Genomic DNA, 55374 nt, shown 5'->3' with positions numbered 1-55374 from the left:
CGAGCAGCGCCGCGTGCCCCGTGCCCTCGGTAGCGAAGGTGGAGTCGCCCCGCGCGCTCAGCCAGACCAGGAATCCGAGCGCGGGCAGGAACTGGATCGCGGTCTCGGCGGCCAGCGACTCGATGCCTCCGAGGCCCACCTTCTTCTTCACCAGTCCGTAGGTGGCGAAGGAGAACGCGAGGCAGAGCGAGATCCACGGGGGCCGGCCGTAGCCGATGGTCAGCACCACGACCGCGACGACACCGGTCCCCACCGCCGCCCACTGCACCGGCCGCAGCCGCTCCTTCAGCAACAGCACGCCCATCGCGATGGTGACCAGCGGGTTGATGAAGTACCCGAGCGAGGCCTCGACCACGTGCCCGGAGTTCACGGACCAGATGTACAGGCCCCAGTTGACGGTGATGACCGCCGCGGCGACCGTGATCAGCGCCAGTTTGCGGGGCTGCCGCAGCAGCTCACCGGCCCAGGCCCAGCGACGCATCACCAGCAGGGCCGCGCCCACGAAGACCAGGGACCACACCATCCGGTGAGCCAGGATCTCCGCCGCGCCGGCCGGCTTCAGCAGGGGCCAGAACAGAGGGACGAGCCCCCACATCCCGTAGGCCGCGAAGCCGTTCAGCAGTCCTATGTGCCGCTCACCCCTCGGCTTGCCGGTCACAGCCCCTCCTTCGCGCCTGGCGTGCGTCCGCGTTCACGACGGTAACGCCGAGCGCCCCCGGCTGTCATGTCCGTATCGGCATACGGTCATGACAGCCGGGGGTGGGGCGGCTCAGGGGCCCGCCGGGGGAGTTCAGCCCTTGAGCGCCGCGGCGATGGCCTCGGAGAACGGGGTGGTCGGACGGCCGGTCAGACGCGACAGGTCACCACTGGGGACGACCAGCTCGCCCTTCTCGATGGAGACGTCCACGCCCGCGAGGGTGCGGGCGAACGGCTCGGGCAGACCGGCGCCCGTCAGGATGCCGACGAGGGCTTCGGGGGAGACCGCGCTGTAGGCGATCTCCTTGCCGGTCCGGCGGCTCAGTTCCGCCGCGTACTCGGCGAAGCTCCACGCGGTGTCGCCGCCCAGTTCGTACGTCTTGTTCTCGTGACCCTCGCCGGTCAGCACGGCGACGGCGGCAGTGGCGTAGTCGGCGCGGGCGGCGGAGGAGACCTTGCCCTCGCCGGCGGCGGCGACGACCGCGTTGTGCTCCAGTACCGGGGCGAGGTTCTCGGTGTAGTTCTCGTGGTACCAGCCGTTGCGCAGCAGCGCGTAGGGCACTCCCGAGCCCAGCAGGATCTCCTCGGTGCCGCGGTGGTCGTCGGCGAGCGCGGCGGTCAGGGTGCCCGGGGCGCTGGTGTAGGCGAGCAGGGCGACGCCCGCGGCCTCGGCGGCGTCGATGACGACCTTGTGCTGCTGCACACGGCCCTTGTCGAACTCGTTGCCGGAGATCAGCAGCACCTTGTCGCCGGCGGAGAAGAGCCCGTCGTACGAGGCGGGGTCGTTGTAGTCGGCGAGGGCGATCTTCACACCGCGCCCGGCGAAGTCGGCGGCCTTGTCCGCGTTGCGCACGACCGCGGTGATCTGCTCCGCCGGGACCTTCTCCAGCAGCTGCTCCACGACGTGGCGGCCGAGGTGTCCGGTGGCTCCGGTGACGACGATGCTCATGGTGAGGACTCTCCTTGTGGGGTGCGTTGACACTAACCCTAGGGGCTGCGCTAACTTCTGGAAAGTACCCACTTTGAAGTAAGGTACTGGCATGGCGGTAAGTGAAAACGAGGCCCTGTGCCCGTACCGGCTGGTCCTGGAGCACGTGACCAGCCGCTGGGGCGTGCTCGTCCTGGTCGAGCTCCTGGACCGCCCCTACCGGTTCAGCGAACTGCGCCGGACGGTCAGCGCGTACGGCGGCCGGGGTGTCAGCGAGAAGATGCTCACGCAGACCCTCCAGACCCTGGAGCGGGACGGACTCGTCCACCGCGACGCCAAGCCCGTCATCCCGCCGCGCGTCGACTACTCCCTCACCGGACTGGGCCGCGAAGCCGCCGAGCAGGTGAGGGCCCTGTCGCAGTGGACGCGCGACCGCATGGACGAGGTGGAGAAGGCGCGGCAGACGTACGACGAGGCCCGGGCCGCTTCGTAGCGGTCCCGGGCCCCGGTGGCGTACGGAAGGGTCAGCCCACGACCGTCCAGGTGTCGCCGCCTGCCAGCAGCGCACCCAGGTCGCCCTTGCCGTGCTGCTCGATCGCGGTGTCGAGCTGGTCGGCCATCTGCGTGTCGTAGACGGGCCGCTCGACCGAGCGCAGGACACCGATCGGCGTGTGGTGCAGCGTGTCCGGGTCGGCGAGGCGCGACAGCGCGAACGCCGTCGTCGGGGACGGGGAGTGAGCGTCGTGGACCAGCACCCGGTCCTCGTTCTCCGGCGTCACCGCGACCACCTTCAGGTCACCGGTCAGCGGGTCCCTCACGACACCCTTGGCCAGGTCCGCGCCGAACCGGATCGGCTTGCCGTGCTCCAGCCGGATCACGGCCTCCTCGGCCTGCTGCTTGTCCTTCAGGGCGTCGAAGGCGCCGTCGTTGAAGATGTTGCAGTTCTGGTAGATCTCGATCAGCGCCGTGCCCTGGTGGGCGGCGGCCTGGCGCAGCACCTCCGTCAGGTGCTTGCGGTCGGAGTCGACCGTCCGCGCCACGAACGAGGCCTCCGCGCCGAGCGCCAGCGACACCGGATTGAACGGCGCGTCCAGCGAACCCATCGGCGTGGACTTCGTGATCTTCCCGACCTCGGAGGTCGGCGAGTACTGGCCCTTGGTCAGACCGTAGATCCGGTTGTTGAACAGCAGGATCTTGAGGTTGACGTTGCGGCGCAGCGCGTGGATCAGGTGGTTGCCGCCGATGGACAGCGCGTCGCCGTCACCGGTGACGACCCACACCGACAGGTCCCGGCGGGAACTGGCCAGACCCGTGGCGATGGCGGGCGCGCGGCCGTGGATGGAGTGCATCCCGTACGTGTTCATGTAGTACGGGAAGCGCGACGAGCAGCCGATGCCCGAGACGAAGACGATGTTCTCCTTCGCCAGCCCCAGCTCCGGCATGAAGCCCTGCACCGCCGCGAGGATGGCGTAGTCGCCGCAGCCGGGGCACCAGCGCACTTCCTGGTCGGACTTGAAGTCCTTCATCGACTGCCTGCCCTCGGCCTTGGGGACGAGAGACAGCGCCTCGATGGTGCCCGTGCCGTGCGTGGACGTCTCAGCCATCGATGGCCTCCTTCAGAGCCGCGGCGAGCTGCTCCGCCTTGAACGGCATGCCGTTGACCTGGGTGTACGAGTGGGCGTCGACCAGGTACTTCGCCCGGATGAGCGTGGCGAGCTGCCCGAGGTTCATCTCGGGGATCACCACCTTGTCGTAACGCTCCAGCACGGACCCCAGATTCCGCGGGAAGGGGTTGAGATGGCGCAGATGCGCCTGCGCGACGGACTCCCCGGCCCTGCGCAGCCGCCGCACCGCCGCCGTGATCGGCCCGTACGTCGAGCCCCAGCCGAGGACGAGCGTGCCGGCCTCGTGGGGGTCGTCCACCTCGACGTCCGGGACGTCGATGCCGTCGATCTTCGCCTGCCGGGTGCGCACCATGAAGTCGTGGTTGGCCGGGTCGTAGGAGATGTTGCCCGTGCCGTCCTGCTTCTCGATGCCGCCGATCCGGTGCTCCAGACCCGGCGTGCCCGGGATCGCCCACGGGCGGGCCAGTGTCTGCGGGTCCCGCTTGTACGGCCAGAACACCTCCGAGCCGTCGTCCAGCGTGTGGTTCGGGCCCTGCGCGAACTGCACCCGCAGGTCCGGCAGCTCATCGATGTCGGGGATCCGCCACGGCTCGGAGCCGTTGGCCAGGTAACCGTCGGACAGCAGGAACACCGGCGTGCGGTACGTCAGCGCGATCCGCGCCGCCTCCAGCGCCGCGTCGAAGCAGTCCGCCGGGGTGCGCGGCGCGACCACCGGCACCGGCGCCTCACCGTTGCGCCCGTACATCGCCTGCAGCAGGTCCGCCTGCTCGGTCTTGGTGGGCAGACCCGTCGACGGACCGCCGCGCTGGATGTCCACGACCAGCAGCGGCAGCTCCAGCGAGACCGCGAGACCGATCGTCTCCGACTTCAGCGCCACACCCGGACCGCTCGTCGTGGTCACGGCCAGCGAACCACCGAAGGCCGCGCCCAGCGCGGCCCCGATGCCTGCGATCTCGTCCTCGGCCTGGAAGGTCCGCACGCCGAAGTTCTTGTGTTTGCTCAGCTCGTGCAGGATGTCCGACGCCGGAGTGATCGGGTACGAGCCCAGGTACAGCGGCAGATCCGCCTGCCGGCTGGCCGCGACCAGCCCGTACGACAGGGCGAGGTTGCCGGAGATGTTGCGGTACACACCCGGCGGGAACGCCGTGGCCGCCGGGGCGACCTCGTAGGAGACGGCGAAGTCCTCCGTCGTCTCACCGAAGTTCCAGCCGGCCCGGAACGCCGCGATGTTGGCCGCCGCGATGTCGGGCTTCTTCGCGAACTTCGACTTCAGGAACTTCTCGGTGCCCTCGGTGGGCCGGTGGTACATCCAGCTGAGCAGGCCCAGCGCGAACATGTTCTTGCTGCGCTCGGCCTCCTTGCGGCTCAGGTCGAACTCCTTGAGCGCCTCGACCGTGAGCGTCGTCAGCGGCACCGGGTGCAGGTGGTAGCCGTCCAGCGACCCGTCCTCCAGCGGGGACGTCTCGTAGCCGACCTTCTGCATCGCCCGCTTGGTGAACTCGTCCGTGTTGACGATCACCTCGGCGCCGCGCGGCAGGTCGCCGATGTTCGCCTTCAGCGCGGCCGGGTTCATCGCCACCAGCACGTTCGGCGCGTCGCCGGGCGTGAGGATGTCGTGGTCGGCGAAGTGCAACTGGAAGGACGACACACCCGGCAGGGTCCCTGCGGGCGCCCTGATCTCGGCAGGGAAGTTCGGCAGGGTCGACAGGTCGTTGCCGAACGACGCGGTCTCCGAGGTGAAACGGTCACCGGTGAGCTGCATACCGTCACCCGAGTCCCCCGCGAACCTGATGATCACCCGGTCGAGGCGACGCACGTCCTTCGCGCCCGCCGCTTTGCGCTGCTCTCCCACGACTGTTTCGTCGGCCTGATCCGGGCTACTGACCTGGCTGGTCACTGAACTGGACCTCCCTCGAGGACGCTGTCCGGGACAGGCCCTCCCGCAGGCCTTCCCGGGATCAACACTACGACCGCAAGGGTCGGGTTCTTGGGGTCATTCGCATCTTGGACACGACTTCGGTATGACTATGCGTCCGTCTTTGTCCGGGTTTCCGGGGTGGGCGATCGTGAACGTCAGGAGTTCAGATACGTCAGCACGGCCAGGACCCTGCGGTGGTCGCCCTCGCTCGGGGACAGCCCCAGCTTCAGGAAGATGTTGCTGACGTGCTTCTCGACCGCCCCGTCGCTGACCACGAGCTGGCGCGCGATCGCCGAGTTCGTCCGCCCCTCGGCCATCAGCCCGAGCACCTCACGCTCCCTCGGGGTGAGCCCCGCCAGCACGTCCTGCTTGCGGCTGCGGCCCAGCAGCTGCGCGACCACCTCCGGGTCGAGAGCCGTACCGCCCTCGGCCACCCGCACCACCGCGTCCACGAACTCCCGTACCTCGGCGACCCGGTCCTTCAGCAGGTAGCCGACACCCCGGCTGGACCCCGCGAGCAGCTCCGTCGCGTAGCGCTCCTCCACGTACTGCGACAGCACCAGCACCCCGAGCCCCGGGTGGGCCTTGCGCAGCTGCACCGCCGCCCGCACTCCCTCGTCCGTGTGAGTCGGCGGCATCCGCACATCTGCCACGACCACGTCCGGCAGCTCGCCCTGCGCCTCCAGCTCCGTGATGGTCTTGATCAGCGCCTCGCCGTCACCCACACCGGCGACGACGTCGTGCCCGCGGTCGGTCAGCAGCCGGGTCAGGCCCTCCCTGAGCAGCACTGAATCCTCGGCGATGACCACCCGCACCCTGTCCTCCACGATGTCCGGCCCCCACAACCCGATGCCGCCCGTCCACAGCCCACAACGGCTGCGCGCCCACCCGTACGACGGGTCCAGCATTTCAGGGTCGGGGGATGGTTGGGGGCAGGAGCGGCTTCTTGCCCGGGGGGAATCGGGAGGGGGCCTTGCTTCCTGTCCCACGGTGTCGGGTGGCGAGTGGGCGAAGGCCGGGGGCCCGGGGGTGGAGCCCTCTGGCGGGATCACCGGCGCGAGCTCACCGGTGCGGGGTCACCGGTGCGGGTTACCGGCGCGGCGGAGCCCGGCGTCAGGCCCCGGCCCGGAGGCCACCGGAGCGGCGGGGCCCGGCGTCAGGTCCCGGTCCGGAGGTCGCCGGCGCGACGGGGCCCGGCGTCAGACCCCGGCGTCAGGCCCCGGCCCGGAGGTCGCCGGCGCGGCGGGGCCCGGCGTCAGACCCCGGCGTCAGGTCCCGGCCCGGAGGTCACCGCACATGCGCTCCCCGCCACGGCAGCTCCGCGGTCACCCGGGTCGGCCCACCCGACGGCGAGTCCACCACCAGGATCCCGTCCACCGCGCCGAGCCGGTCCACCAGCCCCGCCAGCCCCGACCCCCGGGACACGTCGGCCCCGCCCACGCCGTTGTCCACGACCTGCAGCATCAGCCGGTTCTCCGTCCGCCACACCTCCACACCGGCCCACGTGGCCCGCGCGTGCTTGCTGACGTTCTGCAGCAGCTCCGACACCGTGAAGTACGCGATCCCCTCGATCGCCGGCGCCGGCCGCTCCGCCAGGTCGACCTCGACCTGCACCGGGACCGTGCAGCGCGAGGCGACCGAGGACAGGGCCGCGTCCAGACCGCGGTCGGTCAGCACCGCCGGGTGGATGCCGCGCGCCAGATCCCGCAACTCCTGCAGCGCCGTCTTCACCTCGCCGTGCGCCTCGTCGACCATCCGCGCGGCCGCCCGCGGGTCCTCGTGGAGCTTCTCCCTCGCCAGCCCCAGATCCATGGCCAGCGCCACCAGCCGGGCCTGCGCCCCGTCGTGCAGGTCCCGCTCGATACGCCGCAGATCGGCCGCCGCGGTGTCGACCACCACACCCCGGTCCGACTCCAGCTCCACCACCCGCGAGGCCAGCCGCGAAGGCCCGAGCAGCCCGTGCACCAGCAGCCGGTCCACCATCGTCAGCGCCCGCACGAGCCACGGCGCGGCGATCGTGAACAGCAGCCCCACCAGCGCGGTCAGCGTGATCTCGAAGGGGTTGTCGAGGTGGATCCGGTGCGTGTCGTCGCCGTACAACTGGACCCCGTCCAGGCCCGCGTGCATCGGGACCGCCCAGAACCACAGCGGGTACGTCAGCAGCGCCCAGCCCAGCACCCACACCTGCAGGGCGATGGCGAACGAGAACACCGCCCAGGGCAGTTGCACCACCGCGTACAGCAGGGCCCGCCACGAGGCGCCGCTCTTGAGGACGGCCCCCATCCACCCCATCGCGCCCGGCTTGGCCATCCGCAGCGGCTCCGGCTCGCCCACCTCCAGGTCCAGCAGCGCCCGCGCCCGGGCCCGCTCCAGCGCCCCGAGGCCGCGGCACCCGGCGAGCGCCGCCGCCAGCACCGGAATGCCGAGGAAGGTGACCAGCAGTCCCGCCCCCAGCGACACCATCGTGACCGCGTAGGTGAACATCAGGATGCCGACCGGCAGGCTGAGCAGCACATGGGCGAACTCGCGCCAGGTGCGGCCCTCGACCGGCGCCCGCAGCGCGGCCGGCAACCGGTGCCGCCGTTCGGTGCTCCCGGGAACCCCGGACCCACTGTCGAGCCCGTACCCCTGTCCGTACTCCGTGGCCATCGGCGCCGTCCTTCTCCTCGTCCCGCAGCCGTGCTCTCGTACCTCCACCCTGCTCCGCCCCAGGTCGGCGGACCATGGCGTCCGTCGGCCTCTTGAACGGGGGGTTTTCCCTACCCCCGCGCCGCGGACCGGTCACGCCACGGCAGTTCCGCCGTGACCGTCGTCGGGCCGCCCTCGGGCGACTCCAGTACGAACAGCCCGTCGACGGCGTCCAGCCGGTCCGCCAGGCCCTTCATCCCCGTACCGCCGTCCAGGCTCGCGCCGCCACCCCCGTCGTCCCACACCTGAATCAGCAGCCGGGTGTCGGTCCGCCACACCTCCACCGAGGCCGACTTCGCCCTGCTGTGCTTGCTGACGTTCTGCAGCAGCTCCGACACGGTGAAGTAGGCGATGCCCTCGATCGCCGCGGCCGGCCGCTCCGGCAGATCGACCGTCACCTTCACCGGGACCGTGCAGCGCGTGGCGACCGAGGACAGGGCCGCGTCCAGACCACGGTCGGTCAGGACCGCCGGGTGAATGCCGCGCGCCAGATCCCGCAGCTCCTGGAGCGCCAGCTTCACCTCGCCGTGCGCCTCCTCGACCATCGCCGCCGCAGCGTCCGGATCCTCCAGCACCTTCTCCTTGGCCAGGCCGAGCCCCATCGCCAGATTGACCAGCCTGGCCTGCGCCCCGTCGTGCAGATCCCGCTCGATACGCCGCAGGTCGGCCGCGGCCGTGTCCACCACGACCCCCCGGTCCGACTCCAGCTCGGCGATCCGCCGCTCCAGCTCGTCGGAGGGCGACAGCAACGCCCGCACCATGGCCCGGTCGGCGTTGGCCAGCCCCCGCGCGATGAACGGCAGCACCGGCCACAGCACGAACAGCGAGGCCAGCGTGACACCGAAGGTGAGCATGCCCCAGGGCAGCCGGATGAACTCGTACAGGACCGTGCGCCAGCCCACCGGGTCCTTCAGCTGCAACCACAGCCGCTGGAAGAAGCCGCCCCCGCCGCGCAGCCGCAGCCGGCTCGGTTCCTCGATCCGCACCCCGAGCAGCGCCCGGGCCCGCGCCCGCTCCAGCCTGCCCAACTGCCGCGCGCCCATGAGCCCGGCCGCGAGCAGCGGGAACCCGACCACCGTGACGGTCATCCCGAAACCGATGGACAGCATCGTCACGACATAGGTGAAACCGAACAGCGCGACCGGAAGGTTGGCCAGCAGGTGCGCGATCTCTTTCCAGGTGTGCCGGTCATAGGCGAGCCGGGCAGGCGGCGGACGGTCGTCCGGCCCGGCGGCCGGCCGGGCCGCCGTCGTGCCCGGGGACGGGATGCGTTGGGTCATGTGCGTCAGCGTGCCCGGTCGCGGACGGCCGCGCCATGAGGTGGGCCGCCAGGATCGGCTGAGGAAAACCCCACCCCCCGTATGCCCGGCGGTGACGGGCTGCTTACCCTGCCCTTATCAGGGCCTAGACTCCCGTGCGTACAGATCGTCGAACGGCGGCATCCCCGTGAGCCGCTGCATCGTCGAAGGATCCAGGTCCGAATTCTGAGGGAGCGAGGGACGGACGTGCCGGAACCGACCGTCGTCACCACGACCGTCGTCGCGGCGGACTACTTCCAGTCCTACTCGGTCGTCGGACTGCTCGCCGTGATCGGTGTGCTGTTCGTCGCCGTCGCCTTCGGGGCCGGCCGCCTGCTGCGGCCCGTGGTACCCACCCCCGAGAAGCTCCTGACGTACGAGTGCGGCGTCGACCCCGTCGGCGAGGGCTGGGCCCACACCCAGGTCCGCTACTACGTGTACGCCTTCCTCTACGTGATCTTCGCCGTCGACTCGATCTTCCTGTTCCCCTGGGCGACCGTCTTCGCCGCCCCCGGCTACGGCGCGACGACCCTGGCCGAGATGTTCGTCTTCCTCGGCTTCCTGGCGGTCGGCCTGCTCTACGCCTACAAGAAGGGCGTCCTGGCATGGACGTGAACCCCTCGGTGTCCGAGCCTGTTTCGCTGCCCGAGCCCAAGCGGCTGGGCGCCCTGGCCCGCCTCGCCCCCGAGCCGATGAAGGTCGTCCTCAACTGGGGCCGCCGCTATTCGCTCTGGGTCTTCAACTTCGGCCTCGCCTGCTGCGCGATCGAGTTCATCGCCGCGTCGATGGCCCGCCACGACTTCATCCGCCTCGGCGTCATCCCCTTCGCCCCGGGCCCCCGCCAGGCCGACCTGATGGTCGTCTCCGGCACGGTCACGGACAAGATGGCCCCGGCCGTGAAGCGCCTCTACGAGCAGATGCCCGAGCCGAAGTACGTCATCTCCTTCGGCGCGTGCAGCAACTGCGGCGGCCCCTACTGGGACTCGTACTCCGTCACCAAGGGCGTCGACCAGATCATCCCCGTCGACGTCTACGTCCCCGGCTGCCCGCCCCGCCCCGAGGCGCTCCTCCAGGGCATCCTCAAGCTCCAGGAGAAGATCGCCCGCGAGTCGCTGGGGGAGCGGTACGGCAGCGCCGCGGAGCGTCCCTCGACGGCGGCGCTGCAGAGCGGACTGGTGCGGCCGCCCGCACCGGAGACCACCCCGGGGGAGGGGCGATGACCGCCGTCGGCTGGCTGCCCGCCCCCGCCGAGGAGCTCTTCGGCCCGGACGCCACGGCCGAGGAGTCCTACGAGGTCCTGACGGTCGACGTCCCCCCGGCAGCCTGGATCACCGCCCTGGAGACCGCCCGCGACCGCCTCGGCTGCACCTACTTCGACTGGCTGAGCGCCGTCGACGAACCGGGCACGGGCTTCCGCGTCACGGCCCACGTCGCCGCTCTCTCTCCCGTACGACGCCTCCTGCTGCGTACGACCGTCCCGCACGAGGCCCCCACCCTGCCCACGGCGGTCGACGTCTACGCGGGCGCAGCCTGGCACGAACGCGAGACGTACGAAATGTTCGGCATCACCTTCGAAGGCCACCCGGCGCTGGACCACCTGCTCCTGCCCGAGAACTTCGAAGGCCACCCCCTGCGCAAGGACTTCGTCCTGGCCGCCCGCGTCGCCAAGGCCTGGCCCGGCGCGAAGGAGCCGGGCGAGTCGGAACACGGCGGCCCCAAGCGCCGCCAGATGCTCCCACCCGGCGTCCCCGACCCCAACGAATGGGGCCCCCTCAAGGGCCAACTCCCGCCGGCCCCCGCCCGAGGCGCAGGCCGCGCGGCAGGCGAACGCCCGGCCCGAGGCGCCGCCCGCCCAGCGGGAGACCGCCCCGTACGACGCACCCGCTCGGTGTCGGAGGGGTCGGCGAGCCAGTCCGCTGCCGGTGCGCAGCCCCCCACAGCCGAAGCGGGCGGTCCGGCTGCCCCACGTCGGTCGCGTTCGGCGTCGGAGGGCTCCGCGAGCCAGGCCGCCACCGGCGAGACCCCGACCGCCCCCCGGCGTACCCGCACGGCCGCTGAGGGCTCGGCCAGCCAGTCGGCGCCCGGCGAGTCGGCTGCCCGGGCTTCCTCGGGACCGCGGCGAAGCCGCTCGGCGGCGCAGGGCTCCGCGAGCCGGCAGCCCCACCCGCCGACGCCCGACCCCGCATCCCAGACGCCCGACCCTGCATCCCGGACGTCCGACCCCGCATCCCCGCCGTCCTCCTCGGCACCGTCGAGCGCCCCGCGCAGCTCGGACGCCCCCTGGCACCACGCCCGTCCCGCCTTCGACGAACCGGCCCCCGAACCGTCTCCCGAGGCAGCGCAGTCGCCGGCACCGGAGTCCGGGGACGCGCCGCAGCCCTCCGGTCCGCCGGACCACCCGGAGACCCGCGGCACCCCGGGCACCACGGACTCGGCGACCCGGCCAAGCCCCACGGACGGCAACGTCCAGTCCACGGGTGACCCGGACACCCCCGAGAACCGGGAAGACCCCGCACACCCCGGAAAGCCCGGAAGTCCCGAGGACTCCAAGAACCCCGAGAATCCCGAGGACCCTGCAGGAGGCCCGCAGTGAACGACGTGCTCGACGTCGTCCTGCGACTCCTGGTCGTCTTCGTCGTCTTCCTCACCTTCCCCCTGATCATCGGCCAGACCGAACACAAGGTCATGGCCCACATGCAGGGCCGCCTCGGACCCATGTACGCCGGTGGCTTCCACGGCTGGGCCCAGCTGATCGCCGACGGCGTGAAGTTCGCGCAGAAGGAGGACGTCGTCCCCGCGGGCGCCGACCGCCGCATCTTCCAACTCGCCCCCGCCGTCGCCCTCCTGCCGTACCTCCTCGTCCTGCTCGCCATTCCCATCGGCCCCGGTGAGGGCGCCGTCGGGCAGGTCATCGACGCGGGCGTCTTCTTCGTCCTGGCCGTCATGGGCGTCGGCGTCCTCGGCTCGCTCATGGCCGGCTGGGCGTCCGCGAACAAGTTCTCCCTCCTCGGCGGCCTGCGCACCGCCGCCCAGCTCCTCGCCTACGAGCTGCCGATGCTCCTGACCGCCGCCTCGGTGGCGATGGCGGCCGGCACCGTCTCCCTCCCCGGCATCCTCGACGCCTTCGAGTGGTGGTGGCTGCCCTGGCAGATCATCGGCGCGATCGTGTTCTTCGTGGCCGGCCTCGCCGAACTCCAGCGCCCGCCCTTCGACATGCCCGTCGCCGACTCGGAGATCATCTTCGGCGCCTACACCGAGTACACCGGCCTCCGTTTCGCTCTCTTCCTCCTCGCCGAGTACGCCGGAATCGTCGTCCTGTGCGGCCTGACCACCGTCCTCTTCCTGGGCGGCTGGCACGGCCCCTGGGGCGCCGACGGCCTCGGCTGGGTCTGGACCCTGCTGAAGACCGCCGTCCTCGCCTTCCTCGTGATCTGGCTGCGCGTCACCTACCCGCGGCTGCGCGAGGACCAGCTCCAGAAGCTCGCCTGGACCCTCCTCGTCCCCCTCTCCCTCGCCCAGATCGCCCTCACCGGCATCGTCAAGGTGGTGATCCAGTAACCATGGCTGCTTCGCTCCCGCCCTCCCGGCCCCGCATCCCCGGCAGTGGCCTCGCCAAGGGCCTGGCCGTCACCCTCCGCACGATGACGAAGAAGTCCGTCACCGCGCAGTACCCCGACGCCCAGCCCGACCTCCCGCCCCGCACCCGCGGTGTGATCGGCCTGTTCGAGGAGAACTGCACGGTCTGCATGCTCTGTGCCCGCGAGTGCCCGGACTGGTGCATCTACATCGACTCCCACAAGGAGACGGTTCCGGCGGCGACCCCGGGCGGCCGCGAGCGCAGCCGCAACGTCCTCGACCGCTTCGCCATCGACTTCTCCCTGTGCATGTACTGCGGTATCTGCATCGAGGTCTGCCCTTTCGACGCCCTGTTCTGGTCCCCTGAGTTCGAGTACGCCGAGACCGACATCCGCGACCTCACCCACGAGCGCGACAAGCTCCGCGAGTGGATGTGGACCGTCCCGGCCCCGCCGGCTCTCGACCCCGGCGCGGAAGAACCGAAGGAACTCGCCGCCGCCCGCAAGGCCGCCGACAAGCTGGCCGCCCAGCAGGCCCCGCCGGCCACCGAACCCCACGCCGACGAGCAGGCCCGCGCCGCGGAGCAGCCCACCCGGCCGCAGGGCGACTCCAAGCAGCAGACCGACCAGCCGAAGCCGGGGCAGGAGGGCTCGGAATGACCCTCGCCGCGAGCGCCGCCCTCCTCACGGCCGGCCCGACCACCGGGGCCGCCGCACAAACCCACGGCTTCCTCTCCCCGACCGGCGTCGAGATCGCCTTCCTCCTCGTCGGCCTGGTGACGTTCGGCGCCGCCCTCGTCACCGTCACCACCCGGCAGCTGGTGCACGCCGCCCTGTGGCTGGTGGTCACCCTCGGCGGCCTCGCCGTCGAGTACCTCCTGCTCACCGCCGAGTTCATCGCCTGGGTGCAGGTCCTCATCTATGTCGGTTCGGTCGTCGTCCTCCTCCTGTTCGGTCTGATGCTCACCAGAGCCCCCATCGGCCGCTCCCCGGATGCCGACTCCGGCAACCGCTGGGCCGCCCTCGCCGTGGCCGTCGCCGCTGCCGCCGCCCTGGTCTGGGTCGTCGTCGATGCCTTCCGCACGACCTGGATCGACCTCGACGGCCCCGCCGCCGGCTCCACCGAGGCCACCGGCGCGAGTCTCTTCCAGAACTGGGTGCTCCCCTTCGAGGCCCTCTCCGTCCTCCTCCTCGCCGCCCTGGTCGGCGCCATCGTCCTGTCCCGCAAGGCGAAGGCGGAGTCGAGCTCTCCCCCCGTGAACGCACCGAGTGTCACGAAGAGTTCCCGAACTGTCACGGAGAGTTCGGAAAGTTCCGAGCAGGAAGGTGCCCGCTGATGCACCTCGCCTACCCCGCCGTGCTCTCCGCCCTGCTCTTCTGCACGGGCCTGTACGGCGTCCTCGCCCGCCGCAACGCGATCCTGGTCCTGATGTCGGTCGAGCTCATGCTCAACGCCGTCAACCTCAACCTGGTCGCCTTCGACGTCTGGCTCAGCAAGGCCGCCGAAGAGAACCTGCACTCCGGTCAGGCCCTGACCCTCTTCACCATCGCCATCGCCGCCGCCGAGATCGGCATCGGGCTGGCCATCGTCCTCGCCGTCCACCGCAACCGCGGCACCTCGGACATCGACAGGCTCCGCGACACCGCCGAACCGCACGACCCCGACGACCCCGGCCACGACGCCCGCCCGGGCGAGCAGTCCGACGAGGCCCAGAAGGCTGAGGCCACCGCGTGACCACGACCACCCTCGCCGCTCTCGTCCCCCTCCTTCCGTTCCTCGGCGCCGCCGCCGGCCTGCTGCTGGGCCGGACGGCACCCGGCTTCGCCCGTCCCCTCGCCGTCCTGCCGACCCTCACCTCCCTGGTGCTCGCCGCGCTGGTCGCCGTACGCCAGGGCGGCGGAGCGGCCGTCGACTCGGCCACCGAACTCACCCCCACCGGCTCGGTCCCCATCGAGCTCGCCCTGCACATCGACGGCTTCGCCGCCCTCGTCGCCGTCCTGGTCGGCCTGGTCGCCTCCTGCGTGCAGATCTACTCGACGGGCTATCTGCGCGACGACCCGCGCTACCCCTCCTACGCCGCCCTCGTCTCCCTGTTCACCTCCGCGATGTTCCTGGTCGTCTACTCCGGCGACCTGATCGTGCTGCTGATCGGCTGGGAGGTCATGGGCATCTGCTCCTACTTCCTCGTCGGCCACTACTGGGAGACCCCGGAGGCCCGCGCCGCCTCCCTCAAGGCCTTCCTGGTCACCAAGCTCGGCGACGTCCCCTTCCTCATCGGTCTGTTCGCCCTGGCCACCGACGCGGGCTCGTTCCGCATCACCCGCATCCTCGGCACCGTCGCCGGCGGCGGGCTCGACCACCCGACGCTGATCGCCCTGCTGCTTCTCGCGGGCGTGGCGGGCAAGTCGGCGCAGTTCCCACTGCACACCTGGCTCCCCGACGCGATGGCGGGCCCCACCCCCGTCTCCGCACTGATCCACGCCGCGACGATGGTCGCCGCCGGTGTCTACTTCATCGCCCGTCTCCTCCCGGTCTTCGAGGCCTCGCAGGCCGCGATGGTCGTCCTCGCCATCATGGCCGCCGTCACGATGACCGGCTCGGCGCTCGCCGCGCTCGCCCAGGACGACATCAAGCGCGTCCTCGCCTACTCGACGATCGGCCAGCTCGGCTACATGACCGGCGCCCTCGCCGTCGGCGACCGCGGTGCCGCCGTCTTCCACCTCCTGTCCCACGGCGCCTTCAAGGCGCTGCTGTTCCTCGCGGCCGGCGTGATCATCCACGCCGCCGGCACCAACTCGCTCGCCGCCATGTCCCGCATGCGGAACCTGCGTGACCGCATCCCCGACGCCTACTGGACGATGACCGTGGCGCTGCTCGCGCTCGCCGCGATCCCGCCCTTCAGCGGCTTCTTCTCCAAGGAGGCCGTGCTCGGCGTCGCAGAGCACGTCGTCACCGGGCACACCGAGCACGCACCCGCCGCCGCGGGCTGGCTCGTCCTCGTCGCCGGTCTGCTCACGGCCGTACTCACCGCCGCCTACGCGATGCGCCTGTGGCTGCTCGCCTTCCGCGGCCGGGGTACCGAAGCCCCCGATCACGGCAGGCAGCCCCTGACGATGACCGTCGTGCTGTGGGTCCTCGCCGTGCCGTCCCTGGCCCTCGGCGGGTTCACGTTCCGCTTGCTGCCCGACTGGTTCGACGGCCGCGACCTCGGCCCGACCCTGACCACCTCCGTCCTCGGAACGGGCTTGGCCCTCGTCGGCGGCATCGTCACCTACGCCGCCTGGCGGCACACCACCGCGCTCGCGGCCCGGGTCCCGCTGGGCGCCGTCGCGGCCCACCCCGAGGGCGACGCGGCCAAGGTCGAGGCCGAAGCCATCGCCACCCACGAGCCGGCCTACGGCGACATCGCCTACGCCCCGGACCCCGCCGACCCGGGACGGCTGCTCCTCGGCCCGCTGCACCGACACGCGGCCGCCGGATTCCACCTGGACGCCGTGTACACGGCCCTCTTCGTCCGTCCGGTCCGAGCCGGGGCGAGCCTCGTCAGCTTCCTCGACCGCGAGGTCGTCGAGACCTACGTCCGCGGAGCGGGTGCGCTGCCCCGCTGGCTCGGCGCCGCCGTACGGCGTGCCCAGACCGGCAACGTCCAGACCTATGTGAGCGCGCTGCTCGCCGGCACCGTCGTCCTCGCGGTCGCCGCCGTCCTCGTCGCCACGGGAGCGTGAGCAGGCGTGATCGATATCAACGAGTCCGTGATGCAGTTCCTTCTGGCGTTCGTCGTCGTCGGCCCGCTCCTGGGCGCCGTCGCGGCTCTCCTGCCCGCCCCGCCCGGACTGAAGGGAAAGTCACCCGAGCAGGCCGTGCTCCGGCACGGCGTCACCGTCACCGGCGCGATCCTCATCGCGGCGATCGTCCTCGCGCTCGGCTTCGACCACGACCAGCCGTCGAAGATGCAGGCCGGCACGGACATCAGCTGGATCCCCGCACTCGACGTACGCATCCACCTAGGCATCGACGGCATCTCCCTCCCCCTTCTGGTACTGACCGCGCTGCTGACCTTCCTCTGCGCGCTCTACTCGTACTTCAAGATGCCTGAAGGCCCGACCCCGAAGGCCTTCGTCGCCCTGCTGCTCGTCCTCGAAGGCGGCACGCTCGCGACCTTCGCCGTCCTCGACCTGGTGCTGTTCTTCCTCGCCTTCGAGATGGTCCTCATCCCGATGTACTTCCTCATCGCCCGCTGGGGCGGGGAGAGACGAAGCCAGGCCGCCTGGCGCTTCATCCTCTACACCCTGCTCGGTTCCGTGGTCATGCTGCTCGGCCTGCTCCTGATCGGGATCAAGGCGGGCACGTTCGACATGATGGCACTCGCCACTGACAACGGCCGGTCGCTGAGCACATCCGTGCAGCTCATCGCCGTTCTGGCGATCGGTATCGGGCTCGCGGTGAAGACGCCGATGTGGCCGTTGCACAGCTGGTTGCCCGACGCCCACACCGCCGCGCCCACCGTCGGCTCGGTCCTCCTCGCCGGCGTGCTGCTGAAGATGGGTACGTACGGGTTCGTCCGGATCCTGCTCCCCATCGCGCCCGACGGATTCCGCACCTTCGCGCCCTACCTCGCCGCCCTGGCCGTCGTCGGGATCATCTACGGATCCCTGGCCTGCCTGGCCCTGGCCAAGCAGGGGGCGAAGGGCGACCTCAAACGCCTCATCGCCTACTCCTCGGTCGGCCACATGGGCTTCGTCCTGCTCGGCATCGCCACGATGACCCCGACCGGCGTGAACGGCGCCCTGTTCGCCAACATCGCCCACGGCCTCATCACCGGCCTGCTCTTCTTCCTGGTCGGCGCCCTGAAGGACCGTACCGGCACCACCGACCTCGACGCCCTCGCCGAAGAGACCGGGGCCGCCCTCTACGGCAAGGCCCCGCGCCTCGGCGGCCTGCTCGCCTTCGCCGCCGTCGCCTCGCTCGGCCTGCCGGGCCTGGCCGGGTTCTGGGGCGAGATGCTGGCCCTGTTCGGTGCGTTCCGGCCCGCCGAGGGCCTCAACCGCGCGGCCTTCCTGACCTTCATGGCGATCGGCGCGTTCGGCACGCTCCTGACAGCCGCGTACCTGCTGATCGTGGTCCGCCGCGTCTGCATGGGCGCCCAGCCCCAGGACGCCCCGACGCTTCCCGACGTCCGTTCCTACGAGTTCGCGGCGTGGACCCCTCTCGTGGCCCTCACCGTCGTCGCGGGTCTGTGGCCCAGGGCCCTCCTCGGCCTGAGCGACCCGGCCGTCCAGCAGCTCCTCGCAGGAGGCACCCGATGAGCTCCCCGGCCCAGACCCTGGCGGCGTCGCTGGTCCAGTCCGTCGACTGGCTCGCGATCGCCCCACCCACCATCGCGGCGGTCGTCGGACTCGTCGTCCTGGTGGCCGACCTGTTCGTCGCCGAACACCGCAAGGCCCTGCTCGGCTGGACATCGGTGACGGGACTGGCCGCCGCCACGCTGATGCTGCTGCCCCTCCTGGACGGTGACCGCAGCACCTTCTGCCTGACCGGCGACGCCACCGTGTGCAGCTACACGGCCGACCGCTTCACCCTGGTCATCCAGTTCCTGGTCCTCGGCGGCGCCCTCCTCGCCGCCCTCCTGTCGGTCACCGCCCTGAAGGACGCCCGCAAGAACCTCCCCGAAGGCGAGTACTGGTTCCTGCTGCTGTCCTCCGCGGCCGGCGCCGCCCTCCTGCCCGCCTCCCGCGACCTCGCGACCCTGATCGTCGCCCTGGAGGTCGCCTCCCTGCCTGCGTTCGCACTGGTCGGCCTCAAATACGGCGACCGGAAGTCCTCCGAGGCGGCGCTGAAGTTCTTCCTGTCCTCGGTCACCGCGACCGCGGTCAGCCTCATGGGCATCAGCTTCGTGTACGCCACCACGGGGACCCTCTACCTCACCCAGGTCGCCGACCGCATCCAGAACGTCGACGGGCAGTTCCACACCCTCGCCCAGACCGGAGTCGTGCTCACCCTCGTCGGCTTCGCCTTCAAGACCGCCGCCGTGCCGTTCCACTTCTGGGTGCCCGACACCTATGTGGGGGCACCCCTGCCGATCGCGGCCTACCTGTCGGTCATCGGCAAGGCGGTCGGCTTCAGCGGCCTCATCCTCGTCACGGTCGTGGCCTTCCCGTCGTACGCCGACGTCTGGGGCCCCGCCCTGGCAGCCCTGGCCGCGCTCACCATGACCGTGGGCAATGCCGGAGCGCTGCGCCAGCAGGCCACGCGCGCGTACAGCGCGGTACGCCTGCTCGCCTGGTCCTCCGTCGGCCAGGCCGGCTACCTCCTGGTCCCGATCGCCGCCGCCGCGTACTCGGGGGACGCCGAGAAGTCGATCGGCTCCACCGTCGCCTACGCCCTGATGTACGGCGCCGTGAACCTCGGCGCCTTCGCGGTGGCCGCGCTCGTAGGCCGCACGAAGACCCTCAACCGAGTCGCCGACTACCGCGGCCTGTACACCTCCAGCCCCCTGTCCGCACTGCTCCTGGCGTTCTTCCTGCTCTGCCTCGCCGGACTGCCGCCGGGCATCATCGGTCTCTTCGCCAAGGTCACCGTCTTCTCGGCGGCCGTCGACGCCGGCCTCGGCTGGCTTGCCGTGGTCATGGCCGTCAACGTCGTCATCGCGCTGTTCTACTACCTCCAGTGGACGGCCCTGCTGTTCCGCGCCCCCGAGGGCGAACCCGACAAGCACCGTGTCCCCGGACCGGTCACCGCCGCGATCGCCCTGACCGGCGTCCTCGGCATCGCCCTGTCCGGCGCACCCCAGCTGGTTCTGCGCTTCACCGACACCGGGCTCTTCTGAACCCTCGTTCCGGATGCGGCCCCACCGGCAAGACGGCCGCTTACACCGCGCGCGTGCGGGGCACTCGCCCCCACGCGCGCGTGCCGCTGTCGGCGCCGTCACCCGGACGGTCCACACTCGCTGCCGCACGCACCAGGGAACTTGAGCCCCCCGCCTGGCGTTGACCAGTACGGGAGGGTCCACTGGACGTGAGAACGCGGCATCAGTGGACCGCAGATTCAGCAAGCGAAGGTCCCCCTGCCGCACGACTTGGAGGGCGTACCGTGCACCGCCGGCACAACGGGCTCAGGACAGCGATACTCCTCGGAGGACTGTCCGCACTCATCATCGTCATCGGCAGCTTCTTCGGCCGCATGGGGCTCGTCATCGCCGTCCTGGTAGCACTGGCCACCAACGCGTACGCGTACTGGAACAGCGACAAACTGGCACTGCGCGCGATGCGCGCCCGCCCCGTGAGCGAGTTCGAGGCCCCGGCGCTCTACCGCATGGTCCGTGAGCTCTCCACCCAGGCGCGCCAGCCCATGCCGCGCCTGTACATCTCCCCGACGGAGGCACCCAACGCCTTCGCCACGGGCCGCAATCCACGCAACGCCGCGGTGTGCTGCACCGACGGCATCCTGCGCCTGCTGGACGAGCGCGAGCTGCGCGGCGTCATCGGCCACGAGCTCAGCCACGTCTACAACCGCGACATCCTCATCTCGTCGGTCGCCGGCGCCCTCGCCTCCGTCATCATGTTCCTGGTCAACTTCGCCTGGCTGATCCCCATCGGACGCTCGGACGACGACGACGGCCCCGGTCTGCTCGGCATGCTGCTGATCATGCTCCTGGGCCCCCTCGCCGCCTCGCTCATCCAACTGGCCATCAGCCGCTCGAGGGAATACCAGGCGGACGCCTCCGGCGCCCAGCTCACCGGCGACCCGCTCGCCCTGGCCAGCGCCCTGCGCAAGCTCGAACTCGGCACCAGGCAGCTCCCGCTGCCACCCGAGCCGCGCATCGAGACCGCCAGTCACATGATGATCGCGAACCCGTTCCGGCCCGGTCAGGGCCTCTCGAAGATGTTCTCCACGCACCCGCCGATGGCGGAACGAATCGCCCGGCTCGAGAAGATGGCAGGTGGGAACCAGTGAGGACCATACTCAACGTCATATGGCTCGTGCTGAGCGGCTTCTGGCTGTTCCTCGCCTACATGCTCGCGGGCCTGCTGCTCTGCATCACCATCATCGGCATCCCGTTCGGCATCGCGGCGTTCCGCATCGGCGTCTACGCGCTGTGGCCCTTCGGGTACACGACGATCGAGCGCCGTGACGCGGGCGCGCCGTCCTGCGTGGGCAACGTGCTGTGGCTGGTGCTCGCGGGCTGGTGGCTCGCCTTGGGGCACATCGCCACCGGCATCGCCCTGTGCGTCACGATCATCGGCATCCCGCTGGGCATCGCCAACTTCAAGCTCATCCCGGTCTCGCTGCTCCCGCTCGGCCGGGACATCGTGCGGACGAACGAGCCGTTCGCGGCGCGCTGACGAAGAGGCGCCGACCCTCCGTTGTCCACAGGCCGGGGGTTGTCCACAGGCCCGTCCGACTGTCAGCGGCGGCCTGCATGATGAACCCATGACCGCGATCGAGCAGTTGCCGACCCGAGTGACGACCGGGACTCACAACACCCGCGGGGCGTACGGTACTCCGAGTCCCGAGCCCTACGCCCCGATGAGAGCTGCCGGAGCACCCGCGGCGAAACACCGTGCAGGGCCCGAGCCGGGAGGCCGCGAAAGGCCGGAGCCGCGTGGCTCCTGAAGGCCCGGGCCGATTGTGGAGGCCGGTCTTATTGTTCCCCCGCCCCGGCGGCCCCTGCCCGCCTCCATCGCCGCACCGCGTAGGCGACCACCCCCACGACCAGCACCCCCGCGCCCACGACCACCGACACCCTGGGCAGGGCGAAAGCCAGCACCACACACCCGGCCAGCCCCACCGCCGGCACCACCCTTGCCGAAGGCGCCGAAGACAGGGTCCAGGCCGACGCGTTGGCCACGGCGTAGTACGCCAGCACGCCGAAGGAGGAGAACCCGATCGCGCCCCGGACGTCCACCGTGGCGGCCAGGACCGCGACCACCGCACCCACGGCCAGCTCCGCCCGGTGCGGCACCTGGAACCGCGGATGCACGGAGGCCAGCACCCTCGGCAGATGCCGGTCCCGTGCCATCGCCAGCGTCGTCCGCGACACCCCCAGGATCAGAGCCAGCAGCGAACCCAGCGCGGCCACGGCGGCACCGACCCGCACCACCGGCACGAGCCAGGCCGCCCCGGCCGCCCGTACCGCATCGGCCAGCGGCGCCGTCGCGGCCCCGAGACCGCCCGACCCCAGTACCGAAAGGACAGCCACCGCGACACACAGGTAGACCACCAGGGCCATGCCCAGCGCCAGTGGGATCGCACGCGGAATGGTGTGCGCCGGATCCCGCACCTCCTCGCCGAGGGTCGCGATCCGGGCGTACCCCGCGAAAGCGAAGAACAGCAGACCGGCCGCCTGCAGTACGCCGTCCGCCCCACCCGAGACCCCGATGTCCAGCCGCCCGGCATCGGCGTCCCCGGATACCAGGCACACGACCACCACACACGAGAGGACAGACAGGACGAGCGCCACGATCACCCGCGTGAGCCAGGCGGATTTCTGGACGCCGCCGTAGTTCACCGCAGTCAGTGCCACCACGGCGGCGACCGCCACCGCGTGCGCCTGCTCCGGCCAGACGTACGTGCCCACCGTGAGGGCCATCGCCGCACAGGAGGCCGTCTTCCCGACCACGAAGGACCAGCCCGCGAGACAACCCCAGAACTCCCCGAGCCGCTCCCGCCCGTACACATAGGTACCGCCCGAGGCCGGATACAGGGCGGCGAGGCGAGCAGACGACATGGCGTTGCAATACGCGACCACAGCGGCGACGGCCAGCCCGAGGAGCACCCCGGAGCCGGCGGCGTGCGCGGCCGGCGCGAGGGCGGCGAAGATCCCCGCTCCTACCATCGAGCCGAGTCCGATGACGACGGCATCGCCCACGCCGAGGGTACGGCGCAGGCCAGGGCCGGTGGCGGTCATGAGTCGCACCCTACTGATCGGTGCAACCGGCGGGCGTGGCCGAAGCGTCCTCCCCACCAAGACGGCGTGAACGTGCGAGGCGAGGAGGCCGCGCGCGGGACGCCAGGCGTACGACGCACAGGCCCCTGCCTGCCGAAAGCAAGATCACACGGCCGGGACAGTGCGGGCACAGCGTGAAAGGGCAGGTTCACGGCATGACCATCATCAGCTGGATCATCCTGGGACTGTTGGCCGGAGCCATCGCGAAGTTCCTGCTGCCGGGGCGTGACCCGGGCGGCCTCATCGGCACGACCCTGATCGGCATCGCGGGCGCGTTCATCGGCGGCTGGATCTCCGCCCGCTGGATGGACCACCCGATCACCAAGGACTTCTACGACGGTACGACCTGGGCCGCGGCGATCGGCGGATCGCTCGTTCTCCTGATCGCCTACCGCCTCCTGTTCGGCAACTCGCGCGACTGACGGGTCCGCCGAGGTGCCGCCGACGGCAGCCGGCAGACGAGAAGGGTGGGCACCGGCGGTGCCCACCCTTCTGATGTCCGCGCGAGCGCGAGGCCGGAGGGCCGGACCTAGCGGTAGTTCACGAACTGCAGGGCGAAGTCGAAGTCCTTGCCCTTCAACAGGGCGATGACGGCCTGCAGGTCGTCACGGTTCTTGGAGCTGACCCGCAGCTCCTCGCCCTGCACCTGCGCCTTCACGCCCTTGGGGCCCTCGTCGCGGATGGTCTTCGCCACCTTCTTCGCGTTCTCCTGGGAGATGCCCTCCTTGATCGAGGAGAAGATCTTGTACTCCTTGCCGGAGAGCTGGGGCTCGCCCGCCTCCAGAGCCTTCAGCGAGATGCCCCGCTTGATCAGCTTGGACTGGAAGACGTCGAGGATGGCCTTCACCCGGTCCTCGGAGTTCGCCTCCATGAGGATCTGCTCCCCGGACCACGAGATCGAGGCACCCACGCCCTTGAAGTCGTAGCGCTGCGAGATCTCCTTGGCGGCCTGGTTGAGTGCGTTGTCGACCTCCTGCCGCTCGACCTTCGAGACGATGTCGAAACTGGAGTCGGCCATGTCCTGTGGCTCCTTGTATCGGGGTGCGTATCGTGCGTACCGGCGTGTGGGGGCGGCCGCAGGGCCCGTTCAGGTCCCGGGCCGCATCCGGACAAGCCTAGCCACCCCCGGCCTTCCGAGCGCCGATCAATCGGGTGGCGAAGCACCCCTCGGCATCAGGTATTGTTTACGTCGTTGCCACGGAGCGCCGCGGAAAAGCGGCTCGAAGGGCAGCAAACCCCGGCGGTGTGCCCGAGCGGCCAAAGGGAGCAGACTGTAAATCTGCCGGCTCAGCCTTCCCAGGTTCGAATCCTGGCGCCGCCACACGGGAACAAGAGGCCCGTGACCTGCGATATCAGCAGGTCACGGGCCTCTTGCCATACGCCGCCCCGAGGGGCGGGGTGTCTCACCCTGTCTCGCGTTCGAACGCCCCGTCTCGGACTCTGCGGACGGAGCGCGGACGGGATTTCCGCCGCGTCAGACGCTCCGTTCCAATCGGGCGGAGATCTTGGCGTTGGCCGCGTCGTCACCGTCCTTCAGGAACTTGGCGTACACGCGAAACAGGACCGCCACACTGTGGCCCGCCCGCTCAGCCACGAGCTGTGGTTCCACGCCCGAGCTGAGCCAGGTAGACACTGCGGCGTGACGAAGGTCATAAGGCCGCTTCGCCAGTGCAGAGTGGAACTCGGCTGGCGTGAGAGCGCGCGACCGCGCTTCAGCCCACACCTCCCCGTATCCGGTGTCCTGCACGAGTCCACCCCGCAGCGTCTGGAAGACGCGGCCGTCTGGCGCCGTGCCGTACGCGGTGAGGTGCCACCGCAGGAGCGCGACCAGTTCCGGCGGAATCGGCACAGGCCGCACTGCCTTCCGCGGGCGGTGCTTCAGGCCCCGTTTCTCGTGCGCCTCACCACTGTCTGTCCATGCGGTACCGGATCGGGGACGGGTTTCATGGAGCCGGAGCACGCCCCACCCCTGCCGGGGGAGATCGCAGTCCGTGACCCGTAGGCCGATCACTTCCGCCGGCCGCGCGGCGGCGTAGTACATGCAGCCGAAGAACGCAGCGAGTCGGCGCCCCCGCTTGCTCTGGTCACGCACGGCGGTCAGCAGCTTGGCGGCTTGCGCCGGATTCGGGACGCATGCCGGGTCCACTTCCTCCGTAACCTGCTCGGGCGCCTTCCACTTGACGCGGTCCAACGGGTTGTCCGTCAGCAACTCGGCATCGACCGCGAATTCAAGGGAGTTGTAGAAGATCGCGCGCTTGCGACTGATCGTCCCCGGGGCCGCCGTCTTTCCGTCCAGCCGCTTGGACAGGGCCCTGAGCGCGGCCTTCACCAACAGCCGGTCCGTGAGGGCCGACATGGGTAGTGACTTCCGCTGAAACCATGCGAGCACCTGTGCCACCTCGGCCGGAGGCTCTTCCTCCCACCGGTTCTTGTTGAACGCCCACCCGTACAGAGCGCTCCGTACGGTCCGGGCATCGGGCATGCCCTTGGTGTCCTTCACGAACGCCGGCGTCACGGTCGCCATGGCTTCGGCCAACGTCCGCCGGGTGTTGCCGGGGGAGTCGTCCCACTTCATCGCGATGTAGTTGCGCGCGTGCTCGTACCAGGAGATGTCACGCTTCTGGTCGACCATGGACTTCGGGAGGCCGCTCTCCACGTCGAACGGCTCACCCTTCCGGGCCGCCGTCATGAGTTCCGACCTGCGGCTGTCGGCCAAGCCCTGGGTGAGGAACGATTCCGCGTGTTCGCGGGTGCCCACCATCCAACGCAGTTGGTACGGCTTCCGGTAGCTGCGCTTTCGGATGGCCCAGAACTTAACGGTGTAGCTCCACTCGGTCACGCGGCCTCCAACTCGTCCTTGAAGGCGTCCAGGACGCTGCGACGTACGCAGATGCGGCCGGACGGCGTGCGGCGGGCCTCGGGGGTGAGGCCACGGTCACGCCAGCGGTACCAAGTCGGGCGGCTGATGCCGAGTTCTTCCAGAACTTCCGGCAGGGGGATCAACTCGTCTTTCTGAGTGCGGCGGCGCCGGGTAGGCGTGCTCATGCTGGAGTCTCCATACCTGGGTGATTCGGGGTGCGGTTGTGCGCGGCTGTGTCCGAGGTTCGGATTTCTGCGTCACGGCGTCACGTGCGTCATTTGGGCCTTTGACCTGTGTGTTTGCGTGACGTGGGGTGGATGGGGTGCGTCACCGTTGCGTCACGGCTTCGTCGTCTGTGACACGGGGGTGTGACGCAGGTGACGCACGATGACGCAGCCGATCGTTTCTGCGTCACGCCTGTTCTGGCAGTTCAGGGGCCGTTTTCCGTCGGCTGTGACGCAGGTGACGCAGAGCCTTCTTACTTAGGAAAAGAGGGGGGTGGTGTCTGTTGTTGTGCGCGGCTCAGAGCGTGAAGAAGGAGCCGCTGCGCGGCGCGTCTTGGGGGGGCGCTGCGCACCGAACAGCAAGAGGAGCACGCGTCGCTGTGTCGCGCCGGGTGCTCCTCTTGCTGTTGTGCGGTGACCTCGGGATCAGAACGCGGCTCCCTGTTGCGGGCCGGGTGCCGGGGCGGGTTCGGTGAGTTCGATGTAGCGGGCCTCGCGGGTGCGTCCCCAGTCAACGTTCAGGCCGCGAGCGGCGAGGGTGGGCTGAAGACGCTTGAGGCGGTCGGAGAGGACCTTTCCGGTAGTCGGCCAGCCCTTCGGGAGTGGGCGGCTGTCCTCGCCGCTGTAGAGCCGGGTGAGGAGGTGCAGCCACTCCGCGGAAGTCATCCGCTGTTGCTCCCCGGGCTGCATGTCGGCCGCGTACGCAAGCACGGTCTGCGCGAGGAGGTCGCCCTCGATCACGTCGTCGTTGAGGTCGTCGAGTCCGGCCCGGTAGGCGGGCAGCGCCCCGAGACCCATCGCGGTGTCGAGCTGCGCGCACAGGTGCGCGAAGTCCGCCATGCGCAGATCCGTCGGCGTCTCCGCCGACGCGGCGCGGACCTTGACGGTCAGGTCCAGCAGCGAGCCGAGCACGACGGGCAGGACTTGCGCGTACTCCGTCCACAGCTCCGCTTCTGTGCGCCGCACCTTTGGCCGTTCCAGCCGGAGCGGCAGGAGGCGTTCGGCGAGGTCGGGCCGGATGACACCCACGTCGATACCGGTCAGCAGGAGCGGGCGGCGGTAGCGGGCGCGGAAGACATCTCCGTCGGTGAACAGGGCCCGCTTGACGGACTCGGCGCCCGTGACGATGCAGCACATGGCGTCGGACAGGTCCGGGGTCATGTGGGAGAGGTTGTCCAGCGCCGTGACCCAGCCCGCGGCGACGGCCGCGATCAGGTTTTCCTCGTCCTTCGGGGCGCGGCGCAGGTCGCTGCTCATGCCCTCGACGATGCGGATGAGCATCCGGCCGGCCGTCGACTTCCCCGCGCCCTGCGGTCCGGTCAGGAACGGGGCGGGGACGGGGACGGACGGTTCCAGGCAGCCGACCAGCCAGGCCATGGCGAGGCATTCGGTTTCGGCGTTGACGAAGTTGCACAGCCGGAACAGCAGGTCGATGCCCTTGCCGTCGGTGTTCTTCTCCGGCAGGGGGAGTTCACCGGTGAGCTGGGTGCGCCGCCAGCACACCTCACGCGGGTCGGGGACGCGGATGTCCCATCCGGTGGGGTGGATGCGCACCGACTGGCCGTCGCTGCGTCCGAGGTCCAGCCAGGTCGCGCCGTCGAAGCCGGGGGCGACGCGGATGTGCACGCTCTGGGTGGTCTCGTTGAGTGCGAGTGCTTCGATCAAGTCCAGCGCCTCCTTGAGGGCGGTGCCGTTGAACACGCCGACCCCGTCTTTGAACAGGCCGACCATGAGTTCCTGGCGGTGGCTCCCCGTCGTGCCCTGGGAGCGGATGGGGCGGGCGACGGGGTGGCCGTTCTTCTGCGCGTAGACCGTGCCGTCGGCGGTGCGGAAGTAGCGGAACCGCTCCTGCGCGTAGTCGGCGATGACCTCGCGGGCCGGGGTCTTGTCGTCCTCGGACATGGCTACAGTCCCAACCTCGTGCGTGCGTTGTTCCACGCGTCGGCGCAGTGCCGGGGGCTCTCGCCCTTGGCCTGCGCGGCGGCGAACAGCCGCGCCGTGTGGTCCTCGGTGAGGCAGCCGCACCGGCCGTGCGTCGAGAGCACGGCCAGGAACATGGCGTACACGGTTGCGTGGATGCCGCTGGACGCCTCGCTGATGCGCTCCACGGCCATGGCGATGCCGCGTTCCAGGAACGCGGGCGTGCGGTGCTTACAGGCGCCCCCTACGGCTCGTGCGGGCAGCGCGTCGATGCACGGGGCCTGGTAGATGGTGGGCGTCTTCACGGTCAGCGCCCGCACGGCGTCGGGCAGCTCGGTGAGGGTGCCGGTGCCGGGGCCGCGCCAGCGGGCGTAGGCCATCGTCGACTTGATGTCGACGCCGTCGCGGACGCCGTTCGCGGAGGTCATGGTGCCCTGGTAGATCCAGTGCTGTCCGCGTGTGGTGCGCACGGTCCGGGTGGCCGGCAGGGTCTCGCGGGCCCAGGTGACGGCGTCGGCGTGGTCGAGGTCGACGACGGTCAGGCCCGCGCCGCCCGGGTGGTAGGCGACCCCCGCCGTCTCACGCCACGCTGCCGCCCACTGGGGAGAGTTGAGCGTGAACGGGTCGGTGGTGGCGGCGGCCCAGCCGTGGCACGGGTGCGGGCAGCGGCAGGGGCCGGGGTTCTTCATGTGGGGGCGCCCGCCGCACGAGGTGTACAGGCAGGTGGGGCAGTTGGCGAAGGGCACCTTGCCCCGGCGCAGCGGCAGGACGGGCAGGCCGTCGGCCGCGAGACGCAGGGCGGTGCTGAGGTGGTCTCGCCGGATCAGGGCGGGATGGGTCATGCTGGGGTATCTCCTGCTCTCTTGGAGGGATGGGAGAACCGGGGCGGGCGCGGCTTGTGGAAGAGATGGCGCCCGCCCCGGGCGTGTGTCAGGCGGCGGTGCGGGTGGCTAGGGCGGCGGGGCTGAGGAAGCGGAGCGCGGCAACGGCCTGTTGCGGCACTACGCCGTTGCCCAGCGCCTTGAGCTGTGCGGAGCGGGAGAGGCCGGGGACGGCGGTGACGTGCCCGGCGGGCAGGCCCATGAGCCATTCGACGAAGGCGGGGCTCAGCCGTCCCACAGCGTCAACTGGCCCGGGTGCGGGACGCTGGAGGACCGTTTCCCACCGCGCGATCGCTTCGGCGTACGGTCCCCAATCAACTCCGAGACCTGGTGCAGGGAGGGCCGCACCGCCGCTCCCGGACTCGGGGAACGGTTGCTCGGCCACGTTGACGCGGCCGGGGTCGGCAGCAACTCGCCCACCTCCGCAGCCAGGCACTTGCCGTGCGTGCCCGCTTCCTGTGACGGAGTACGCCGCCTCTGCCGGTTCTCGTTCTCCGACGCCCGCGGGGTCGGCAGCAGTGCCCCGCTGAACGTCAGGTCCGTCAGCGTCGGTGAGCTGCTGCGAGGGTTCGGCGCCGTCGCCTGACGGGCACCCTTGGAGTCCCCGACCAACGGCGTCGGCAGCAGCGAGACGACGTGCCGCAGGTTCATCCCGCCCTGTGCCGCGTGTCCCGCTCCGGTGTTCTCCGAGGTCGACGGGGTCGGCAGGAGCGAGGTGACGGCGGTCGGAAGCTGCCCGCGCTGCCCGCCGCCCTTGAAGTCCCGTGCTGCCGGGGTCGGCAGGCCACGCGAGGACGAAGAGCCGCCTTCGCTGATGAGCCGCTCCCACGTCAGATGCGCGAAGAGTGCACCACCGCGCATCGAACCCGAGGGCGGCAAGGTCTCCAAGCACGGTGTCGAATCCGAGAGAAAGGTGCCCTGCGACGTTCTCAAACACCGCGAGACGGGGTCGTAGAACCCCAAGGGCACGGGCGATGTCGGGCCAGATGTGCCGCTCATCAGCGGTTCCCTTCCTCTTGCCGGCGGAGCTGAACGGCTGGCACGGATAGCCGCCCAGCAGCACATCGATGGGAGCGACGCGGGCCCAGTCGACGGCGGTGAGGTCGCCCAGGTTCCGTGTCCCGGGGTGATGGTGGGCGAGGATGCGGCTGGCCCCGGCGTCGTTGTCCGCGACCCAGGCCAGTGAGCCGCCGAACACTTCCTGTACGGCCATGTCCAAGCCGCCGTATCCGGTGCACAGCGAGCCGAGCCGCAGTGCGGGGGGAGGACTCATATGGGCGTCTCCTGCTCTCTTGGAGGGATGGGAGAACCCGGGGCGGGCGCGGCTTGTGGAAGAGATGGCGCCCGCCCCGGGCGCAGCTAGGCGCAGGTGCAGTCGGGGCGTTCGCCGCTGCCGTCGGCGCCGCACCCGCAGCAGTGCGGGTAGACCTCGCCGTCGTCGTCCTCCGCCGCGCAATTGGGGCAGTCGGCGAACTCGTCCTCGTCGTCGCTGGTGTCGTAGCCGAGCGGGCTGAGGGCGGAGTGGACCTGGTCGAGGGCTCCGGTGAGACGCTGAGCGCGGCCGATCGCGACGCGCGCCATCTGGACGGCGGAGGACGCGGCCTGGTCGGGGTCCTTGCCGCCGTCCACGGTGAGCCGGTCGGCCTGGTGTGCGTCGGTTACGGGCTGAAGCGCCTGGGTGATGGCCTGCGGCAGCATCCGCGACAGGTGTGCGAGCGTCCCGATCAGGCTGTAGGCGTCGCTGGGGTACTGCCAGTCCGCCCCGGGCGTGCGGGTGGTGTGGTTGATGGCGCGGACGGCTTCGGCAGCCTGGTCGGCCAGCGCTACCGGGCTCTGGGGGTGGTTCATGCGATGCCTCCGGTCAGGTGTGGAAGTGGTTGCGCTTGATGACGGCCTTGCGGATGTTGACCGTGGTCGCGCCGCGCGATCCGGCGAAGAGCTGGACGGCGATGAAGCCGCCGAAGATGACGGCGGCCAGGATGATGAGCTGGGTGATGAGCGCGGTGAGGGCGGCGATGAACGTGGTGAGCATCAGCAGTCCGCCGCACACGGCGGCGAAGCCGACGCCACCGAGCGCGATGTTCACCGCGGCCCGCGAGACGGGCGGCTTCGCGGCGACCGGTTCGGGCTTGGCCGCGTCGATGGCGTAGCCGGTGACGACACGCCCGTCGGGCAGGACGACGCTCTGGACGGCGGGGATCTGGCCCGGCTGAACGGGAACGATCGGCGTCGGGGCCGGTATCGGGGTGGGGTAGTGGACCGAGTCGGCCGTTTCGGTCGGACGGTAGGGGGTGGGCTGGTTCACGGCGGGGTCTCCTGTCAGGGGCGCAGGCTGGCGAGGAAGTTGAAGACGGAGGCGCACAGGCTGCGGATCGGCTCGTCCGCGCCGGTTCCGGCGGTGAAGAACCCGAGCAGGAACAGGACGATGGCGGGGCCGATGCCTCCGGCCTTGGCCCTGACGATGAAGACGGCCGCGATGCCGAACAGGAGGATCGCGGAGAGGTTGACCGCCACGGCGGTGCTCCCTTCAGTGGGCGGGGCAGGAGGACAGCAGCAGACCGAGGGCGACGCCCACGAGCGCGAGGCGAACCAGCGCCCTCATGCGGTCGGCGTCTTCCGCCTCGCGGGCCCCGTGGTCTTGGCGGCGGCTTCGTCGGCGGCGCGGCCCGCGCGGTAGGTGCGGGCCCACAGGTTGTAGAGGTGGCGGCCGGCGCGTATGCGGATGCCGTGGCCGTCGCAGCGGCGGCAGTGCTTGCCGCGCTTGGGCTTGCCGCGGCGGGTGTAGGTGAGCTGGAAGCCGAGTCCCTCGCAGCGGCGGCAGGACTTCCAGGGGGAGGCCGCACACACTCCGGCGTAACCGAGCGTGAACAGAACGATGAGGACGCTAGCGAGCAGGGGAAGGGGCATGATGGCCTCTCTGGGCAGGTTTTCGGGGTTTCCGCAGGTGGGTTGCTAGGTGCTAGCGACCTGATCAGGGCATCTTTGGGTCGCTAGCGAGGTTGCTAGGTCTAGCGACCTTGCTCGCTAGACCTAGCGGCCCCTCGGCCCTACTTGTCGCCCCGCTTCTTGTTGCGCTGCGTGACGGCGTCGATGATGTGCTGACGCTCGATGCCGCGCCGGTTGGCGCCCTTGCCGTCCTCGGTCTTGCCCCACACCTGGCCCGTGGAGATGCCGTACGGCTTGAGCGCGGCGGCGAGCTGGTCGGCCTTGGCCCGGCCCTCCAGCTCCTTCCACTCGCCGTAGACGGCGGGGGCGAACTCGGCGAGGCGGTCGACGACGGTCTCCGACCACACCTTGTCCTCGCTGCGTCCGAGGACGGCGGCGGTGTCGTCGAGGATCGCGTCAGCGCTGCGCGTCTTGCTGGCCTCGCCCGCAGCATCGCCGGACAGGGTGCCCTCGTCCTCGCGTAGGGCGCGGGCCCGGTCCAGGATGGTGTCCGCGTCGCGGCCGGTGGCCAGGTAGGTGCGCACGATCCCGGAGTCGTCCGTCATGCCCTTGAGCAGGCCCACGCCCTTGTGGGACTTGAGCAGCTTGGACGCGTCCAGGCCCTCCCCGTAGGAACCGGCCCCGAGTACCACCTCAGAGACGTGGTAGGAGCCGACGCGCAGGGAGAAGCGGGCTTGGTGCTGGTCACGCAGCACGCTCGGGCACGCGGTGTCGTCGGGCTTCTGCGTGGAGTTCATGACCGACACGCCGACCGCCGGGGCGACCCGGGCGAGGTAGACGAGCAGGTCAAGGATGGTCTTGCCGTGGGTGGGGTGCTGCAAGTACTCCTGCACCTCATCGACCACCACGAGTGTGAGGGGCATGTTCAGCTTCCGGTCCCGGCTGATCTCCGGCGTCAGCTTGCCCTCGGGGCAGATGTGGAGGGGCAGTTCGGACAGCCGGTGGTAGCGGTCCTCCACATCGGCCTTCAGCTCCATCAGGGCGTTGACCAGGTGCATGACCGGGTCGAAGCCGTCGCGGGGGACGATGCCGAAGCCGATCCGGTGGGCGACCTTCGCGAAGGAGCGCCAGTCCGGGGACGCCTTGCCGTCGAACACGATCAGGCGCACGTCCGGGTCCAGCGCGGCGGCGAGTGCGATGGTGCGGGCGGAGAACGTCTTGCCCTGCCGCGGCACCGCGCCGACCAGCAGCGACAGCCACAGCATGGTGGCCATCACGGGGGTACCGCGCTCGTCGACACCCCAGGGGAACGGCTTCCAGAAGTCCACCCTGGTGGCCCCGAGCAGCGGCGTCTTCCCGGACGGGACGGCGAGCGGGTCACGGTCGGCGATCCAGTAGGAGACGCGCCGGCCGCTGGTCTCGTCCTTGTCCATGAAGAGCTGGGTGGGGGCGATGTCCATGCCGGACGCGAGGCGCGAGTGCGCCTTGAGGGCGTCCTCGAAGGTCATGCCATAGGGCAGGTCGACGACCACGCGCCAGCCGTCCCCGTCCCGGCCGATCGGCCGCGGGAACGCGATCGTCTGGTCCTTCGTGGTCAGCTTCGCTGCCTCGTGAGCGCGGATCACGATGTCCGAGGACAGCTTGCGCTTGCGGAACGTCACCTTCGCGCGGTCGATGAGCGGCTTGTCCGCAGGCGTGCCCCCGAGACCGAAACCCGTGGTCAGGGTGACGATGCACAGGGCGAGCAGCCACGTGGGGGCCATCACCCACAGCAGCAGAGCGATCGTGAGGCCGACGGCGCTGGACACGGTCGCGATGATCGAGCGCATCCGTACCCTCGCGTCCCGCTGACGCGACAGCTTCAGATACGTCGCCGCGTCCTCATCGAGGACCGACGCCAGACGCAGAGCCCGCCCCTCGGTGTCGAACACCCAGCGGCCGACCGCCGACGACCAGCGCCAGGCACCGCGCGGGCTGTAGGCGACCAGCTTGGGCGTGTAGACGCACGGCAGGCGCCAGGCGTGATAGCCGAGCATCGTCGAGTAGTGCCGCACCGCCCACTTACGGACGGCTTTGCGCTGGTCAGGCAGCTTCACCCACTCGGGGAAAACGGGCTGGCGGACCTTGTCGCGCTCCTCCATCCACTCGGTGATGGACGGCGGATACGCCTCCTTCGGCGGGTCGACGTTCGCGCCCTCGGTCAGTCCCTCGGCCTCGGGGTCCTCGGTGTCGGGGAGTTCGGCCTCCCACTCACCCGGCTTCACCTCCGGTGCCGGCGCGTGCTCGGTGGGCGCCGGGGCGGGGGCCTTCTTGAGCTTGAACGGCAGGACAGAAGCGTTCTTGTCCTCTTCCGGCGCCTCAACGGGCGGACCGGACACGTTGATCTCAGTCATGCTGAGGGTGCTCCTTCACGGGAGTTGAAGGGGTTCGGCTGCCGCGGTCAGAGGTGAGCGGCCGAACCCCGAGAGGGTTGGTCAAAGGCGGCGGTCACTGGCTCGCGATGGCGAGGCCAGCGCGCTGGCCCGCGTCGGGCTCGCGGTGCTCGGCGTAGCGGGAGGAGACCCAGCCGACCGACCAGCCGGACAGCTCCGCGGCCTGGCGCACGGGCAGGCTCGCCATGAACGCGGCGGCCACGATCCGGCGCGCTTCGTCCTCGGGCAGCTTGCTCTCAGCCGGACCCCGGTTCAGGAGCGCGGCGCGTTCACGCTCGGCCCGCTCCACTCGTTCACGGCGTTCACGCTCAACGGCCTGAGCGCGCTCGCGCTGTTCCGCTTCGGCACGCTCGCGGGCCTGGCGTTCACGCGTCTCACGCTCGCGTTCACGCTGTTCATGCTCGCGTTCACGGCGTTCACGAGCCTCCCGCTCGGCAGCCTCCGACCGCTCACGGGCTTCACGCTCCTCACGCCGCTGCCGCTCTTCCCGCTCGGCCTGTTCGCGGGCCAGGTTCGCTTCGTGGTCGCGCTGTTCACGCGCCAGCCGCTCCGCGTGCTCGCGCTCCTCACGGGCCTCCGTACGGGCCCGCTCCTCGCGCTCGCGGGCCGCCTGGTCCCGCTCCTCACGCTCGGCTTTCTGCGTGGCTTCCAGGGCGCTGACGGCGCGTGCGATGGCCCGCCGGTAAGCGAGTCCGGTCTCTGCGGTGACGATGAGCAGGAGGGGCGCCACGGCGTGGACGGACATGCCGACCAGGTCTTTCTTCAGTGCGGAGTCGGCTGTGTTGAGCGCCAGCGTCATCAGACCGGTCATCCAGCGCAGCACCACGGGCCAACGTCCGCCGTGCCCTCCGAGGCGGGCCAGCACGTCATCGAGCTTGACCACGATGACGACTGCGGCATCCACCACGAGGGGCAGGATCGGGGCCGTCCAGTCCCACGCGTCGGCGGTGTGCTTGGCCATCAGCGGCGTGACCGTGAGGACGGAGAAGAGCATCGCCCCGAACACGATCAGCCACGTGCCGACCGACAGAGCCTTTTCGGCTGAACGGATATGAACAGCGTTCACGCCGCACCCCCGACCGGTTCCGCGAGCGGGGTCAGCGAACCGCGGAAACCGCGCGCCGCAGCGTCGTACGTGAACGCCGACAGCAGCCATTCCGCATCCGCCCAGGACGTCCGGGCCGGGCCCCAGGTCGCGTCTGCCGGCGCACCGTGAGTGGCGCTGTCGGCGTACGCGTCCTCACGGCTGCGGTAGACCATGACCGGAGTGCCGTAGTGCACGAGCACGAACACCTGCCGGGCCGGTACGAGTGCCTCGGTGAGGTCGTCGCGCAAGCGCCGCAACTCGATGTCCTTCAGCAGAAGGTCTTCCTGCGCACCACTCAATTCGTCCAGGGCCCCCGCAAGGAGCTTGCCGACCTCGTCCGTGGTCGCCTCCGCGCGCTCCGCGCGGTCGGTGACGGCGAACAGCTCCTTGATGTGCCGGCCGGACGCCGCCTTCGCGACCTCGGTCGCCTCACGGGCCCGCTCGAACGCGGCGTGCCTGTCCGCCTCAAGCAGCGCCAGGCGCTTCTTGGTGACGATGCGGATCATGCCGCCGCCCCCTTCCGGACCCGACGGGTACGGGCGGGCCGGGCGAGCGGGACGACGTTGAACAGCTCCGCGGCGTGCTCCTCGATCGCCGCGGCGGCGATGCGGATCGCGTCGTCCGGCATGCCGGGGTCGTCGGCGAGGATGTCGCGGGCCGCGTCCAGGCGGGCCGCTCGCTCCATCTCGCTCTCGCCCTCCACACCCAGCCACAGCTCAACCGGGGTGCCAAGGGCCAGTTCGATGAAGTCGTTACTGGTCACGGCCTGGTGGCCGCTGATGTACGAACGCATGACGGAACTCCTGATCACTGGAGGGATGGGAGAGATGCCGGGTGGGCGCGGCTTGTGGAAGAGATGGCGCCCGCACCGGGGCGGAATGGTGAGTGCCCCGGCCGGGAGTCGAACCCGGCCTACGACCATCGAGGCGGCACGGCGGAACAGCTCGGGTGGCTCAGGAGGTTGCCGTCAGAGTCGCAGCGAGGATGTCGGCGTGGTCGAACGCGAGCGGCGGCAGGGCGTTCAGCGGCCACCACTGCGCGTTCGTCGCGTCGTCGCCCGCCTCGACGATCGTTCCGGGGATGACTGTCAGGTGGTAAGCGACGGTGACGTACCGGCCGCGCGGGTCGCGATCGGGCTGGTCGAACGTGCCGACCTGTTCCAGCTCCGCTGGCGTCGCGTACACCCCAGCCTCTTCGGCAAGCTCGCGGGCAGCAGCGGCGCGACTCGTCTCGCCGGAGTCGACATGGCCGCCGGGGAGGGCCCACTGGCCCTTGAACGGGTCCCAGCCGCGTTCGATCAGCAGGACGTTTCCATCGGTCGTGGTGACGACAACATCGGCGGTGTAGCGAATGACCTCGTTGTTCTCCATGTCTCTCCCTGTCTGTAGCTGGCAGATGTGCCAGAGCGCCCCGGCCGGGAGTCGAACCCGGCCTTGCGACCATCGAGGCGAACGCGTCATCGTCACTGCTCTGACGCCAGCAGGGCGGCTCACACCAGGCGGCACCCGCCATTGAGGGGGGTGTTCTCCGGAGCTGATGGGCTTGGCATTGCCGCCGTCGACATCACCCGGCCGACGCGGGGGCGGTCTCACTCTTGCCGCCACGTGCGTTGGGGCCCCGCTCTACTTCCCCACACCCAAAACCCGGGTGGCGCTGCCAAGCGCGTAGGGGGAGAGCCACGTCCATCACAGCGGTTTGCCCCCGGACCCTCGCCCTAGGCACCTACCGCGACCGCCGCTCTCGCGTCAGCCCCGCACGATCACTGTTCAGTTCTCAACTAACGGCCGCTTCCTTCGTACTCACCCCCAGCGAGAGCGGGGGGCTTTCCTCCGTGCAGTGCAGTACCTGTTTTACAGGTACTGCATGGGGGTCCGTCAAGTACAGCGACGCAATCTCTTCGTCTCGCGCCGGGACGTCTTGACGTATCTTCAGAATCACGGCAGGTCAGGGGAGTTGGTCACCCCACTCATGGACAGCTCTGGGACTTCTAGCTACGGTCAAGAAGTCCCTAGACGTCCCACCGGGGGTGCAGATGTCGAACGAGCGCCTACGAACCGCTCTCCTCGCCCGTGGCATGACCGTGCAGAGCCTCGCTGAGGCGATCGAGGTGAGCCCCAAGACGGTCGAACGCTGGATTACCCAGGGCAAGGTGCCGTACCTGCGTCACCAGTACGCGACGGCAGCGGCCCTCAAGGTCGATGTGACCACGCTGTGGGAGGACGGACGGACCGTCGACAGCGCGGCCGACCTCACCAAAGCCGAGATAGCGACGGTCTACCCGCATCGCCACACGGTGCCTACTGGCCTCTGGCGAGAGCTGTACGGACGTGCTGAGCGGAATCTGGACGTCCTCGTGTACTCAGGGCTCTTCCTGTCCGAAGACCCCCTCTTCCATGACCTCGTCAGGGCGAAGGTGGAGGCGGGGGTGCGGGTGCGCATCCTGCTGGGGGACCCGGAGTGTGCGGCTGTCCGGCAACGCGGCATTGACGAGGGGCACCACATCATGGACGGCAAGATTCGAAATGCCCTCGTGCTGTACCGGCCCCTCATGCGGAGTCATCCGGACGTCGGTTTCCGGCTGCACGACTCGACGCTGTACAACTCGATTTACCGGTCCGATGACGAGATGCTCGTCAACCCCCACGTCTACGGCATCGGCGCCTACATGGCGCCCGTGCTGCACCTGCGACGACTCCCCGGCGGAAGCCTCTTCGACACGTACGCGAATAGCATCGACCACACGTGGGAGAACGCGCGTCCGATCACTGATCAGGACGTCAAGAGCATCACGGGAGCCTGACCATGGGACGTATCGACTACCTGCACGACCCGGACGCACCGCCGGCCAATTCGGTTGTGCCGTCAGTCGTTGCCTTCGTCCAGAACGACGCGGGGCAGGTGCTGATGATCCAGCGCTCTGACAACGGCAGGTGGGCGCTGCCCGGTGGCGGTCACGACGTGGGGGAGTCCATCAGCGACACGGTGGTGCGTGAGGTCTGGGAAGAGACCGGCATCAGGGCGGAAGTGGTCGACGTGTCCGGCCTCTACACGGACCCCGGACACGTCATGCAGTACGACGATGGCGAAGTCCGCCAGCAGTTCAGCATCTGCTTCCGGGCCCGGCCGGTCGGCGGCGACCTCCGTACGAGCAGCGAGACGACTCAGGTCCGCTGGGTTGCCCCGGCGGACCTGGAGACGCTGGACGTACACCCCACGATGCGGCTCCGGATCGAGCACGCCATGGACCGGACGCGCACGGCGCCCTACATCGGCTGACGCTTGGCGGCGGCGACCCGTTCGAGGACGCGGCAGGTGCACGCGAGGATCTCCGGCTCAGCCCGCCGGATGAACTTGCCGATCAGGCTGTCCGGCCCGTAGCGCCCGGTGATCTCGTTAATCCGGTCCACTGGGTTGGTCGGGGTGCCGTCCGGGGTGGTGTTCATGTCGCAGTAGCAGAGCGCATCGTTCAGGTGCTCGCTCTCGCGGGGGAACTCCCCGTCAAGCTCAGCCCGCAAGCCGCGCGCGTCCGCCTCAAGCCATGAACAAGAGTGATGGGCGACCAGGTTGACGACCTGCTCGTCGGCGGCGGCCACGTCCCGGAGATACCGCGCGCCGTCCAGGGGGTGGAAGCCTGTCTTGGCGAGGTCCGGCGCGTAGCCGATGTCATGCAGGACCGCCGCAGCCTCCAACAGGTCCGCGTCCTGGTCGAGGATGAGCGCGATGGTACGTGCCCGCTCAGCGACCCCGAGGCAGTGTTGCCAGCGTCGCGGTAGCGGCTCAGCGAGCAGCGACTCAGCCAGGGGATAGGCCCACTCCGTCAACGTCGACAAGCTACGAACGCCCCTCTCGCGCCGGCACGGCGCGGACCGTCCGCACCCTGCCCTGACCTCCACCCGCCAGCACGCCGGCGGCTTCCAGCTTCTCCAGCGCCTTGGCCACGGTCGGACGTGACACCCCGAACCGTTCGGCCAGCACGGAAGCGCTCGGGAACGCTTCCCCTACTTCGAGTCCGTCAGTCGCGATGACCTCTGCGATTCGCTGATCAAGCGGGCGCCGGTCGACCGGCGCCCCCGCGCGTACGACTCGCCACCGCTCGCCCCGCACCGGTTCGGCCACGCCTTCCTGACGCAGTACGCCGAACGCACGCAGGGCGACCCCGCGCGAGACCTTGTGATCGCGCATGAGTTCAGCCAGCGACGGAAGCTCTGTCATGGTCGGGTCGTCTTCGATCTGCCTCTTCACTGAGTCGGCAATCTTCAGGAAGGTTCCCCGAGGGTTGGCCTGCTGCGACACTCGCTCTCCCTCTCCGCCGGGCAGTCGACACCACCGGTAAGCCTCCCACGACTGCCGGCCGTCGCGGAGGGTCGCGCACAGCGGGGCGCACGGACGGTTTCAAGATCAGGACGAGACGCGGACGGCTTTGCCTGTCCTAGCACCCGTATGCGGCTGAGTAGCAGGTCACAGGGGGTGCGGAGTGGTGATCTTGTGCAGACTGTAAATCTGCCGGCTCAGCCTTCCCAGGTTCGAATCCTGGCGCCGCCACACTGGGGAAGACCCCCTCCGATCAGGTTACTCACCTGACTGGAGGGGGTTTTCGCTGTCTAACGGTCGGCACACACGCCTCGTCGTCCCTCCTGGTCGCCCTGGCCCGGCCCCAGCGCCTCCGCCGACGCGTCCCGAACGGTCCCAGGGCGCCCCCGAGGGTGAGCATGATCACTCTCCCTCGGCAGGTCGGAGGGCATGAACGCGTCAGATAGGCTGCCGCCCTTCGTAACGGCACCCTTCTGAAGAGGTGTGATGAAAACAGGCAGACGAACCGTCGCGGTGGCCACGCTCGCGGGGGCGCTGGGACTCTCGGTGCTGAACGCGCCTGCGGCTCAGGCGGCGGACACCGGCATCACCGTGTCGGACATCGTCATCAACAACGGCAAGCCGATCGTCGTCGGCACGTCGAAGGTGGTGGAGCCGCCCATCAGCTTCAACATCGCGCTGCCCGCCGGGTACAGCACCGCAGACCCCTCCCGCTACGACGCGTACCCCTTCCTCTACCGCGGCAGCATCAAGTCGGCGGCCGACTCGGGCGAGAACTTCATCCAGCCGGGCGGCTACACCTGCTACGAGATCGACTCCAAGCACGCTCGCTGTGAGGGCGACCTCTACATCGACCCGCACCCGAGCCAGGAACACGTCGACTCCAACAGCGACGCCACGACCTGGAAGGTCGGCGTCACGCTGAAGCTGTGGAAGGCCGACGGCGGCCTCAAGACCGGGGAACTGGAGACGCGGTCCACGACCGCCCAGCTGAAGCGCGCGGCCAAGGCCACCACCAACGCCTCCCCGGAGCCGGTCACCAAGGGCAAGACGATCACCGTCACGGGCAAGCTGACCCGGGCGAACTGGAGCACGAAGAAGTACGACGCCTACAGCGGCCGCACGGTCAGCCTCCAGTTCCGCGCCAAGGGCACCGACAGCTACAAGACGCTCAAGAAGGCCACCACCAGCAGCACCGGGGGACTGAAGACCACGGTCACCGCCTCGGCCGACGGCTCCTTCCGCTGGGTGTACTACGGCAACTCCACGACCGGCGTCGCCACCAGCGCGGCCGACTACGTCGACGTGCGCTGACGCCCTCGGCAACCCGGGCCGGGATCTCGGGTTCACCCTCCACGGCCGCGCACAGCGGCCTATGCGCACATGAGAAAGGCAAGGAGTCGTCTGCTCCTTGCCACTCTCAACGTATAGCGCATGGGGGGCCTTGCGGCAAGGCCCCCGTGGTGCCGCACAATCTTCGGCCTGTAGTCAGAAAACGGGCGAAAATTGGGGTCTGCCTTGATCGATGTGGTCATTGCCGGCGGTGGTCCGACCGGAATGATGCTGGCCGGGGAACTGCGGCTGCACGGCGTGCGTGTGCTCGTGCTGGAGAAGGAGGCGGAGCCGACCCCGCACGTTCGCGCGCTCGGCCTCCATGTGCGCAGCATCGAGATGCTCGACCAACGTGGACTCTTGGAGCGCTTCCTCGCAGAGGGCAGCAAGCACCCGCTCGGCGGGTTCTTCGCCGGGCTCGCCAAGCCGGCGCCCGGCCGGCTGGACACCGCGCACGGGTACGTCCTCGGGATCCCGCAGCCCGTCACCGACCGCCTGCTGGCCGAGCACGCGACCGAACTCGGCGCCGAGGTCCGGCGCGGCTGCGAACTGGTCGGACTCAGCCAGGACGACGACGGTGTCACCGCCGAACTGGCCGATGGCACACGGCTGCGCTCCCGTTACCTGGTCGGGTGCGACGGCGGTCGCAGCACGGTGCGCAGACTGCTCGGCGTCGGTTTTCCCGGTGAGCCCTCCAGGGTCGAGACGCTGATGGGCGAGATGGAGGTGGCCGCGTCGCCGGAGGAACTGGCGACCGTGATGGCCGAAGTCCGCAAGACGCACTTCCGGTTCGGCGCCATGCCGATCAGAGACGGGGTCCACCGCGTCATCGTGCCCGCCGAGGGCGTGGCCGAGGACCGCACGGTCCCGCCGACCTTCGAGGAATTCAGGCAGCAGCTGCACAAGTTCGCCGGCACCGACCTCGGTGTGCACTCCCCGCGCTGGCTCTCCCGCTTCGGCGACGCCACTCGGCAGGCCGAGCGCTACCGTACGGGCCGGGTCCTGCTGGCCGGTGACGCCGCGCACGTTCACCCGCCGACCGGTGGCCAGGGGCTCAACCTCGGCCTCCAGGACGCCTTCAACCTCGGCTGGAAACTGGCCGCCGAACTGCGGGGCCGGGCACCTGAAGGGCTGCTGGACACCTACCACACCGAACGCCATCCGGTGGCCGCCGCAGTGCTCGACAACACCCGCGCGCAGATGCACTTGCTGGCGCCCGAGCCAGGGCCGCAGGCCGTCCGCCGGCTCCTGGCGGAGCTGATGGACTTCGAGGAGGTGAACCGGCTCCTGATCGAGAAGGTCACCGCGATCTCAGTCCGTTACGACTGCGGAGAGGGGCACGAACTGCTCGGCCGTAGGCTGCGGGACGTGGGGTTGCAGCGGGGCCGCCTCTACGAGCGGATGCGTGACGGCCGCGGACTGCTGCTCGACCAGACCGGCGGCCGACTGTCGGTGGCGGGCTGGTCGGACCGGGTCGGACACGTCGTCGACGTCAGCGAGGAACTCGACGTCCCCGCGGTGCTGCTGCGACCGGACGGGCACGTGGCCTGGGTGGGCGACGACCAGCAGGAACTGCTCGACCGGCTGCCGACGTGGTTCGGACCGGCAACCGGCTGAAGTGACTACGTGCGGCCGGTGGAGGTGGGGGCGGTGGGGCGTGCCGGCGGCCCCACCCCCACCGACACGCACCCCCACCGACACGCACCCCCACCGACACGCACCCCCACTGACACGCACCCCCACTGACACGCACCCCCCCCCGCGCGCCCCGGCCCCGCACGCCTGCGCCCGCGCAGCTACTCGCCGACGGCGTGGGCCAGTTCGATGTCCTGGTCGTCCACACCGATACCCCGGACCGTCAGCGGCACCGCCCGGGGCGGGTAGCCGGTCGCGATGACCGTGTAAGCGCCGGTGTCCAGGTCGGAGAAGGCGTACGCACCGTCGGGGCCGGTACGCGTCGTGGCGACCACGTTCCCCGCCGCGTCCACCAGCGTCACCCGCGCGTCGCTCAGCGGCGCGCCCCCTGCGCGTACCGTGCCCCGCACCTGCGCGCCGGGCCGCAGTTCGAGCGCGACCCGGGTGGTCCCGGCCCCGCCGATCTCGACGACCTGGGCCAGCGGCCGGTGCTTGGGGGAGCTGACCGCGAGGGTCACCGGTCCCGGCACCAGGTCGGTGACCGTGAACTCGCCCAGTACGTCCGTCCGTTCCGTCGCCAGCACTTCTCCCCGCGCGTCCGTCACGATGACCACGGCCTCGGCGACCGGAGCGCCGCCGTCCGCGGAGCGCACCACCCCGGCGAGGCCACTCGTGCCGCCCAACAGCACGTCGTACGCGACCGGTTCACCGGCCACGACGATCGTGGAGGCCTGCGGCTGACAGCCCTCCGACGCGGCGATCAGGACGTACGAGCCGGCGCCCGGAGCATGCACGCCGTACGAACCGTCGTCCCGCGAGACCGCCCGCCCGAGCTGCTTTCCGTGCAGCGAGATCAACGTCATCGCGGCTCCGCCGACCGCCGTCCGATCGGCCCTCAGCACACGGCCCCGTACGGGGACCCCGGCCGGGTCGGCCGCGCCCGCGGCCCGTCCGGCAGGCGCCTCGGCAGCCGGCTCCCCCTCGATCGAAGCCGCCGCCACCGGGTCTCCACCCGCCGAAGTCCCCGGCACCGGCTCCCCCTCGACCGAAGCCGCCGCCACCGGCTCCCCACCAGCCGAAGTCCCCGGCACCGGCTCCCCGTCGACCGAAGCCGTCGCGACCCCCGCCTCGGCCACCCCGGCTTCCGCCCCGCGCTGCCGGGGGATGAACGAGGCGACCGCGAAGGCGAGCAGCGCGGCCCCGGCTCCGACGGCCAGGACGACCTTGAATCCGTTCTGGGAGGGCAGGGGCGTCCCCCCGAGGTCCGTCGTCATCTGCGCCAGGATCACCCCGGCCACTGCGCTCGCACTCGACGTACCGATGGACCGCATCAGCGTGTTGAGGCTGTTCGCCGCGCCCGTCTCCGAAGCCGGCACGGCGCCCATGATGAGCGCGGGCATCGAACCGTAGGTGAAGCCGATGCCGGCGCCGATGACGCAGGTGACCAGCACGAAGTGCCAGAGCTCCGACATCAGCACGATGTTCAGCCCATATCCGGCGGCAACGATCAGCGCACCGACCATCAGGGTGATCTTCGGGCCCCTGGCCCTCGACAGGGCGGCGGAGACGGGAGCCGTGGCCATCATGACCAGGCCGGACGGGGCCATCGTCAGGCCCGCGACGAGCAGTGACCTGCCGAGGCCATAGCCGGTCGCCTCAGGCAACTGCAGGAGCTGCGGAATGACCAGGGACATCGCGAACATCGCGAACCCGACGGCGATCGAGGCGAGATTGGTGACCAGCACCTGACGGCGGGCGGTGGTCCGCAGGTCGACCAGTGGCTCCTGGACGCGCAGCTCCCACCACCCCCACACCAGCAGTACGACGACGGCCGCCGCGAACAGGCCGAGGGTCGTCCCGCTGCCCCAACCCCAGTCGCCGCCCTTGGAGACGGCCAGCAGCAGCGACACCAGGCCCGCCGCCATGCCGATACCGCCCACCAGGTCGAAACGCCCGCCGGTGCGCACCTTCGACTCCGGTACGAGGGCCGGCACCAGCGCCAGGGCGACGACACCGAGCCCGGCGGAGGCCCAGAACAGGGCGTGCCAGTCGAAGTTGTCCGCGATCAGCGCGGCGGCGGGCAGCCCGAGGGCACCGCCGACCCCGAGGGAAGCGCTCATCAACGCCGTGGCGGAGCCGAGTCGTTCGGCGGGCAGTTCGTCCCGCATGATGCTGATGCCGAGCGGGATCACACCGGAGGCGAGACCCTGCAGCGCCCGTCCCACGATCATCGGGGTGAGCGAGTCGCTCATCGCGGCGGTCATCGAGCCGGCCACCAGCATCACGAGGCTGATCAGCAGCATCCGGCGCTTGCCGTACATGTCGCCGAGCCGGCCCGTCATCGGCGTGGCGACGGCGGCGGCGAGCAGGGTGGCGGTCACGGCCCAGGCGGTGTCCGAGGCCGGAGCGTTCAGCAGCCGGGGGAGCTCCGGGACGATCGGGATGACCAGGGTCTGCATCAGCGAGACCACGATCCCGCCGAAGGCCAGGACCGCGACGACGGTGTTCGCCCGTGGTGCCGCGGGCTCCCCGGTGTCGACGGGTCGGGGAAGGGTGTGGGACATGGCCGGGCCTCCGTAAGGGGCGTCAAGGGGCAGCGCGACCCGACCAAGCTAAGGCAATTGATTGACTTAAGCAATTGGATCGAGCCGGGGAAACGCGTGACAGGCCGCAGAAACGCATGACAGGGGGCTTGTGAAAAGGGGGCAGTCGCCGCAGGGGACGTGACAGGGGTATCTAAAGGGCCAGTCACCGGAGGGGACGTGACAGGGGTATCTAAAGGGCCAGTCACCGGAGGGGAGACAGGGGCCACCCAGCAGGGGCAGTCGCCGCAGGGGGCGTGGGCAAGGGGCACGCGAGAAGGGCCGGTCGCCGCGAGGGAACGGCATGACTGTCCTACCCACGCGGCACACTGGCCCCATGTCCTCCCGCCGCAGACTCTGCCCCGAGTGCCGCCGCGAAATCGCCGTCGTCGCCGGGCGGTACGCACGCCACGACCCGCCCGGCGCCCGCGAGCACGGCGAACTCACCTCGTGCCCGGGCTCCCGTCGACAGGCCCGCCCCGGCCCGGAGCAGCCGTCCCTGGACGGCTACACGGTCCCGGACTTCCCAGGCCAACTGCCCCTGTTCTAGGGCCCGACGGCGACCGCGAACCTGTCCTGAGGACCGGCGAGCCGCCGGCCGCGAACCTGACCGGGGCCCAGTCCGGTCGCGGCCGCGAACCTGACCGGGGCCCCGACGACCCGCAGGTTGCGAACTCAGTTCCCGGCCACCGACTTCACCGCCACGGACACCGGCACCGGTCCGCCGATCAGCTCCAGAGTGAGGCCGGCCGTCGCCGAGGTGTCCACCAGCTCCGCCAGCACGGCGGCCACGTCGTCGCGCGGGATCGGACCGCGGCCCGTGCGCGCCTCCAGCCGTACGAGACCGGTGCCCGCGTCGTCGATGAGCTGGCCCGGGCGCAGGATCGTCCAGTCCAGGGCGTCGAGCCCGCGCACGTACGCGTCCGCCTCGCCCTTGGCCCGCAGGTACACGTCGAAGATCTCGTCGCCCTGGTGACCGGGGTCGGCGCCCATGGACGACACGATCACGAAGCGCCGCACGCCCGCCCGCACCGCCGCGTCCGCGAAGAGGACGGCCGCGGCCTTGTCCACCGTGTCCTTGCGGGCCACCCCGCTGCCCGGCCCCGCGCCCGCCGCGAAGACCGCGGCGTCGGCGCCCCTGAGCCGCTCCGCGACCTCGTCGACGGAGGCCGACTCCAGGTCGAGCACGACCGGTTCGGCACCGGCCTGCCGCAGGGCGTCGGCCTGTTCGGCCTTCCGGATGATCCCCGCTACTTCGTCCCCGCGCGCGGCGAGCAGCCGCTCCAGCCGCAACGCGATCTGACCATGACCACCAGCGATGACAATGCGCATGCCTTCGACCGTACGCCTCGACAGCACCCTCCGCCGCACGACTTGGGCCGCGCCCCGCCGCCGGACTACCGGCCCCTGCCCTGCGCGGGCTCATGACCGCCGGCCCCGTCGCGGGCTTACGGCCCCCTGCCCTGCCGTACGACTTGGCCGCGCCCCGCCGCAGGACTACAGCATCCCGCCCGTCCCCAGGCCTACGGCCTACGGCACCACCCCAGGCTTGCGGCCCTTCGCTCCGCCGCAGGCCTACGGCACCCTGCCTGTCCCCAGGCCCCCGGCCCCGCCCGAGGCTTGCGACCCTTCGCTCCGTCCCAGGCCTACGGCCTACGGCCCCGCCCGAGGCTTGCGACCCTTCGCTCCGTCCCAGGCCTACGGCCTACGGCCCCGCCCCAGGCTTGCGACCCTTCGCTCCGTCCCAGGCCTACGGCCTACGGCCCCGCCCCACGCTTGCGACCCTTCGCCCCGCCCGAGGCTTGCGACCCTTCGCCCCGCCGCAGGCCTACGGCCCCTCGCCCCGTCCCTGCCGCGGCAGCCCCAGCTCGACCGAGGCCGCCGAACTGCAGTACTCGCGCACCGCGCTGGTCCGCGCCACCACGCGCCCCTGGTGCACGACGATCCGGCTGTACGCCAGGGACAGCACCCCCGCGAGGCGTTCCCCGCGCACCGCGAGCAGCTCGGCAGGGAAGCCCGCCTCCACCCGCACCTCCGGCAGCCCCAGCACCGCCCGCGCCGAGGAGCTCACCGCGTCGTACGCCTCCTCGGGCGGCAATCCGTAGCGCGAGGCCAGCAGGAAGGCCGCCTCCAGGGGGTCGCCGCGCCCCACCGGGTTGGACACGTCCCGCAGCGCCCCGCTCCCGGCGGCCACCCGCACCCCGGCCGCGCGCAGCAGCCGTACCGGAGCGGCCCCGCGCCGGTCCACACCACCGCAGCCGCCCTGCGGCAGGCACGCCACGGCCACTCCGGCCGCCGCGAGTTGGTCCGCCGTCCGCGAGGCCACCTCGGAGGGCAGCCGGCCGAGGTCGCCGCACGGGCTGAGGGTCACTCCGGGGCGCAGTCCGCCCGCCATCGCGGCGAGCCGGGCCAGCCGGGCCGGGTCCCCGGCGTCCGTGTGCAGGTCGACGGGACAGCCGTGCTCGGAGGCCATCTCCAGGACCGCCTCCACGTATCCCGCCGGATCCGGGTCGAGGTCCGGCCGGCCGCCCACCACCGAGGCGCCCATCTTCACCGCGTCCCGCAGCATCGCCAGCCCGTCCGCGCCGGCCACCCCGGTCAGCACCCGGGGCATCGCCACCGTCGTCAGCTCCGCGAGCCCCCGCAGTGCCCGCCTCGCCTGCAGCACGGCCGTCAGCGCGCCGAGGCCCTGGACGTCCCCCACGCGCACGTGTGCCCGCAGCGCCGTCGCCCCGTGCCCGAGCTGGAGGAGTGCGGCCTCCGTCGCCCGGCGCTGCACGTCCTGCGCCTCGTACGAGACCGGCCCCTCGGTGTCGGCCGACAGGGCCGTGTCGGCGTGGGCGTGCGGCTCGGCCGGGGCCGGCAGCAGCAGATAGCCACTGAGGTCCACCCGCGCCCCGCACGCGCGCGTGCCGCCCGCTCCCAGGCTGCCGGCCGTGCCGACCGCCTCGATGCGCCCACCGCACAGCCGTACGTCCACGGTCCGGCCGTCGGTGAGCCGCGCCCCGCACAACAGCAGCGACGACGGGTCGGCCGGACCCGGCGAGGACGACGGGGGCGGTGGGGGCTGCGGCCGGCTGTCGGGCATCGCACTCCAGGGGCTCGGGCTGCGCACGGGAGGACGCGTGATCACGCAGAGTGAGACGAGCCTAGGACGGCCTCAGGCCCCTGGCGGGGAGGAGCGCAATAGTCGTACCGGCGTGGTCTGCCGGTCGTCTGCCGGTCGTCTGACGGTGGTCTGCCGGTAGTCCGCCCGTGTTCCGTCCATGGTCCGCCCGAGGCCCGCTCATGGGGCGGGATGCGTCCACGAGGCTGCCGGGAGGACGGTCCGAGCGCCCGGGGTGGGTGCCTCGAAACGGATTTGGGCGAACGGCGGCCGAGCGTGTAATGTCTTCATCGCTCGCCCCAATAGCTCAGTCGGCAGAGCGTCTCCATGGTAAGGAGAAGGTCAACGGTTCGATTCCGTTTTGGGGCTCTGGTGTGACTGGCTCCCGTCGCAAGACGGGGTCCGGACCACATCAAAGCGGTGTAGCTCAGTCGGTAGAGCAAGCGGCTCATAATCGCTGTGTCACCGGTTCAAGTCCGGTCACCGCTACTGACAGTAGCCGATTGCGGGGTCGGTCCTTCGATCGGCTACTCTTTCTTGCGTTGAATAAGTCCATCCGTTCGTCTTAGGAGCACTCACGTGGCTGCCACCGACGTCCGCCCGAAGATCACGCTGGCCTGCGTGGAGTGCAAGGAGCGGAACTACATCACCAAGAAGAACCGGCGTAACAACCCGGATCGTCTTGAGATGAAGAAGCACTGCCCGCGTTGCAACGCGCACACCGCGCACCGCGAAACGCGATAAATCAGGCTCGTACGCGAGGCCGTTCCCGAGTAATCGGGGGCGGCCTCGCGTCGTTGAGGTACCCGTACCGGTCAGTAGAGCTACCAGGAGGTGCCGGGCCATGGCGCTCGACCAGTCCTTCGTGGGGCGGACGTACCCGCCCACCGCGCCGTACGAGGTGGGCCGGGAGAAGATCCGTGAGTTCGCCGAGGCGGTCGGGGACACCAACCCGGCGTACACGGACGCGGAGGCCGCCAAGGCACTCGGTCACCCCGACGTGATCGCTCCGCCGACCTTCGTCTTCGCGATCACCTTCAAGGCCGCGGGGCAGGTCGTCCAGGACCCCCAGCTCGGCCTCGACTACAGCCGCGTCGTGCACGGCGACCAGAAGTTCGCCTACCGCCGCCCGGTCCGCGCCGGCGACCGGCTCTCGGTCACCTCCACCATCGAGGCGATCAAGTCCCTCGCGGGCAACGACATCATCGACATCCGCGGCGAGGTGCACGACGAGGCCGGCGAGCATGTCGTGACCGCCTGGACCAAGCTCGTGGCCCGCGCGGCCGAGGAGGCGTGAGCGACCCCATGACCGCGAAGATCTCCTACGCCGACGTCGAGGTCGGCACCGAACTGCCCGCGCAGACCTTCCCCGTGACCCGCGCGACCCTCGTGCAGTACGCGGGCGCCTCCGGTGACTTCAACCCGATCCACTGGAACGAGAAGTTCGCCAAGGAGGTCGGCCTGCCGGACGTCATCGCGCACGGCATGTTCACCATGGCCGAAGCGGTCCGTGTGGTCACCGACTGGACCGGCGACCCGGGCGCGGTCGTCGAGTACGGCGTCCGCTTCACCAAGCCGGTCGTCGTTCCGAACGACGACCAGGGTGCCGTGATCGAGGTGGCCGGCAAGGTCGCCGCCAAGCTCGACGACAACACGGTCCGCGTGGACCTGACGGCGACCAGCGCCGGGCAGAAGGTGCTGGGCATGTCCAGGGCGGTCGTACGGCTGGCCTGAGCCGGTTCGTGGCACGACGTAAGGGGCGCTCACCAAGGCGGGGCGCCCCTTACGCATGGCACGGGCAGAGCACCGCTTGACATGGTTAGTGATTGAGCACTAACTTCATATGCATGGCCAGGATGAGTGCGGAAGAGCGGCGCGAGAGCGTCATCCGGGCGGCGATGACCGAGTTCGCCCGCGGCGGCTACCACGGCACCTCGACCGAGGCGATCGCCCGCCGGGTCGGCGTCTCGCAGCCGTATCTCTTCCGGCTGTTCCCGGGCAAGAAGGCGATCTTCCTGGCGGCGGCCGAGCGGTGTGTCGAGGACACCATCCGGATGTTCGCGGAGGCGGCCGAAGGGCTGGACGGTGAAGAGGCCCGCCACGCGATGGGCGGGGCGTACATCGAGACCATCTCCGAGCAGCCGGAGCGGCTGATGATGCAGATGCAGATGTACCTCGCCGTGGCGGCCGCCGAGGAGGAGGGGGACCGCGAGTTCGGTGAGGCCGTGCGCGCGGGCTGGATGCGGCTCTGGGACACCATCCACCTGCCGCTGGGCGCCGACGCTCACGAGACGACGACCTTCCTCGCGCAGGGCATGCTCATCAACTGCCTGGTGGCCATGGGCTTCCCGGCCGATCACCGGGTCTGGGCGGGGCTGGGCCCGTCGGGGTCGAGCGACTGACACGACAGGCGAGGAGGCGGGGCCTTTTCATGATCTCGAAAGTTAGTAATCAATAACTAATCGATCACGGCACACACTCCATGGGGGAGCGATGTCACAGCAGACCGCACGTCGCGGGGGAGCCGCCTGGGCCCTCGTCATCACCAGCGTCGCCGGGTTCATGGCGGCTCTCGACAACCTCGTCGTCACCACCGCCCTGCCCTCCATCCGCGAGGACCTCGGCGGCGGCCTGCACGACCTGGAATGGACCGTGAGCGCCTACACGCTCACCTTCGCCGTCCTGCTGATGTTCGGCGCGGCCCTCGGTGACCGTTTCGGCCGCCGACGGCTCTTCATCGCGGGCCTCGCCGTCTTCACCGGCGCCTCCGCCGCGGCGGCCATGGCGCCCGGCATCGACTCCCTCATCGCCGCCCGGGCGGTCCAGGGCGCGGGCGCCGCGGTGATGATGCCGCTGACGCTCACCCTGCTGACCGCGGCCGTGCCCGCCGCCAAGCGGGGCATGGCGTACGGCATATGGGGCGCCGTCAACGGACTCGCCGTCGCCTCCGGCCCGCTCGTCGGCGGCAGTCTCACCGAACACATCTCCTGGCAGTGGATCTTCTGGCTGAACGTCCCGCTGGGCCTGGCCCTGCTGCCGCTGGCCCGGCTGCGCCTCGCCGAGTCCCACGGCACCGGAGCCCCGCTCGACGTCCCCGGCACCCTGCTTGCCAGCGGCGGCCTCTTCGGCATCGTCTACGGCCTGGTCCGCGGCCCCGCCGACGGCTGGACCGGCGGCCTGGTCCTCACGGGCCTCTTCGCCGGCACCGCGCTGCTGACCGGCTTCGTCCTCTACAGCGCCCGCGCCAAGAACCCCATGCTCCCGATGCGACTGTTCCGCTCCCGGGCCTTCGCCGGCATCAACGCGGCCAGCCTGCTGATGTTCCTCGGCATGTTCGGCTCGATCTTCCTGCTCAGCCAGTACATGCAGGGCGTCCTCGGCTACTCGCCCACCGAGGCGGGCCTGAGGATGCTGCCCTGGACCGGCATGCCGATGCTGATCGCCCCGATCGCCGGCATCCTGGCCGACCGCATCGGCGGCCGTCCGGTCGTCGCCACCGGCCTCTTCCTGCAGTCCCTGGGCCTCGGCTACATGGCGGTGGTGGCCACGACCGACGCCTCCTACGTGGCCCAGCTGCCCGCCCTGATCATCAGCGGTGTCGGCATGGCGCTGTTCTTCGCTCCCGCCTCGCATCTGGTGATGTCCAGCGTGCGGCCGTCGGAGCAGGGCATCGCCTCCGGCGCCAACAACGCCCTGCGCGAGGTGGGCGGGGCGCTCGGCATCGCCGTCATGGCCTCGATCTTCGCGGCCCAGGGCGGCTACGAGACCGGCCGGACCTTCGTCGACGGCATGCGGCCCGCCCTGGTGACGGGCTCCGCGGTGGTCGCCCTCGCGGGCATCGCCGCCCTGCTGACACCGGCCCGGCGGCGCACCGAACGGCAGCCCGCCCCGGCCGAACCGGCACCGGTCCTGGAGACGGCCGCCCACTGACCCCGCCGGACCCCGACAAGGAGAAGCGGAATGCCCACCCTTCCCTGGACCGTCCCGAACACCCCGCCCCGCGACACCGAGGTGCACGTCTTCGCCTCCCGCTTCGAGACCCGCACGCTGTGGGGAGCCCTGAGGTTCTTCGCCGGAACACCCGCCGTCTGGCGGCAGGTCCGCCGCAGCCCCGGCGTCTACGGAGCGACCCTGATGGCGAAGCCCCTGAAGCGGACCTTCTGGACCCTGTCGGCCTGGGAGTCCAAGGAGGCCCTGCACGCCTTCGTCCGCGCGGGCGCTCACGGCTCGGCCTCCAGGGGCCTGGCCCCGCAGATGAAGGACTCGGCCTTCACCACCTGGCAGGCGAGCAGCGAGGACCTCCCCCTCTTCTGGTCCGAGGCGCTGCGCCGTCTGCCCTGACCACCACCACGCGCGCGTGCGGCCCCTTCCCTCACGGGACGGGGCCGCACGCACGCGTGCCCGACGCCATCAGTGCCGTCTCGTACGCTTGGCCCGTGCAGGAACTCCACGACGCCCCCCTGGCCCCGCTGACGACCTTCCGGCTGGGCGGCCCCGCGACCCGGCTGCTCACCGCGACCACGGACGACGAGGTGATCGCCGCCGTCCGCGAAGCCGACGAGACGGGCACCCCGCTGCTGCTCATCGGCGGCGGCTCGAACCTGGTCATCGGCGACAAGGGCTTCGACGGCACCGCCCTCGTCATCGCCACCCGGGGCTTCTCCCTCGACGGCACGACGCTGGAGCTGGCCGCAGGCGAGGTATGGACCGACGCCGTCGCCCGCACCGTCGACGCGGGCCTGGCCGGCATCGAATGCCTGGCCGGCATCCCCGGCTCGGCCGGCGCGACCCCCATCCAGAACGTCGGGGCGTACGGCCAGGAGGTCTCCTCCACGATCACCGAGGTCGTCGCCTACGACCGCCGCACCGGCGACACGGTCACCCTGGCGAACGAGGACTGCGCCTTCTCCTACCGCCACAGCCGCTTCAAGTCCGACCCCGAGCGGTACGTGGTCCTGCGCGTCCGCTTCTGCCTGGAGGACGCCGAGGGCCTGTCCGCGCCCCTCCGCTACGCCGAGACGGCCCGGGCCCTCGGAGTGGAAGCGGGCGACCGCGTCCCCCTCGCCTCGGCCCGCGAGACGGTGCTCAAGCTGCGCGCCGGCAAGGGCATGGTCCTGGACCCCGAGGACCACGACACCTGGTCGGCCGGGTCCTTCTTCACCAACCCGATCCTCACGGACCCGGACTTCGAGACGTTCCGCACCCGCGTCCGGGACCGGCTGGGCGACGGGGTGGAGCCCCCGGCCTACCCGGCCGGCGAGGGCCGTACCAAGACCTCAGCGGCCTGGCTGATCGACAAGTCCGGCTTCACCAAGGGCTACGGCGACGGTCCGGCCCGCATCTCCACGAAGCACACGTTGGCGCTCACGAACCGGGGGAGTGCGACCACCGAGGACCTCCTCGCCCTGGCCCGCGAGGTCGTGGCCGGAGTCCACGAGGCCTTCGGAATCACCCTGGTCAACGAGCCGGTGACCGTGGGAGTGAGCCTGTAGGCACCCGGCGTCGCCGCTGGGGCGGGGCGGGCGCGCAACTCGGCGCGACGAGGCACCCGAACGGCGAGCCTGCGGCACGAGCCACGACGCGCCCGCACCCGCGGACGGCGAGAAGGGGCCGTGTCGGGGGGTGTCCGCCCGCAGCGGTTGTCGCGTCAACGGACAGTCAGTCGGCACGCAACCCCATCGCGACGTTCCGAGGACGGACACCCCCCGGCGCGGCCCCGACCCCCACCCGACGCAAGTACCCCCACCGGACCGCCACGGGCCGCCGCAGGCACCCACCCGGCATCAAGCCGACGCACGCCGACGCACGCCGACGCACGCCGACGCACGCGCGCTACGACGCCAACCAGTCGTCCACCCCCGCCAGCAGCTTCGTCTTCACGTCCTCCGGCGCCGCCGACCCCCGTACCGACTGCCGAGCCACCTCCGCCAGCTCCGCATCCGTGAACCCGTGATACCGCCGCGCGATCTCGTACTGCGCGGCGAGACGCGACCCGAACAGCAACGGGTCGTCCGCGCCCAGCGCAAGCGGCACCCCAGCCTCGAACAACGTCCGCAGCGGCACGTCCTCCGGCTTCTCGTACACCCCCAGCGCCACATTCGACGCCGGGCACACCTCACACGTCACCTGCCGGTCCGCCAGCCGCTTCATCAGCCGCGGATCCTCCGCCGCCCGCACCCCGTGCCCCACCCGGTTCGCCCCCAGGTCGTCCAGACAGTCCCGAACGGACGACGGCCCGGCCAGCTCACCCCCGTGGGGAGCCGACAACAACCCGGCCTCACGCGCGATCCCGAACGCCCGGTCGAAGTCCCGCGCCATCCCCCGCCGCTCGTCGTTGGACAGCCCGAACCCGACGACCCCCCGGTCGGCGTACCGAGTCGCCAGCCGGGCCAGCGTCCGCGCGTCCAGCGGGTGCTTCATCCGGTTCGCGGCGACCAGGACCCGCATCCCGAGCCCGGTCTCCCGCGACGTCGTCTCCACCGCGTCCAGGATGATCTCCAGCGCCGGGATCAGCCCGCCCAGCCGCGGCGCGTACGACGTCGGATCGACCTGGATCTCCAGCCACCCGGACCCGTCCCGAATGTCCTCCTCCGCGGCCTCCCGCACCAGCCGCCGGATGTCCTCCGGCTCCCGCAGGCACGAGCGCGCCGCGTCGTACAGCCGCTGGAAGCGGAACCAGCCCCGTTCGTCCGTGGCCCGCAGTCTCGGCGGCTCCCCGCCGCCCAGCGCCTCGGTCAGCGCGTCGGGCAACCGCACCCCGTGCTTGTCGGCCAGTTCCAGCACGGTCGAGGGCCGCATCGACCCGGTGAAGTGCAGGTGCAGATGGGCTTTCGGCAGCTCAGAGACATCACGTTCACGCTCCATCCCAGGATCCTGCCGCATGCCTCAGCAGTCCCGACAGCGTTTTCCCCGAACGTGGTCTTGCTCGCACACGCACACGACGAAGCGGGCCGCTCCCCGCAGGGGGAACGGCCCGCTCGACCTACTCACGTGAGCAGGCCGGATCAGTCCCTGGCCTCCGCCAGGAGCTTCTGGATCCGGCTCACGCCCTCGACCAGGTCCTCGTCACCCAGCGCGTAGGACAGCCGCAGGTACCCGGGCGTACCGAACGCCTCACCCGGCACCACCGCGACCTCGGACTCCTCCAGGATCAGCGCGGCCAGCTCGACCGTGTCCTTGGGCCGCCGGCCCCGGATCTCCTTGCCGACCAGCGCCTTCACCGACGGGTACGCGTAGAACGCCCCCTCCGGCTCCGGGCACACCACGCCGTCGATCTCGTTCAGCATCCGCACGATGGTCTTGCGGCGCCGGTCGAAGGCCTCACGCATCTTCGCCACGGCGTCCAGGTCACCGGAGACGGCGGCCAGCGCGGCCGCCTGGGCGACGTTGGACACGTTGGACGTGGCGTGCGACTGCAGGTTCGTCGCGGCCTTGACGATGTCC

Annotated in this window: 57 protein-coding genes, 4 tRNA genes and 1 pseudogene (2 of these 62 running past the window's edge); 30 read left to right on the top strand and 32 right to left on the bottom strand. The window is 70.6% G+C overall.

Annotated elements, in window-relative coordinates:
• Together rarD and ACFCXS_RS02890 are read right to left on the bottom strand one after the other, a co-directional pair.
• Positions 1 to 595, bottom strand: partial view of an EamA family transporter RarD gene (gene rarD / locus ACFCXS_RS02895; RefSeq protein WP_376641509.1) — the 5' portion only. Its footprint begins 356 nt before the window's first position; 595 of the gene's 951 nt are visible here — the first part of the coding sequence; its start codon is at positions 593 to 595; its stop codon lies off the left edge, out of view.
• A gap of 195 nt (positions 596 to 790) precedes the next feature.
• Positions 791 to 1645 carry an SDR family oxidoreductase gene (locus ACFCXS_RS02890; RefSeq protein ID WP_376641232.1) on the bottom strand — a complete coding sequence of 285 codons (855 nt, stop codon included), beginning with the start codon at positions 1643 to 1645 and terminating at the stop codon, positions 791 to 793.
• 91 nt (positions 1646 to 1736) lie between these two features.
• On the opposite strand from ACFCXS_RS02890, the gene ACFCXS_RS02885 reads away from it, so the two are divergent.
• Positions 1737 to 2117: a winged helix-turn-helix transcriptional regulator gene (locus ACFCXS_RS02885; RefSeq protein WP_376641230.1), complete on the top strand. Its 381-nt coding sequence runs from the start codon at positions 1737 to 1739 to the stop codon at positions 2115 to 2117.
• Positions 2118 to 2148: 31 nt separating this feature from the next.
• Here the strand turns inward: ACFCXS_RS02885 and ACFCXS_RS02880 are convergent, their stop codons facing one another.
• From ACFCXS_RS02880 to ACFCXS_RS02860, 5 genes are all read right to left on the bottom strand, one after another.
• Positions 2149 to 3228, bottom strand: coding sequence for a 2-oxoacid:ferredoxin oxidoreductase subunit beta (locus ACFCXS_RS02880; RefSeq protein ID WP_376641228.1), 1080 nt, complete (start codon positions 3226 to 3228; stop codon positions 2149 to 2151).
• Positions 3221 to 5146, bottom strand: coding sequence for a 2-oxoacid:acceptor oxidoreductase subunit alpha (locus ACFCXS_RS02875; protein ID WP_376641226.1), 1926 nt, complete (start codon positions 5144 to 5146; stop codon positions 3221 to 3223). The genes ACFCXS_RS02880 and ACFCXS_RS02875 overlap by 8 nt, the downstream gene beginning before the upstream one ends.
• 176 nt (positions 5147 to 5322) lie before the next feature.
• Positions 5323 to 5982, bottom strand: coding sequence for a LuxR C-terminal-related transcriptional regulator (locus tag ACFCXS_RS02870; protein WP_376641508.1), 660 nt, complete (start codon positions 5980 to 5982; stop codon positions 5323 to 5325).
• A gap of 472 nt (positions 5983 to 6454) precedes the next feature.
• Positions 6455 to 7816: a sensor histidine kinase gene (locus ACFCXS_RS02865; protein ID WP_376641224.1), complete on the bottom strand. Its 1362-nt coding sequence runs from the start codon at positions 7814 to 7816 to the stop codon at positions 6455 to 6457.
• Positions 7817 to 7926: 110 nt separating this feature from the next.
• The gene (locus tag ACFCXS_RS02860; protein WP_376641222.1) at positions 7927 to 9135 is read right to left on the bottom strand and encodes a sensor histidine kinase; all 1209 of its coding nucleotides are present in this window, start codon (positions 9133 to 9135) and stop codon (positions 7927 to 7929) included.
• 225 nt (positions 9136 to 9360) lie between these two features.
• Between ACFCXS_RS02860 and ACFCXS_RS02855 the strand changes: the two genes are divergently transcribed.
• The 12 genes from ACFCXS_RS02855 to ACFCXS_RS02800 all read left to right on the top strand — a co-directional run bounded on the left by ACFCXS_RS02855 (position 9361) and on the right by ACFCXS_RS02800 (position 21071).
• Entirely contained in the window at positions 9361 to 9768 is a 408-nt protein-coding gene (locus ACFCXS_RS02855) for an NADH-quinone oxidoreductase subunit A (protein WP_053674476.1), read from the top strand.
• Positions 9759 to 10373, top strand: coding sequence for an NADH-quinone oxidoreductase subunit B (locus tag ACFCXS_RS02850; RefSeq protein ID WP_376641220.1), 615 nt, complete (start codon positions 9759 to 9761; stop codon positions 10371 to 10373). Before ACFCXS_RS02855 ends, ACFCXS_RS02850 begins: the two co-directional genes overlap by 10 nt.
• Complete coding sequence (locus ACFCXS_RS02845; RefSeq protein WP_376641218.1) at positions 10370 to 11746, top strand: NADH-quinone oxidoreductase subunit C; 1377 nt, start codon at positions 10370 to 10372, stop codon at positions 11744 to 11746. Before ACFCXS_RS02850 ends, ACFCXS_RS02845 begins: the two co-directional genes overlap by 4 nt.
• The gene (locus tag ACFCXS_RS02840; RefSeq protein WP_376641216.1) at positions 11743 to 12711 is read left to right on the top strand and encodes an NADH-quinone oxidoreductase subunit H; all 969 of its coding nucleotides are present in this window, start codon (positions 11743 to 11745) and stop codon (positions 12709 to 12711) included. The genes ACFCXS_RS02845 and ACFCXS_RS02840 overlap by 4 nt, the downstream gene beginning before the upstream one ends.
• Before the next feature lie 2 nt (positions 12712 to 12713).
• The gene (locus tag ACFCXS_RS02835; RefSeq protein WP_376641214.1) at positions 12714 to 13388 is read left to right on the top strand and encodes a 4Fe-4S binding protein; all 675 of its coding nucleotides are present in this window, start codon (positions 12714 to 12716) and stop codon (positions 13386 to 13388) included.
• Positions 13385 to 14065, top strand: a complete 681-nt coding sequence (locus ACFCXS_RS02830; protein ID WP_376641212.1) for an NADH-quinone oxidoreductase subunit J — start codon at positions 13385 to 13387, stop codon at positions 14063 to 14065. Before ACFCXS_RS02835 ends, ACFCXS_RS02830 begins: the two co-directional genes overlap by 4 nt.
• Positions 14065 to 14463, top strand: a complete 399-nt coding sequence (nuoK, locus tag ACFCXS_RS02825) for an NADH-quinone oxidoreductase subunit NuoK (RefSeq protein ID WP_376641210.1) — start codon at positions 14065 to 14067, stop codon at positions 14461 to 14463. The genes ACFCXS_RS02830 and nuoK overlap by 1 nt, the downstream gene beginning before the upstream one ends.
• Complete coding sequence (locus tag ACFCXS_RS02820; protein WP_376641208.1) at positions 14460 to 16454, top strand: NADH-quinone oxidoreductase subunit L; 1995 nt, start codon at positions 14460 to 14462, stop codon at positions 16452 to 16454. The genes nuoK and ACFCXS_RS02820 overlap by 4 nt, the downstream gene beginning before the upstream one ends.
• Positions 16455 to 16460: 6 nt before the next feature.
• Positions 16461 to 18035, top strand: coding sequence for a NuoM family protein (locus ACFCXS_RS02815; RefSeq protein ID WP_376641206.1), 1575 nt, complete (start codon positions 16461 to 16463; stop codon positions 18033 to 18035).
• Positions 18032 to 19555 carry an NADH-quinone oxidoreductase subunit N gene (locus ACFCXS_RS02810; RefSeq protein ID WP_376641205.1) on the top strand — a complete coding sequence of 508 codons (1524 nt, stop codon included), beginning with the start codon at positions 18032 to 18034 and terminating at the stop codon, positions 19553 to 19555. The genes ACFCXS_RS02815 and ACFCXS_RS02810 overlap by 4 nt, the downstream gene beginning before the upstream one ends.
• A 263-nt stretch (positions 19556 to 19818) precedes the next feature.
• Positions 19819 to 20682: a zinc metalloprotease HtpX gene (htpX, locus tag ACFCXS_RS02805; RefSeq protein ID WP_376641203.1), complete on the top strand. Its 864-nt coding sequence runs from the start codon at positions 19819 to 19821 to the stop codon at positions 20680 to 20682.
• Entirely contained in the window at positions 20679 to 21071 is a 393-nt protein-coding gene (locus ACFCXS_RS02800) for a YccF domain-containing protein (RefSeq protein WP_376641201.1), read from the top strand. The genes htpX and ACFCXS_RS02800 overlap by 4 nt, the downstream gene beginning before the upstream one ends.
• Positions 21072 to 21370: 299 nt before the next feature.
• On the opposite strand, the gene ACFCXS_RS02795 is transcribed toward ACFCXS_RS02800, so the two are convergent.
• Positions 21371 to 22636 carry an APC family permease gene (locus ACFCXS_RS02795; protein WP_376641199.1) on the bottom strand — a complete coding sequence of 422 codons (1266 nt, stop codon included), beginning with the start codon at positions 22634 to 22636 and terminating at the stop codon, positions 21371 to 21373.
• Positions 22637 to 22830: 194 nt separating this feature from the next.
• Here ACFCXS_RS02795 and ACFCXS_RS02790 point away from each other — a divergent pair, with 194 nt between their 5' ends.
• On the top strand, positions 22831 to 23097 hold the full coding sequence (locus tag ACFCXS_RS02790; protein WP_184559247.1) for a GlsB/YeaQ/YmgE family stress response membrane protein: 267 nt from the start codon (positions 22831 to 22833) through the stop codon (positions 23095 to 23097).
• A 107-nt stretch (positions 23098 to 23204) separates the two neighbouring features.
• On the opposite strand, the gene ACFCXS_RS02785 is transcribed toward ACFCXS_RS02790, so the two are convergent.
• Positions 23205 to 23693, bottom strand: a complete 489-nt coding sequence (locus ACFCXS_RS02785) for a YajQ family cyclic di-GMP-binding protein (RefSeq protein WP_031108414.1) — start codon at positions 23691 to 23693, stop codon at positions 23205 to 23207.
• Positions 23694 to 23914: 221 nt separating this feature from the next.
• Here ACFCXS_RS02785 and ACFCXS_RS02780 point away from each other — a divergent pair.
• Positions 23915 to 23996 (top strand) — tRNA-Tyr (locus ACFCXS_RS02780).
• A 153-nt stretch (positions 23997 to 24149) separates the two neighbouring features.
• Here the strand turns inward: ACFCXS_RS02780 and ACFCXS_RS02775 are convergent.
• The 16 genes and pseudogenes from ACFCXS_RS02775 to ACFCXS_RS02700 all read right to left on the bottom strand — a co-directional run bounded on the left by ACFCXS_RS02775 (position 24150) and on the right by ACFCXS_RS02700 (position 36335).
• On the bottom strand, positions 24150 to 25514 hold the full coding sequence (locus ACFCXS_RS02775) for a tyrosine-type recombinase/integrase (protein ID WP_376641196.1): 1365 nt from the start codon (positions 25512 to 25514) through the stop codon (positions 24150 to 24152).
• Entirely contained in the window at positions 25511 to 25720 is a 210-nt protein-coding gene (locus tag ACFCXS_RS02770) for a helix-turn-helix transcriptional regulator (protein ID WP_376641194.1), read from the bottom strand. The genes ACFCXS_RS02775 and ACFCXS_RS02770 overlap by 4 nt, the downstream gene beginning before the upstream one ends.
• A 465-nt stretch (positions 25721 to 26185) precedes the next feature.
• On the bottom strand, positions 26186 to 27661 hold the full coding sequence (locus ACFCXS_RS02765) for an ATP-binding protein (RefSeq protein WP_376641192.1): 1476 nt from the start codon (positions 27659 to 27661) through the stop codon (positions 26186 to 26188).
• 2 nt (positions 27662 to 27663) lie between these two features.
• Positions 27664 to 28521 carry a bifunctional DNA primase/polymerase gene (locus ACFCXS_RS02760; RefSeq protein ID WP_376641190.1) on the bottom strand — a complete coding sequence of 286 codons (858 nt, stop codon included), beginning with the start codon at positions 28519 to 28521 and terminating at the stop codon, positions 27664 to 27666.
• A gap of 88 nt (positions 28522 to 28609) precedes the next feature.
• A complete protein-coding gene (locus tag ACFCXS_RS02755) occupies positions 28610 to 28798 on the bottom strand; it encodes a hypothetical protein (protein ID WP_376641524.1) in 189 nt (62 codons plus the stop codon).
• Positions 28786 to 29421, bottom strand: a complete 636-nt coding sequence (locus tag ACFCXS_RS02750) for a hypothetical protein (protein WP_376641523.1) — start codon at positions 29419 to 29421, stop codon at positions 28786 to 28788. The genes ACFCXS_RS02755 and ACFCXS_RS02750 overlap by 13 nt, the downstream gene beginning before the upstream one ends.
• Positions 29405 to 29773, bottom strand: a pseudogene (locus ACFCXS_RS02745) (DNA cytosine methyltransferase); the annotation flags it as partial. The gene ACFCXS_RS02750 and the pseudogene ACFCXS_RS02745, both read right to left, overlap by 17 nt.
• Positions 29774 to 29919: 146 nt before the next feature.
• Complete coding sequence (locus ACFCXS_RS02740; RefSeq protein ID WP_376641188.1) at positions 29920 to 30408, bottom strand: hypothetical protein; 489 nt, start codon at positions 30406 to 30408, stop codon at positions 29920 to 29922.
• Between the two features lie 13 nt (positions 30409 to 30421).
• Positions 30422 to 30865, bottom strand: a complete 444-nt coding sequence (locus tag ACFCXS_RS02735; protein WP_376641187.1) for a hypothetical protein — start codon at positions 30863 to 30865, stop codon at positions 30422 to 30424.
• A 14-nt stretch (positions 30866 to 30879) separates the two neighbouring features.
• Entirely contained in the window at positions 30880 to 31074 is a 195-nt protein-coding gene (locus ACFCXS_RS02730) for a hypothetical protein (protein ID WP_376641185.1), read from the bottom strand.
• Positions 31075 to 31158: 84 nt separating this feature from the next.
• Entirely contained in the window at positions 31159 to 31467 is a 309-nt protein-coding gene (locus tag ACFCXS_RS02725; RefSeq protein WP_376641183.1) for a hypothetical protein, read from the bottom strand.
• A 140-nt stretch (positions 31468 to 31607) separates the two neighbouring features.
• A complete protein-coding gene (locus ACFCXS_RS02720; protein ID WP_376641181.1) occupies positions 31608 to 33839 on the bottom strand; it encodes a cell division protein FtsK in 2232 nt (743 codons plus the stop codon).
• Between the two features lie 94 nt (positions 33840 to 33933).
• Positions 33934 to 34944 carry a DUF2637 domain-containing protein gene (locus tag ACFCXS_RS02715; RefSeq protein ID WP_376641180.1) on the bottom strand — a complete coding sequence of 337 codons (1011 nt, stop codon included), beginning with the start codon at positions 34942 to 34944 and terminating at the stop codon, positions 33934 to 33936.
• Positions 34941 to 35471, bottom strand: a complete 531-nt coding sequence (locus ACFCXS_RS02710) for a hypothetical protein (RefSeq protein ID WP_376641178.1) — start codon at positions 35469 to 35471, stop codon at positions 34941 to 34943. Before ACFCXS_RS02710 ends, ACFCXS_RS02715 begins: the two co-directional genes overlap by 4 nt.
• Positions 35468 to 35758, bottom strand: a complete 291-nt coding sequence (locus ACFCXS_RS02705) for a hypothetical protein (RefSeq protein WP_376641176.1) — start codon at positions 35756 to 35758, stop codon at positions 35468 to 35470. The genes ACFCXS_RS02710 and ACFCXS_RS02705 overlap by 4 nt, the downstream gene beginning before the upstream one ends.
• Before the next feature lie 160 nt (positions 35759 to 35918).
• On the bottom strand, positions 35919 to 36335 hold the full coding sequence (locus ACFCXS_RS02700) for an NUDIX domain-containing protein (protein WP_376641174.1): 417 nt from the start codon (positions 36333 to 36335) through the stop codon (positions 35919 to 35921).
• Positions 36336 to 37039: 704 nt separating this feature from the next.
• Here ACFCXS_RS02700 and ACFCXS_RS02695 point away from each other — a divergent pair.
• Entirely contained in the window at positions 37040 to 37765 is a 726-nt protein-coding gene (locus tag ACFCXS_RS02695) for an XRE family transcriptional regulator (RefSeq protein ID WP_376641172.1), read from the top strand.
• Positions 37766 to 37767: 2 nt separating this feature from the next.
• Positions 37768 to 38241, top strand: coding sequence for an NUDIX domain-containing protein (locus ACFCXS_RS02690; protein ID WP_376641170.1), 474 nt, complete (start codon positions 37768 to 37770; stop codon positions 38239 to 38241).
• Here ACFCXS_RS02690 and ACFCXS_RS02685 read toward each other — a convergent pair.
• Both ACFCXS_RS02685 and ACFCXS_RS02680 read right to left on the bottom strand, forming a co-directional pair.
• Entirely contained in the window at positions 38229 to 38795 is a 567-nt protein-coding gene (locus ACFCXS_RS02685) for an HD domain-containing protein (protein ID WP_376641168.1), read from the bottom strand. The two genes, ACFCXS_RS02690 and ACFCXS_RS02685, sit on opposite strands and share 13 nt — an antisense overlap.
• Position 38796: 1 nt before the next feature.
• On the bottom strand, positions 38797 to 39258 hold the full coding sequence (locus ACFCXS_RS02680) for a GntR family transcriptional regulator (protein WP_376641166.1): 462 nt from the start codon (positions 39256 to 39258) through the stop codon (positions 38797 to 38799).
• Between the two features lie 170 nt (positions 39259 to 39428).
• Between ACFCXS_RS02680 and ACFCXS_RS02675 the strand changes: the two genes are divergently transcribed.
• The 3 genes from ACFCXS_RS02675 to rox all read left to right on the top strand — a co-directional run bounded on the left by ACFCXS_RS02675 (position 39429) and on the right by rox (position 42225).
• A tRNA-OTHER gene (locus tag ACFCXS_RS02675) sits at positions 39429 to 39507 on the top strand.
• Positions 39508 to 39762: 255 nt separating this feature from the next.
• Positions 39763 to 40590 carry a hypothetical protein gene (locus ACFCXS_RS02670; protein ID WP_376641164.1) on the top strand — a complete coding sequence of 276 codons (828 nt, stop codon included), beginning with the start codon at positions 39763 to 39765 and terminating at the stop codon, positions 40588 to 40590.
• Between the two features lie 204 nt (positions 40591 to 40794).
• Entirely contained in the window at positions 40795 to 42225 is a 1431-nt protein-coding gene (gene rox / locus ACFCXS_RS02665) for a rifampin monooxygenase (protein WP_376641163.1), read from the top strand.
• A gap of 179 nt (positions 42226 to 42404) precedes the next feature.
• Here the strand turns inward: rox and ACFCXS_RS02660 are convergent, their stop codons facing one another.
• Complete coding sequence (locus tag ACFCXS_RS02660; RefSeq protein ID WP_376641161.1) at positions 42405 to 44807, bottom strand: MFS transporter; 2403 nt, start codon at positions 44805 to 44807, stop codon at positions 42405 to 42407.
• A 355-nt stretch (positions 44808 to 45162) separates the two neighbouring features.
• Here ACFCXS_RS02660 and ACFCXS_RS02655 point away from each other — a divergent pair, with 355 nt between their 5' ends.
• A complete protein-coding gene (locus ACFCXS_RS02655; protein ID WP_053674492.1) occupies positions 45163 to 45375 on the top strand; it encodes a hypothetical protein in 213 nt (70 codons plus the stop codon).
• A gap of 125 nt (positions 45376 to 45500) precedes the next feature.
• On the opposite strand, the gene ACFCXS_RS02650 is transcribed toward ACFCXS_RS02655, so the two are convergent.
• Positions 45501 to 46157 (bottom strand): NAD(P)H-binding protein, encoded by a 657-nt coding sequence (locus tag ACFCXS_RS02650; RefSeq protein WP_376641158.1) that lies wholly within the window; start codon positions 46155 to 46157, stop codon positions 45501 to 45503.
• A gap of 496 nt (positions 46158 to 46653) precedes the next feature.
• On the bottom strand, positions 46654 to 47913 hold the full coding sequence (locus ACFCXS_RS02645) for an amidohydrolase family protein (protein ID WP_376641156.1): 1260 nt from the start codon (positions 47911 to 47913) through the stop codon (positions 46654 to 46656).
• 314 nt (positions 47914 to 48227) lie between these two features.
• Between ACFCXS_RS02645 and ACFCXS_RS02640 the strand changes: the two genes are divergently transcribed.
• From ACFCXS_RS02640 to ACFCXS_RS02600, 9 genes are all read left to right on the top strand, one after another.
• Positions 48228 to 48300: transfer RNA gene (locus ACFCXS_RS02640), tRNA-Thr, on the top strand.
• A 47-nt stretch (positions 48301 to 48347) separates the two neighbouring features.
• Positions 48348 to 48420, top strand: a tRNA-Met gene (locus ACFCXS_RS02635).
• A 90-nt stretch (positions 48421 to 48510) separates the two neighbouring features.
• Positions 48511 to 48675 (top strand): 50S ribosomal protein L33, encoded by a 165-nt coding sequence (rpmG, locus tag ACFCXS_RS02630; protein WP_003948671.1) that lies wholly within the window; start codon positions 48511 to 48513, stop codon positions 48673 to 48675.
• Between the two features lie 100 nt (positions 48676 to 48775).
• Complete coding sequence (locus ACFCXS_RS02625; protein ID WP_376641154.1) at positions 48776 to 49228, top strand: MaoC family dehydratase N-terminal domain-containing protein; 453 nt, start codon at positions 48776 to 48778, stop codon at positions 49226 to 49228.
• An 8-nt stretch (positions 49229 to 49236) separates the two neighbouring features.
• Complete coding sequence (locus tag ACFCXS_RS02620) at positions 49237 to 49665, top strand: MaoC family dehydratase (RefSeq protein ID WP_376641507.1); 429 nt, start codon at positions 49237 to 49239, stop codon at positions 49663 to 49665.
• 113 nt (positions 49666 to 49778) lie between these two features.
• Positions 49779 to 50333, top strand: a complete 555-nt coding sequence (locus ACFCXS_RS02615) for a TetR/AcrR family transcriptional regulator (RefSeq protein ID WP_376641152.1) — start codon at positions 49779 to 49781, stop codon at positions 50331 to 50333.
• A 91-nt stretch (positions 50334 to 50424) separates the two neighbouring features.
• Positions 50425 to 51861, top strand: a complete 1437-nt coding sequence (locus ACFCXS_RS02610; RefSeq protein ID WP_376641150.1) for an MFS transporter — start codon at positions 50425 to 50427, stop codon at positions 51859 to 51861.
• Between the two features lie 30 nt (positions 51862 to 51891).
• On the top strand, positions 51892 to 52272 hold the full coding sequence (locus ACFCXS_RS02605) for a DUF3291 domain-containing protein (protein WP_376641148.1): 381 nt from the start codon (positions 51892 to 51894) through the stop codon (positions 52270 to 52272).
• A gap of 95 nt (positions 52273 to 52367) precedes the next feature.
• A complete protein-coding gene (locus ACFCXS_RS02600; RefSeq protein ID WP_376641146.1) occupies positions 52368 to 53423 on the top strand; it encodes a UDP-N-acetylmuramate dehydrogenase in 1056 nt (351 codons plus the stop codon).
• A 340-nt stretch (positions 53424 to 53763) separates the two neighbouring features.
• Here ACFCXS_RS02600 and ACFCXS_RS02595 read toward each other — a convergent pair whose 3' ends face one another.
• Together ACFCXS_RS02595 and ACFCXS_RS02590 are read right to left on the bottom strand one after the other, a co-directional pair.
• On the bottom strand, positions 53764 to 54795 hold the full coding sequence (locus tag ACFCXS_RS02595) for an adenosine deaminase (RefSeq protein WP_376641144.1): 1032 nt from the start codon (positions 54793 to 54795) through the stop codon (positions 53764 to 53766).
• Between the two features lie 140 nt (positions 54796 to 54935).
• Positions 54936 to 55374 carry the end of a pyridoxal phosphate-dependent aminotransferase gene (locus ACFCXS_RS02590; RefSeq protein ID WP_376641142.1) on the bottom strand. Its footprint extends 788 nt past the window's final position, so 439 of the gene's 1227 nt are visible here — the last part of the coding sequence; the start codon falls outside the window, past its right edge; the stop codon is at positions 54936 to 54938.

Origin of the sequence: Streptomyces sp. NPDC056373 (assembly GCF_042262425.1) — a bacterium.
Lineage (GTDB): Bacteria > Actinomycetota > Actinomycetes > Streptomycetales > Streptomycetaceae > Streptomyces.
Note: the sequence above shows the minus strand (reverse complement) of the source record. Positions and strands in the feature narration are given on the sequence as shown.

Coding starts and splice junctions, on each gene's coding strand:
- ACFCXS_RS02725 (WP_376641183.1), bottom strand. CDS start 31,467: ATGCCCCTTCCCCTGCTCGCTAGCGTCCTCATCGTTCTGTTCACGCTC.
- nuoK (WP_376641210.1), top strand. CDS start 14,065: ATGCACCTCGCCTACCCCGCCGTGCTCTCCGCCCTGCTCTTCTGCACG.
- ACFCXS_RS02660 (WP_376641161.1), bottom strand. CDS start 44,807: ATGTCCCACACCCTTCCCCGACCCGTCGACACCGGGGAGCCCGCGGCA.
- ACFCXS_RS02760 (WP_376641190.1), bottom strand. CDS start 28,521: ATGACCCATCCCGCCCTGATCCGGCGAGACCACCTCAGCACCGCCCTG.
- ACFCXS_RS02650 (WP_376641158.1), bottom strand. CDS start 46,157: ATGCGCATTGTCATCGCTGGTGGTCATGGTCAGATCGCGTTGCGGCTG.
- ACFCXS_RS02700 (WP_376641174.1), bottom strand. CDS start 36,335: ATGGAGAACAACGAGGTCATTCGCTACACCGCCGATGTTGTCGTCACC.
- ACFCXS_RS02710 (WP_376641178.1), bottom strand. CDS start 35,471: ATGATCCGCATCGTCACCAAGAAGCGCCTGGCGCTGCTTGAGGCGGAC.
- ACFCXS_RS02865 (WP_376641224.1), bottom strand. CDS start 7,816: ATGGCCACGGAGTACGGACAGGGGTACGGGCTCGACAGTGGGTCCGGG.
- ACFCXS_RS02720 (WP_376641181.1), bottom strand. CDS start 33,839: ATGACTGAGATCAACGTGTCCGGTCCGCCCGTTGAGGCGCCGGAAGAG.
- ACFCXS_RS02845 (WP_376641218.1), top strand. CDS start 10,370: ATGACCGCCGTCGGCTGGCTGCCCGCCCCCGCCGAGGAGCTCTTCGGC.
- ACFCXS_RS02750 (WP_376641523.1), bottom strand. CDS start 29,421: ATGCGCGGTGGTGCACTCTTCGCGCATCTGACGTGGGAGCGGCTCATC.
- ACFCXS_RS02610 (WP_376641150.1), top strand. CDS start 50,425: ATGTCACAGCAGACCGCACGTCGCGGGGGAGCCGCCTGGGCCCTCGTC.
- ACFCXS_RS02790 (WP_184559247.1), top strand. CDS start 22,831: ATGACCATCATCAGCTGGATCATCCTGGGACTGTTGGCCGGAGCCATC.
- ACFCXS_RS02795 (WP_376641199.1), bottom strand. CDS start 22,636: ATGACCGCCACCGGCCCTGGCCTGCGCCGTACCCTCGGCGTGGGCGAT.
- ACFCXS_RS02860 (WP_376641222.1), bottom strand. CDS start 9,135: ATGACCCAACGCATCCCGTCCCCGGGCACGACGGCGGCCCGGCCGGCC.
- ACFCXS_RS02645 (WP_376641156.1), bottom strand. CDS start 47,913: ATGCCCGACAGCCGGCCGCAGCCCCCACCGCCCCCGTCGTCCTCGCCG.
- ACFCXS_RS02880 (WP_376641228.1), bottom strand. CDS start 3,228: ATGGCTGAGACGTCCACGCACGGCACGGGCACCATCGAGGCGCTGTCT.
- ACFCXS_RS02770 (WP_376641194.1), bottom strand. CDS start 25,720: ATGAGCACGCCTACCCGGCGCCGCCGCACTCAGAAAGACGAGTTGATC.
- ACFCXS_RS02810 (WP_376641205.1), top strand. CDS start 18,032: ATGAGCTCCCCGGCCCAGACCCTGGCGGCGTCGCTGGTCCAGTCCGTC.
- ACFCXS_RS02605 (WP_376641148.1), top strand. CDS start 51,892: ATGCCCACCCTTCCCTGGACCGTCCCGAACACCCCGCCCCGCGACACC.
- ACFCXS_RS02595 (WP_376641144.1), bottom strand. CDS start 54,795: ATGGAGCGTGAACGTGATGTCTCTGAGCTGCCGAAAGCCCATCTGCAC.
- ACFCXS_RS02850 (WP_376641220.1), top strand. CDS start 9,759: ATGGACGTGAACCCCTCGGTGTCCGAGCCTGTTTCGCTGCCCGAGCCC.
- ACFCXS_RS02830 (WP_376641212.1), top strand. CDS start 13,385: ATGACCCTCGCCGCGAGCGCCGCCCTCCTCACGGCCGGCCCGACCACC.
- ACFCXS_RS02740 (WP_376641188.1), bottom strand. CDS start 30,408: ATGAACCACCCCCAGAGCCCGGTAGCGCTGGCCGACCAGGCTGCCGAA.
- ACFCXS_RS02625 (WP_376641154.1), top strand. CDS start 48,776: ATGGCGCTCGACCAGTCCTTCGTGGGGCGGACGTACCCGCCCACCGCG.
- ACFCXS_RS02885 (WP_376641230.1), top strand. CDS start 1,737: ATGGCGGTAAGTGAAAACGAGGCCCTGTGCCCGTACCGGCTGGTCCTG.
- ACFCXS_RS02785 (WP_031108414.1), bottom strand. CDS start 23,693: ATGGCCGACTCCAGTTTCGACATCGTCTCGAAGGTCGAGCGGCAGGAG.
- ACFCXS_RS02655 (WP_053674492.1), top strand. CDS start 45,163: ATGTCCTCCCGCCGCAGACTCTGCCCCGAGTGCCGCCGCGAAATCGCC.
- ACFCXS_RS02705 (WP_376641176.1), bottom strand. CDS start 35,758: ATGCGTTCGTACATCAGCGGCCACCAGGCCGTGACCAGTAACGACTTC.
- ACFCXS_RS02690 (WP_376641170.1), top strand. CDS start 37,768: ATGGGACGTATCGACTACCTGCACGACCCGGACGCACCGCCGGCCAAT.
- ACFCXS_RS02615 (WP_376641152.1), top strand. CDS start 49,779: ATGGCCAGGATGAGTGCGGAAGAGCGGCGCGAGAGCGTCATCCGGGCG.
- ACFCXS_RS02835 (WP_376641214.1), top strand. CDS start 12,714: ATGGCTGCTTCGCTCCCGCCCTCCCGGCCCCGCATCCCCGGCAGTGGC.
- ACFCXS_RS02890 (WP_376641232.1), bottom strand. CDS start 1,645: ATGAGCATCGTCGTCACCGGAGCCACCGGACACCTCGGCCGCCACGTC.
- ACFCXS_RS02695 (WP_376641172.1), top strand. CDS start 37,040: ATGACCGTGCAGAGCCTCGCTGAGGCGATCGAGGTGAGCCCCAAGACG.
- ACFCXS_RS02620 (WP_376641507.1), top strand. CDS start 49,237: ATGACCGCGAAGATCTCCTACGCCGACGTCGAGGTCGGCACCGAACTG.
- ACFCXS_RS02670 (WP_376641164.1), top strand. CDS start 39,763: ATGAAAACAGGCAGACGAACCGTCGCGGTGGCCACGCTCGCGGGGGCG.
- ACFCXS_RS02765 (WP_376641192.1), bottom strand. CDS start 27,661: ATGTCCGAGGACGACAAGACCCCGGCCCGCGAGGTCATCGCCGACTAC.